At 71.7% G+C, this 57,671-nt stretch carries 49 protein-coding genes and 1 tRNA gene (1 of these 50 running past the window's edge); 37 read left to right on the top strand and 13 right to left on the bottom strand.

Annotated features, from left to right (window positions below; genetic code table 11):
• The 4 genes from E1269_RS22490 to E1269_RS22475 form a co-directional block, all read left to right on the top strand.
• Nucleotides 1–210, top strand: partial view of a SurA N-terminal domain-containing protein gene (locus E1269_RS22490; RefSeq protein ID WP_162606570.1) — the final stretch only. Its footprint begins 366 nt before the window's first position; only the last 210 of its 576 coding nucleotides appear in the window; the start codon falls outside the window, past its left edge; the stop codon is at nt 208–210.
• Nucleotides 207–1,154, top strand: a complete 948-nt coding sequence (locus E1269_RS22485; RefSeq protein ID WP_131898723.1) for a nucleoside triphosphate pyrophosphohydrolase — start codon at nt 207–209, stop codon at nt 1,152–1,154. The genes E1269_RS22490 and E1269_RS22485 overlap by 4 nt, the downstream gene beginning before the upstream one ends.
• Nucleotides 1,155–1,273: 119 nt before the next feature.
• Nucleotides 1,274–1,594: a TFIIB-type zinc ribbon-containing protein gene (locus E1269_RS22480; protein WP_131898721.1), complete on the top strand. Its 321-nt coding sequence runs from the start codon at nt 1,274–1,276 to the stop codon at nt 1,592–1,594.
• Between the two features lie 22 nt (nt 1,595–1,616).
• Complete coding sequence (locus E1269_RS22475; RefSeq protein ID WP_131898719.1) at nt 1,617–2,240, top strand: AAA family ATPase; 624 nt, start codon at nt 1,617–1,619, stop codon at nt 2,238–2,240.
• 34 nt (nt 2,241–2,274) lie between these two features.
• Here E1269_RS22475 and E1269_RS22470 read toward each other — a convergent pair whose 3' ends face one another.
• The gene (locus E1269_RS22470) at nt 2,275–2,634 is read right to left on the bottom strand and encodes a hypothetical protein (protein WP_131898717.1); all 360 of its coding nucleotides are present in this window, start codon (nt 2,632–2,634) and stop codon (nt 2,275–2,277) included.
• 63 nt (nt 2,635–2,697) lie between these two features.
• Between E1269_RS22470 and E1269_RS22465 the strand changes: the two genes are divergently transcribed.
• The 11 genes from E1269_RS22465 (at nt 2,698) to E1269_RS22415 (ending at nt 14,619) form a co-directional block, all read left to right on the top strand.
• The gene (locus E1269_RS22465) at nt 2,698–3,747 is read left to right on the top strand and encodes a LacI family DNA-binding transcriptional regulator (protein WP_131898715.1); all 1,050 of its coding nucleotides are present in this window, start codon (nt 2,698–2,700) and stop codon (nt 3,745–3,747) included.
• Nucleotides 3,744–5,012: a sugar ABC transporter substrate-binding protein gene (locus E1269_RS22460; protein WP_131898713.1), complete on the top strand. Its 1,269-nt coding sequence runs from the start codon at nt 3,744–3,746 to the stop codon at nt 5,010–5,012. Before E1269_RS22465 ends, E1269_RS22460 begins: the two co-directional genes overlap by 4 nt.
• 13 nt (nt 5,013–5,025) lie before the next feature.
• On the top strand, nt 5,026–5,988 hold the full coding sequence (locus E1269_RS22455; RefSeq protein ID WP_203433981.1) for a carbohydrate ABC transporter permease: 963 nt from the start codon (nt 5,026–5,028) through the stop codon (nt 5,986–5,988).
• A gap of 12 nt (nt 5,989–6,000) precedes the next feature.
• A complete protein-coding gene (locus E1269_RS22450; protein WP_131898711.1) occupies nt 6,001–6,894 on the top strand; it encodes a carbohydrate ABC transporter permease in 894 nt (297 codons plus the stop codon).
• Between the two features lie 22 nt (nt 6,895–6,916).
• Nucleotides 6,917–8,785 carry a GH39 family glycosyl hydrolase gene (locus E1269_RS22445; RefSeq protein ID WP_131898709.1) on the top strand — a complete coding sequence of 623 codons (1,869 nt, stop codon included), beginning with the start codon at nt 6,917–6,919 and terminating at the stop codon, nt 8,783–8,785.
• A 284-nt stretch (nt 8,786–9,069) separates the two neighbouring features.
• Nucleotides 9,070–10,350: a phosphopyruvate hydratase gene (gene eno, locus E1269_RS22440; protein WP_131898707.1), complete on the top strand. Its 1,281-nt coding sequence runs from the start codon at nt 9,070–9,072 to the stop codon at nt 10,348–10,350.
• A gap of 11 nt (nt 10,351–10,361) precedes the next feature.
• Nucleotides 10,362–10,982, top strand: coding sequence for an FtsB family cell division protein (locus tag E1269_RS22435; RefSeq protein WP_131898705.1), 621 nt, complete (start codon nt 10,362–10,364; stop codon nt 10,980–10,982).
• Nucleotides 10,979–11,482 carry a DUF501 domain-containing protein gene (locus tag E1269_RS22430; RefSeq protein WP_131898703.1) on the top strand — a complete coding sequence of 168 codons (504 nt, stop codon included), beginning with the start codon at nt 10,979–10,981 and terminating at the stop codon, nt 11,480–11,482. Before E1269_RS22435 ends, E1269_RS22430 begins: the two co-directional genes overlap by 4 nt.
• A complete protein-coding gene (locus tag E1269_RS22425) occupies nt 11,479–12,405 on the top strand; it encodes a Ppx/GppA phosphatase family protein (protein WP_131898701.1) in 927 nt (308 codons plus the stop codon). The genes E1269_RS22430 and E1269_RS22425 overlap by 4 nt, the downstream gene beginning before the upstream one ends.
• Before the next feature lie 103 nt (nt 12,406–12,508).
• Nucleotides 12,509–13,678 (top strand): hypothetical protein, encoded by a 1,170-nt coding sequence (locus E1269_RS22420; protein WP_131898698.1) that lies wholly within the window; start codon nt 12,509–12,511, stop codon nt 13,676–13,678.
• 80 nt (nt 13,679–13,758) lie between these two features.
• Nucleotides 13,759–14,619: a uracil-DNA glycosylase gene (locus E1269_RS22415; RefSeq protein ID WP_131898740.1), complete on the top strand. Its 861-nt coding sequence runs from the start codon at nt 13,759–13,761 to the stop codon at nt 14,617–14,619.
• Here the strand turns inward: E1269_RS22415 and E1269_RS22410 are convergent.
• Nucleotides 14,616–14,957 (bottom strand): YciI family protein, encoded by a 342-nt coding sequence (locus E1269_RS22410; protein ID WP_131898696.1) that lies wholly within the window; start codon nt 14,955–14,957, stop codon nt 14,616–14,618. The genes E1269_RS22415 and E1269_RS22410 overlap by 4 nt on opposite strands.
• 89 nt (nt 14,958–15,046) lie before the next feature.
• On the bottom strand, nt 15,047–15,778 hold the full coding sequence (locus E1269_RS22405) for an ArsR/SmtB family transcription factor (RefSeq protein WP_131898694.1): 732 nt from the start codon (nt 15,776–15,778) through the stop codon (nt 15,047–15,049).
• 66 nt (nt 15,779–15,844) lie between these two features.
• Here E1269_RS22405 and E1269_RS22400 point away from each other — a divergent pair, with 66 nt between their 5' ends.
• The 7 genes from E1269_RS22400 to E1269_RS22370 all read left to right on the top strand — a co-directional run bounded on the left by E1269_RS22400 (nt 15,845) and on the right by E1269_RS22370 (nt 26,268).
• The gene (locus E1269_RS22400; RefSeq protein WP_131898692.1) at nt 15,845–16,444 is read left to right on the top strand and encodes a flavin reductase family protein; all 600 of its coding nucleotides are present in this window, start codon (nt 15,845–15,847) and stop codon (nt 16,442–16,444) included.
• A 71-nt stretch (nt 16,445–16,515) separates the two neighbouring features.
• Nucleotides 16,516–17,895, top strand: a complete 1,380-nt coding sequence (locus E1269_RS22395) for an NAD(P)/FAD-dependent oxidoreductase (RefSeq protein ID WP_131898690.1) — start codon at nt 16,516–16,518, stop codon at nt 17,893–17,895.
• A 70-nt stretch (nt 17,896–17,965) separates the two neighbouring features.
• A complete protein-coding gene (locus E1269_RS22390; RefSeq protein ID WP_131898688.1) occupies nt 17,966–19,258 on the top strand; it encodes an SAM-dependent methyltransferase in 1,293 nt (430 codons plus the stop codon).
• Nucleotides 19,255–19,773 carry a glycine cleavage system transcriptional repressor gene (locus E1269_RS22385; RefSeq protein ID WP_131898686.1) on the top strand — a complete coding sequence of 173 codons (519 nt, stop codon included), beginning with the start codon at nt 19,255–19,257 and terminating at the stop codon, nt 19,771–19,773. The genes E1269_RS22390 and E1269_RS22385 overlap by 4 nt, the downstream gene beginning before the upstream one ends.
• Nucleotides 19,770–20,315, top strand: coding sequence for a peptide deformylase (locus E1269_RS22380; RefSeq protein WP_131898684.1), 546 nt, complete (start codon nt 19,770–19,772; stop codon nt 20,313–20,315). Before E1269_RS22385 ends, E1269_RS22380 begins: the two co-directional genes overlap by 4 nt.
• A 114-nt stretch (nt 20,316–20,429) precedes the next feature.
• Nucleotides 20,430–20,503, top strand: a tRNA-Leu gene (locus E1269_RS22375).
• Between the two features lie 191 nt (nt 20,504–20,694).
• Complete coding sequence (locus E1269_RS22370) at nt 20,695–26,268, top strand: ATP-binding protein (protein WP_131898682.1); 5,574 nt, start codon at nt 20,695–20,697, stop codon at nt 26,266–26,268.
• Nucleotides 26,269–26,295: 27 nt separating this feature from the next.
• On the opposite strand, the gene E1269_RS22365 is transcribed toward E1269_RS22370, so the two are convergent.
• The gene (locus E1269_RS22365) at nt 26,296–28,689 is read right to left on the bottom strand and encodes an AAA family ATPase (RefSeq protein ID WP_131898739.1); all 2,394 of its coding nucleotides are present in this window, start codon (nt 28,687–28,689) and stop codon (nt 26,296–26,298) included.
• Between the two features lie 395 nt (nt 28,690–29,084).
• On the opposite strand from E1269_RS22365, the gene E1269_RS22360 reads away from it, so the two are divergent.
• Nucleotides 29,085–29,765: a hypothetical protein gene (locus E1269_RS22360; protein ID WP_131898680.1), complete on the top strand. Its 681-nt coding sequence runs from the start codon at nt 29,085–29,087 to the stop codon at nt 29,763–29,765.
• A 76-nt stretch (nt 29,766–29,841) separates the two neighbouring features.
• Here the strand turns inward: E1269_RS22360 and E1269_RS22355 are convergent, their stop codons facing one another.
• Nucleotides 29,842–31,005, bottom strand: coding sequence for an ROK family transcriptional regulator (locus E1269_RS22355; protein WP_131898678.1), 1,164 nt, complete (start codon nt 31,003–31,005; stop codon nt 29,842–29,844).
• Nucleotides 31,006–31,101: 96 nt separating this feature from the next.
• On the opposite strand from E1269_RS22355, the gene E1269_RS22350 reads away from it, so the two are divergent.
• Nucleotides 31,102–31,701 carry a GDSL-type esterase/lipase family protein gene (locus tag E1269_RS22350; RefSeq protein WP_131898676.1) on the top strand — a complete coding sequence of 200 codons (600 nt, stop codon included), beginning with the start codon at nt 31,102–31,104 and terminating at the stop codon, nt 31,699–31,701.
• 8 nt (nt 31,702–31,709) lie between these two features.
• On the opposite strand, the gene E1269_RS22345 is transcribed toward E1269_RS22350, so the two are convergent.
• Nucleotides 31,710–32,885 carry an MGH1-like glycoside hydrolase domain-containing protein gene (locus tag E1269_RS22345; protein WP_131898674.1) on the bottom strand — a complete coding sequence of 392 codons (1,176 nt, stop codon included), beginning with the start codon at nt 32,883–32,885 and terminating at the stop codon, nt 31,710–31,712.
• Nucleotides 32,869–34,209: a glucosylglycerate hydrolase gene (gene ggh, locus E1269_RS22340; RefSeq protein ID WP_131898737.1), complete on the bottom strand. Its 1,341-nt coding sequence runs from the start codon at nt 34,207–34,209 to the stop codon at nt 32,869–32,871. The genes E1269_RS22345 and ggh overlap by 17 nt, the downstream gene beginning before the upstream one ends.
• A gap of 237 nt (nt 34,210–34,446) precedes the next feature.
• Between ggh and E1269_RS22335 the strand changes: the two genes are divergently transcribed.
• The 5 genes from E1269_RS22335 to E1269_RS22315 all read left to right on the top strand — a co-directional run bounded on the left by E1269_RS22335 (nt 34,447) and on the right by E1269_RS22315 (nt 41,515).
• On the top strand, nt 34,447–35,850 hold the full coding sequence (locus E1269_RS22335; protein WP_131898672.1) for an ABC transporter substrate-binding protein: 1,404 nt from the start codon (nt 34,447–34,449) through the stop codon (nt 35,848–35,850).
• Nucleotides 35,850–36,851, top strand: a complete 1,002-nt coding sequence (locus tag E1269_RS22330; RefSeq protein WP_131898670.1) for a carbohydrate ABC transporter permease — start codon at nt 35,850–35,852, stop codon at nt 36,849–36,851. Before E1269_RS22335 ends, E1269_RS22330 begins: the two co-directional genes overlap by 1 nt.
• Complete coding sequence (locus tag E1269_RS22325) at nt 36,848–37,798, top strand: carbohydrate ABC transporter permease (protein ID WP_131898668.1); 951 nt, start codon at nt 36,848–36,850, stop codon at nt 37,796–37,798. The genes E1269_RS22330 and E1269_RS22325 overlap by 4 nt, the downstream gene beginning before the upstream one ends.
• A gap of 156 nt (nt 37,799–37,954) precedes the next feature.
• Nucleotides 37,955–40,216, top strand: coding sequence for an NEW3 domain-containing protein (locus tag E1269_RS22320; protein WP_131898666.1), 2,262 nt, complete (start codon nt 37,955–37,957; stop codon nt 40,214–40,216).
• A gap of 78 nt (nt 40,217–40,294) precedes the next feature.
• Nucleotides 40,295–41,515, top strand: coding sequence for an ROK family transcriptional regulator (locus E1269_RS22315; protein ID WP_162606569.1), 1,221 nt, complete (start codon nt 40,295–40,297; stop codon nt 41,513–41,515).
• Between the two features lie 99 nt (nt 41,516–41,614).
• Here the strand turns inward: E1269_RS22315 and E1269_RS22310 are convergent, their stop codons facing one another.
• A complete protein-coding gene (locus E1269_RS22310; RefSeq protein WP_131898735.1) occupies nt 41,615–42,178 on the bottom strand; it encodes a dihydrofolate reductase family protein in 564 nt (187 codons plus the stop codon).
• A gap of 278 nt (nt 42,179–42,456) precedes the next feature.
• Here E1269_RS22310 and E1269_RS22305 point away from each other — a divergent pair, with 278 nt between their 5' ends.
• Nucleotides 42,457–44,172 carry an HNH endonuclease signature motif containing protein gene (locus E1269_RS22305; protein ID WP_131898662.1) on the top strand — a complete coding sequence of 572 codons (1,716 nt, stop codon included), beginning with the start codon at nt 42,457–42,459 and terminating at the stop codon, nt 44,170–44,172.
• Nucleotides 44,173–44,474: 302 nt separating this feature from the next.
• Here the strand turns inward: E1269_RS22305 and E1269_RS22300 are convergent, their stop codons facing one another.
• The 5 genes from E1269_RS22300 to E1269_RS22280 are packed head-to-tail and all read right to left on the bottom strand — an operon-like array spanning nt 44,475 to nt 49,041.
• Entirely contained in the window at nt 44,475–45,407 is a 933-nt protein-coding gene (locus E1269_RS22300) for a phosphotransferase family protein (protein ID WP_131898660.1), read from the bottom strand.
• Between the two features lie 29 nt (nt 45,408–45,436).
• Nucleotides 45,437–45,667 (bottom strand): hypothetical protein, encoded by a 231-nt coding sequence (locus E1269_RS22295; RefSeq protein WP_131898658.1) that lies wholly within the window; start codon nt 45,665–45,667, stop codon nt 45,437–45,439.
• 56 nt (nt 45,668–45,723) lie between these two features.
• Nucleotides 45,724–46,812 carry a Gfo/Idh/MocA family protein gene (locus E1269_RS22290; protein WP_131898656.1) on the bottom strand — a complete coding sequence of 363 codons (1,089 nt, stop codon included), beginning with the start codon at nt 46,810–46,812 and terminating at the stop codon, nt 45,724–45,726.
• Between the two features lie 11 nt (nt 46,813–46,823).
• Nucleotides 46,824–47,987, bottom strand: coding sequence for an N-acetylglucosamine-6-phosphate deacetylase (locus E1269_RS22285; protein WP_203433978.1), 1,164 nt, complete (start codon nt 47,985–47,987; stop codon nt 46,824–46,826).
• 55 nt (nt 47,988–48,042) lie between these two features.
• Nucleotides 48,043–49,041: a LacI family DNA-binding transcriptional regulator gene (locus E1269_RS22280; RefSeq protein WP_131898654.1), complete on the bottom strand. Its 999-nt coding sequence runs from the start codon at nt 49,039–49,041 to the stop codon at nt 48,043–48,045.
• Between the two features lie 163 nt (nt 49,042–49,204).
• Here E1269_RS22280 and E1269_RS22275 point away from each other — a divergent pair, with 163 nt between their 5' ends.
• From E1269_RS22275 to E1269_RS22245, 7 genes are read left to right on the top strand one after another with little or no spacing between them, the layout of a single operon-like run.
• The gene (locus E1269_RS22275; RefSeq protein WP_162606568.1) at nt 49,205–50,272 is read left to right on the top strand and encodes a Gfo/Idh/MocA family protein; all 1,068 of its coding nucleotides are present in this window, start codon (nt 49,205–49,207) and stop codon (nt 50,270–50,272) included.
• On the top strand, nt 50,269–51,327 hold the full coding sequence (locus E1269_RS22270; RefSeq protein ID WP_131898650.1) for a Gfo/Idh/MocA family protein: 1,059 nt from the start codon (nt 50,269–50,271) through the stop codon (nt 51,325–51,327). Before E1269_RS22275 ends, E1269_RS22270 begins: the two co-directional genes overlap by 4 nt.
• A 56-nt stretch (nt 51,328–51,383) precedes the next feature.
• Nucleotides 51,384–52,133 (top strand): 6-phosphogluconolactonase, encoded by a 750-nt coding sequence (locus E1269_RS22265; RefSeq protein WP_203433977.1) that lies wholly within the window; start codon nt 51,384–51,386, stop codon nt 52,131–52,133.
• A gap of 1 nt (nt 52,134) precedes the next feature.
• Nucleotides 52,135–53,208, top strand: a complete 1,074-nt coding sequence (locus tag E1269_RS22260) for an ABC transporter permease (RefSeq protein WP_131898648.1) — start codon at nt 52,135–52,137, stop codon at nt 53,206–53,208.
• Nucleotides 53,205–54,077: an ABC transporter permease gene (locus tag E1269_RS22255; protein ID WP_131898646.1), complete on the top strand. Its 873-nt coding sequence runs from the start codon at nt 53,205–53,207 to the stop codon at nt 54,075–54,077. Before E1269_RS22260 ends, E1269_RS22255 begins: the two co-directional genes overlap by 4 nt.
• Nucleotides 54,074–55,783 (top strand): dipeptide ABC transporter ATP-binding protein, encoded by a 1,710-nt coding sequence (locus E1269_RS22250; RefSeq protein WP_131898644.1) that lies wholly within the window; start codon nt 54,074–54,076, stop codon nt 55,781–55,783. Before E1269_RS22255 ends, E1269_RS22250 begins: the two co-directional genes overlap by 4 nt.
• Nucleotides 55,780–57,561: a peptide ABC transporter substrate-binding protein gene (locus E1269_RS22245; RefSeq protein WP_131898642.1), complete on the top strand. Its 1,782-nt coding sequence runs from the start codon at nt 55,780–55,782 to the stop codon at nt 57,559–57,561. The genes E1269_RS22250 and E1269_RS22245 overlap by 4 nt, the downstream gene beginning before the upstream one ends.
• Nucleotides 57,562–57,671: the final 110 nt, after the last annotated feature.

The raw sequence follows: 57,671 nt of genomic DNA, 5'->3' as shown, positions 1-57,671 counted from the left end.
ACCGAGGATGCGTTCCGCGCAGGCGTCGCCGACCAGCTGATCGCCGAGGCCTACGCGGCCGAGACCGGCGCCGACAACACCGTGCTCACGCAGACACTCGTCGACCTCGGTGACGAGATGGGCGTCGAGGTCAACCCCCGCTACGGCGAGTGGACCCAGGATCTCGCCGTCAGCGCCGACACCGGGTCCATCTCCGAAGCGGCTCAGTGAGCTCTCCCGGCCGGCTGGTCCTGCTCGCCACCAGTCCCCGGGTCGCGCCGGGGCTGCTCTCGGCGGCGGCGTGGGACCTGCTGCGCGCGGGCAGGGTCCTCGTGGGCGACGCGTCGCATCCGCAGGTCGCGGCGGTCCGGGCGGCCGGTGTCGAGGTGACGGTGGTGCCGGCGCCTCCGGCGTCGGCGAAGGTGCCGGCCGGCGAGGTCGTCGTGTGGCTGCTGCCGCCCGGCGACGACGGCGTGGAGCTGGTCGGCGGGCTTGGTGTCGAGATGGTCGCTGGTTCGCAGGACCTCCCGGGCGGCCGGCTGCTGGACCTCGTCGCCGTCATGGACCGGTTGCGCTCGCCCGGCGGCTGCCCGTGGGACGCTGAGCAGACCCACCGCAGCCTGGCGACGTACCTGCTGGAAGAGACGTACGAGACGCTCGAGGCCATCGAGGCCGGCGACGACGACGACTTGCGCGAGGAGCTCGGTGACCTGCTCCTCCAGGTGGTCTTCCACGCCCGGCTGGCGCAGGAGCGCCCATCGGAGCCGTGGTCCATCGACGATGTCGCGGCCGGCATCGCGGCGAAGCTGGTGCGCCGGCACCCGCACGTGTTCGCCGACGTGCACGCGCCGACGGCGTCCGACGTCGGCGACCGGTGGGAGAAGCTCAAGCGGGCGGAGAAGGGTCGCGAGTCCGCCGTCGACGGGGTCCCGCTCGCCCAGCCGGCGCTGTCGCTGGCGGCGAAGCTTGTGCACCGGGTCGAGAAGTCCGGGGTGGCGGTGCCGGTGCGCGAGATGCCGCTGCCCCCGCTGGGCACATCCGACGATGTCGGCGACGCGTTGTTCGCGCTGGCCCGGCGCGCCCGCGAGCTCGGCGTCGACCCCGAGCAGGCGCTGCGCGACGCCGCCCGTCGCTACGTGGCCGCCGTACACGCCGCCGAGTCGTCGCCGGGCTGAGGCGGTGCCGTCGACCGAGAGCGATCCGGGCGGCCCGGAACCCCGGTGCCGCAGGTAGCGTTGTCACCAGACAGCGACCCCAGCGACGACGACGGCGTCGTCGGCGAAAGGATGTATCCGTGACCTGTCCGAAGTGCAGCGGCCAGATGAAGACGTACGACCGGTTGGGCGTGCACGTCGATCAGTGCGACAACTGCAAAGGCATCTTCCTCGACAAGGGTGAGCTGGAGCAGATCGTCGCCGCGGAGGAGCAGTTCAACGCGCCTCCGCCGCCGCTGGAGTACGGCGGCCGTCAGCAGCCTCCGCCGCCGCAGTACCGCGGCCGCCCCGACAGCCCGGCGCCGTACGGCCGCGGCCGCGGCTACTCTGACTCGCCCAGCCCGTACGGCTACGGCGGCAAGCGGCGCAAGCGGAGCTTCCTCGACCAGCTCTTCGACTGAGCCGCGCGGTCGTCGACGACCCGTGAACCTGCTGGTCTGCGAGCGTTGCGGCGAGCGCACCGATCACCCGCGGGTCGAGGCCGATGCGGTGATCCGGTGCGACCACTGCGGCCACCGGTGGCCGTTCCGGCGGCTGGCGTTGCGCTGCGTCACCGGGCCGAGCGGCACCGGCAAGTCCGCCGTCACCCGGCACCTGGTCGACTCGCTGGCCGACCGGTTCGTCGTGCTCGAGCAGGACGTGCTCTGGCAGGCCGGCCTGCGCGACGACGACGGCGACCACCGGGCCTTCCGGTCGGCCTGGCTGCGGATGGCCGCGATGATCCACCAGAACGGCCGGCCGGTGGTGCTGGTCGGGACGGTGGTGCCGCAGGAGTTCGAGCCGCTGCCGGAGCGGCCGTTGTTCGAGCGCATCGACTACCTCTGCCTGACCTGCGATCCTGCGGTGCTGGCCGAGCGGCTGCGCGCGCGGCCGGCGTGGCGGCAGTGGGACGAGCCGCGGATCGCCGAGATGCTCGAGTACGCCGAGTGGATACGCGACGACGCGGCGCTGTTCGAGCCGCCGATGACGCTGCTCGACACCACGCGGGCGCCGGTCGACGAGACCGTCCGCGCCGTCAGGGAGTGGGTGCTGAATCGCAGGCCATGAGTGCTTCGCCGCCATCACGAGGATCGCCCGCGCGTCACCATGGTTGTAAGCATGGTGCAACACGAGATTTCGTGCTGAACGTGATCATTTGGAGGCGGGCACCCGCGGCCAGCCGCTCCACCAGGGCGTCGATCGTCCTCGCCTCCCGCGACAGCACCCCCGCGCACCAGCGGTGGAACGCCGTCGCCGACTCCGCGGCACCGGCCCGGCTCATGCCCTCGGCGACGAACGCACCGTCGCGGAACCAGGCGAAGCCGTACGGTGCGAAGCCGACCGCCGCGGGGTAGGCGCCGGACGGGTGCTGTGCCCCGGAGATCAGTGACACGCTCACCCGGGTGAGTCGTCGCAGCTCAGCGGCGCCCACTGCGTCGAAAGGCTTGACAGGCTCGGTCATGATGCCCGAATGTAGCCGATGTAACCGGTTAATGTAACCGGTATCAACGGGAGCTGCGGGACCATGGACCATCCGGACGGTGAGACCGTCAAGCGGCGCCGCACGTCCAACCGTGCCAGCGTCACCATCCGCGACGTCGCGCGGCACGCCGGCGTGTCGGTGGCGACCGTGTCGCGCGCGCTGCGCGGGAGCGACCTCGTCCACCCGGCCACCCGCGAACGTGTCGACGCCGCCATCGAGGCGCTGCGGTTCACGCCCAGCCAGCTCGGCCGTTCCCTGGCCGAGAGGCGGCACGCGGCCAACGGGATTGTCTTCCCGGACCTGTCCGGACCGTTCTACGCCGAGGTGGTGCTGGGCTACGAGGAGGTCGCGGCCAGGCTCGGCCGGTCCGTGCTCATCCTGTCCACGCACAACCGCGAGTCCGCCGACGAGATGGTGCTCGACCTCGCCGGCCGGGTCGACGGCCTGGCCGTCTTCGGCCGCACGGTGCACGACGTCGTCGTCGCCGAGATCGTCGAGCGCGGCGTTCCGGTCGTGCTGATGGCCCGCACGGAGGTCAGGGGCGCGGACTCCGTGCGCACGGAGAACGTGTCGGCCGCGCAATCCGTCGTCGAACACCTGGTCACGCACGGTCACCGGCGGATGGCCTTCCTCGGCGACCCGGTCGACTCCACCGACGTCGCCGAGCGCTGGGCGGGCTTCCGTGCCGCTGTGGACCGGGCCGGGTTGCCGGCACCGGACCAGCCGGTCACCGCCGGGTTCAAGGAGGACGACGGCGCCCGGGCGGCGGTCGACCTGCGTGCCGGCGGACTGCCGGACGTCGTCGTCTGCGCGAACGACGAGCTGGCGCTCGGCCTGATGGAGGCCCTGGAGGACCACGGGGTCCGGGTACCGGACGACGTCGCGGTCACGGGGTGGGACGACGTCATGGCCGCGCGCTACGCCGGGCTGACGACAGTGCGCCAGCCGATGCGCGACATGGGGGCCCGGGCCGCCCGGATGCTCGACGCCCGGATCAGCGGGGACAGTTCCGAACCGCGTCACGACGTACTCACCACCCAGCTGGTGGTCCGCCGCAGTTGCGGACTCCATCCGAAGGAGGCTCATCGATGAGTCGACAGATGACCGCAGTCGCGGCTCTCGCCGCGACGGCCCTCGCGCTGACCGCCTGCGGCCGCGACGACGAGGGGTCCGACGGCGAGGCCGCGCCCGCCGAGGAGATCTCCGAAGGCCCGGCCACCGGGAACATCGAGGTCTGGGCCATGGGCACCGAGGGGGAGGGGCTCGGCGCGTTCCTGGCCGGCTTCGAGGAGGAGAACCCCGACGTCACCGTCGAGGTCACGCCGGTGCCGTGGGAAGGCGCGCACGACCGCATCGCCACCGCCATCGCCGCCGGCGAGACGCCCGACGTCAGCCTGATCGGCACCACCTGGATGGGTGAGTTCGCCGAGACCGGCGGGCTGGAGCCGACACCGACGGACCTGTTCAGCGAGGACGACTTCTTCCCCGGTCCGTGGGCGTCCACCGTCGTCGACGGCACGTCCTACGGTGTGCCCTGGTACGTCGAGACGCGGGCCCTGTTCTACCGAACCGACCTGGCCCAGCAGGCCGGTCTCGAGCCGCCCACCACGTGGGACGACCTGAAGACGTTCGCGCAGGGACTCCAGCAGGCCGGCGCCCAGCAGGGCATCTACCTGCAGCCCGGACAGGGCGGCTCGTGGCAGACGTTCATGCCGTTCGCCTGGCAGAACGGCGCCACGCTCACCGACGGCGACGCGTACACCCTGGACAGCCCGGAGATGATCGAGGCGCTGGAGTACTACACGTCGTACTTCACCGAGGGCCTGTCGCAGAACACCGTGCTGCAGCCGGGCGCGCTGGAGCAGATGTTCGCCGACGGCACCATCGGCTCGTTCATCTCCGGCCCGTGGCACATCGGGCTCGTCCGCGACGCCGGCGCGACGGACAACTTCGACGTCGTCCCGCTGCCCGGACGGGACGAGGCGCCCGGCGCGTCCTTCGTCGGCGGCGGCAACCTGGCCGTCTTCACCGACTCCGACAACAAGGACGGCGCCTGGAAGCTCATCGAGTACCTCACCCAGGTCGAGGTGCAACAGAGCTGGTACGAGGCCATCACCGACCTGCCGTCCATGCCGGCGGCCTGGGAGGACGGCCCGCTCACCGAGGACGAGCTGGTCGCGACGTTCGGCGAGCAGCTGGAGCACACCGAGGCGCCGCCGGCCGTCCCCACGTGGGAGCAGGTCGCCTCCGTCATCGACACCGACATCGAGGCCGCGGTGCGCGGCACCATGAGCGCGGCCGACGCGGTGGCGGACATGCAGTCGCAGGCGTCGTCGATCGGGACCGGACTCCAGTGAGGACCGACTGACGATGCCCGCCGTCGCGACGACGCGGGACGGCCCGGACGCGCCGGGCGGGGCGGGCATGTCCGCCCGGCGCGGCCGTCCGCGCGGTACGCCGTTGCAGCGCCGGCAGGCGCGCACCGCCTGGCTGCTCGCCGTCCCGTTCCTGCTGCTGTTCGCCGCATTCACCGCCGGGCCGGTGTTCGCCTCGCTGTTCATGAGCTTCACCGACATGCGCAGCACCGACCTGCGCACGCCGCTCAACGTCGAGCTCGCCGGCCTGGACAACTACACGCAGCTCTTCAGCGACCCCCTGTTCCGCAAGGTCGCCGTCAACACCGCGATCTTCGTGGTGGTCGGGGTGCCGCTGACGATGGTGCTCGCGCTCGCCGCCGCGGTCGGGCTCAACGGCATCCAGCGGCTGCGCGGCTTCTTCCGGCTCGGCTACTACCTGCCGGTCGTCACCAGCATCGTCGCCGTCGCGGTCGTGTGGCGGTTCCTGCTGCAGCCGGACACCGGGCCGATCAACCAGCTGCTCGGCGTGGTCGGCATCGACGGGCCGGACTGGCTGGGCAGCACGTCGCTGGCGCTGCCGTCGCTGATCGTCATGGCGGCCTGGCGCAATCTCGGCACCCTGATGGTGATCTTCCTGGCCGGCCTGCAGACGGTGCCGCGCGAGATGCTGGAGGCCGCCGAGGTCGACGGCGCGGGACGGTGGCAGCGGTTCCGGTACGTGACGCTGCCGCTGCTGCGCCCGACGCTGCTGTTCGGAGCGGTCATCACCGGCATCGGCTACCTGCAGTTCTTCGAAGAGCCCTACGTCATGACCCGAGGTGGTCCGCTGAACTCCACCCGGTCGGTCTCGTTCTACATCTACGACCACTTCGGCTTCGGCAACTACGGCTACGCCGCGGCGGCCAGCTACGTGCTGTTCGTGGCGATCGTGGTGCTGACGGCGCTCCAGTTCCGGCTGCTGCGGCCGAAGACGTGAGGTGAGACGACGATGACCACCTACACCCCGCCACCGCCGAGCGTCTCCGACGACGCCGACGTCCTGGCCGCCGAGCCCGGCCGCGGCGGCGACCGCAAGCCGTCGCGCTGGCTGTACGTCGTCCTCGCCGTCGGCGTGATCATCATGGCGCTGCCGTTCGTCTGGATGCTGCTGTCCTCGGTGAAGCCGGAGGCCGAGGTGCGCCAGATCCCGCCGACCTGGCTGCCGGAGACGTTCACGCTGGAGAACTACCGCGAACTGTTCGACCGGCTGCGCTTCCCGACGTATTTCTTCAACTCCACGCTGGTCGCCGTCGTGGTGACCCTCGGCAATCTCGTCTTCGGCTCGATGCTGGGGTACGCGCTGGCCAAGCTCGACTTCCGCGGCAAGCGGGTCGTGTTCGGGCTGGTCCTGGGGACGCTGATGGTGCCCGGCATGGTGACGTTCGTGCCGCTGTTCGTGCTGGTCAGCAACATGGGTTTGACGAACACGTTCCCCGGGCTGATCCTGCCGTACCTGGTCGGGCCGTTCGGGGTGTTCCTGATGCGCCAGTACTTCCTGGGCCTGCCCGACGAGTTGATCCAGGCCGCCCGGGTGGACGGAGCCGGCGAGCTGCGCATCTTCTGGAGCGTCATGCTGCCGCTGACCGGGCCCGCGCTGGCGACGCTGGGCATCCTGACGTTCCTCACGTCGTGGAACAACTTCCTCTGGCCGCTCGTCGTCGCCCAGACCGAGGACATGTACACCCTGCCGGTCGCGCTTGCCCTGTACTCGGTCGGGCAGAACGCCACCCAGTACGGGTTGCTGCTGGCCGGCGCCGTCGTCGTGGTCGTGCCCGTCATCGCGCTGTTCCTGGCGGTCCAGCGCTACTTCGTCCAGGGCATCGCCATGACCGGGATCAAGTGACCGACGCGAGAGGACATGACGCGTGAGCCGTGAGACCACCGCCCGATCCGACTTCGAGACGAGGCTGGGCCGGGTCAGCGGCGCCGCGGCCAGGACGGCGGTGAGGCTGCCGGCGCCGGCCGGTCTGTCGGCGCGGCCCGGACGGGGTCAGGTCACGCTGGCCTGGGAGTCGGTCGACGGCGCGGCCGGCTACCTTGTGCACGTCGCGTCGTCGCCGGACGGGCCGTTCGAACCGCTGGACCATCTCGGCCGCGACGTGCTCGCCGTGCCGCATGGTCCGTACGTCGACACGACCGGCGCACCTGGGGAGGTGCGGTGGTACGCGGTGGCGGCGGTGCCCGACGTCGACCAGGTGGGCGAGCTGAGCGCGCCGGTGTCGGCGGCGTCGCTGCCCGGTGCTGGCGGTCCCGACTCCACGTCCGAGCCGGTCACCGTCGTCGTCGACGCCGCTGGGGACGACGGTGAGCTGGACCGGCCGTGGCGGCTGATGATCGGCAGCGAGCACCTGTCGCACGCGCTGTCCGCCGACCGCACCGGCGGGCAGGAGATCGGCGCGGAGCTGCGGGCTGCCCTGAGGGCCGCGCACGACGAGCTCGGCGTGCGGATGGTGCGCGCCCACGCCATCCTCGGCGACGACCTCGGCGTCTACCGCGAGGTCGACGGCGAACCGGTGCACGACTTCAGCGGCGTCGACCGCGTCTACGACATGGTGCTCTCGCTGGGCCTGAAGCCGGTGGTCGAGATCTCGTTCATGCCGCGCGACCTGGCCTCGGACCCGTCGGCGACGGTGTTCGAGTACGGCGCGATCATCTCGCCGCCGAAGGACTGGGGCCACTGGTACGACCTCGTCCGGGCCTTCGTCGCCCACCTGGTCGACCGGTACGGCCTCGACGAGGTCCGCGACGAGTGGGCCTTCGAGATCTGGAACGAGGCCAACCTCGAGGTGTTCTGGTCCGGCAGCCCCGAGGAGTTCTTCCGGCTGCACGAAGTCGCCACCCGCGCGGTGAAGGACGTCGACCCGCAGCTGCGGGTGGGCGGGCCGGCGTCGGCGGCGGCCGGGTGGATCGACCAGCTGCTGGCGCACACCGAGGCGGCCGGCATCCCGCCGGACTTCGTCTCGACCCACACCTACGGTTCTCCGCCGCTGGACCTGCGCCCGATCCTGGAACGGCACGGCCGCGACGGCATCCCGATCTGGTGGACCGAGTGGGGTGTCACCCCGACGCACTTCAACGAGGTCAGCGAATCCGTGTTCGCCGCGGTGTTCCTGCTGCGCGGGATGCGCTCGGCGATGGACCGGCTGGAGTCGCTGTCGTACTGGGTGGTGTCGGACCACTTCGAGGAGCTGGGCCGCCCGCCCGCGCTGTTCCACGGCGGCTTCGGCCTGCGCACCGTCGGTGAGCTGCGCAAACCCCGCTGGTGGGCGCTGGCGATGCTGGAGGCCTTGCCGTCGCGGCGGCTGCCGGCGACGCTGTCCGGCGACGGCGCCGACTCGCTGGTGGAAGGGTTGGCCGCGGCCTCGCGGGAGGCGGACGGCCGGGTGGCCGCGCTGGTGTGGAACGGGACGCTGGACCAGTCCAAGGCCTCGGGTTCGACGATGCTGGGCCGGCGCATCGAGCTGCGGTTCACCGGCCTCCCGGACGGCGACTACGAGCTGCGCCACCACCGCGTCGACGACGACCACTCCTGCGTCCCCGCGGTATGGCGGCGCATCGGCGCTGGCGCTGACTGGCCGACGCGTGAGCAGTGGGAGCAGCTTCGAGCCGCGGACCGGCTGGACGAGCTCCACCCGCCGCGCCGGGTGCGCGCGACCGGCGGTGTGGTGGAGATCGAGTTCGACCTGCCGAATCCCTCGATGTCGTTGGTGGAGCTGATACCTGTAGCCGGGTGAGCGACAGGACCGTCGCCGCGCGCCGCCGCCTCCGTGCCCAGGTGCAGCAGGACCCCAGCGTGGAGTCGCTCGCCCAACCGGCCGCCCGGTTGGTCGTTCGGCCCAGCCGGGCGGCCGGGCGGACGTAGGGGTCGAAACTGGCCGTTTGTCGCACGGCCGGGCTGCGCGAATGCCGCGAAGGCGGCGGGTAGGCTGCGGACGTACGAGCGTGCAGCGCCGCCGTCGTCACTGCGCCCGCGTACGACGAAGCAGAGACGACAGCGACACACCGCAGGAGACACAACGTGGCCACGATCGAAGCAATCGGAGCGCGAGAGATCCTCGACTCGCGGGGCAACCCGACCGTCGAGGTCGAGGTCGCGCTCGACGACAGCACCATCGCCCGGGCGGCCGTGCCGTCCGGGGCCTCGACCGGCGCCTTCGAGGCCGTCGAGCTGCGTGACGGCGACGCGTCCAGGTACGCGGGCAAGGGCGTGGAGAAGGCCGTCACCGCCATCATGGACGAGGTCGCGCCGGAGCTGCTCGGCTTCGACGCCGCCGACCAGCGGCTCATCGACCAGGCGCTCATCGACCTCGACGGCACGCCGAACAAGTCCAAGCTGGGAGCCAACGCCATCCTCGGCGTCTCGCTTGCGGTGGCGAAGGCCGCCGCCGACTCCGCCGGGCTGCCGCTGTTCCGCTACCTCGGCGGACCCAACGCGCACCTGCTGCCGGTACCGATGATGAACATCCTCAACGGCGGCGCGCACGCCGACAGCAACGTCGACATCCAGGAGTTCATGATCGCGCCGATCGGTGCGGAGACGTACCGCGAGGCGCTGCGCTGGGGCGTCGAGGTCTACCACACGCTCAAGGGCGTGCTGAAGGAGCGCGGGCTGTCCACCGGGCTGGGCGACGAGGGCGGCTTCGCGCCGAACCTGCCGAGCAACCGCGACGCGCTCGACATCATCGTCACCGCCATCGAGAAGGCCGGCTTCACGCCGGGCGCGCAGATCGCGCTGGCCCTCGATGTGGCGTCGACCGAGTTCTACGACGAGGGCCGCTACACCTTCGAGGGCGGCAGCGTCTCCGCCGCCGACCTCAGCAAGTACTACGAGGAGCTGGTCGCGGCGTACCCGCTGGTCTCCATCGAGGACCCGCTGGCCGAGGACGACTGGTCCGGCTGGGCGGCGCTGCACGACGTGCTGGGCGACAAGGTCCAGATCGTCGGCGACGACCTGTTCGTCACCAACCCCGAGCGGCTGGCCCGCGGCATCAAGGACCACGCCGCCAACTCGCTGCTGGTCAAGGTCAACCAGATCGGCTCGCTCACCGAGACGTTCGACGCGGTCTCGCTCGCACAGCGCTCCGGGTTCACCTGCATGATCAGCCACCGGTCCGGCGAGACCGAGGACACCACCATCGCCGATCTGGCCGTCGCCACCAACGCCGGCCAGATCAAGACCGGCGCACCGGCGCGCTCGGAGCGGGTGGCCAAGTACAACCAGCTGCTGCGCATCGAGGAGGAGCTCGACGACGCCGCCCGCTACGCCGGAGCTTCGGCCTTCCCGCGGTTCCAGGCCTAGGGACGTCACCCGTGGCCACGTCGCGTCGTTCGCCCAGCGCCCGCCCCTCGGCGGGTGCTGGCACGGCGCGACGCCCCGGTGCCGGCCGGCCCGCGCCCCGTGCCGCTCGCGGTGGCGGCGGCTCGGGCCGAGCCCGCACCGGCGTCGACCCCGCCGCACCGGCCGGGGCCGACGACGGCCCGCCTCCGCCGCCGCCGCGGCGGCCACCGGGACGGCCCGGCGGCCGGCCGTCGGTCACCGGGCGCGCGGCCGTGCTGGCGCTGGTGCTCGCGGTGCTGCTGGTGTCCTACGCCTACCCGCTGCGCACCTGGTTCGACCAGCACCGCGAGCGCGCGGAGCTGGAGCGCGAGGCCACCGAGCTGGAGGCCTCGGTCGATCAGCTCGAGCAGGAGCTGCGGCTGTGGGAGGACCCGGCCTACGTCGCCGCTGCCGCCCGCGAGCGGCTCAACTTCGTGCTGCCGGGTGAGCAGAGCTACATCGTCGTGCCCGACCCGGACGAGGATGCCGGCGAGGTCGGCGCCGACGGTCTGCCGCCGTCCGGCGACGGCACCTGGTACGAGCGGCTGTGGGCGTCGCTGACCTTCGCCGACGCGGAACCACCCGACAACACTGGCGAGGGCGGCGGCGAGTGATCGCACCGCGGCCTGACCGGCTCGACCTGGACATCGTCACCCTGCAGCTCGGCCGCCCGGTCCGCGGCGTGCGTGCCGTCGCGGCGCGGTGCGGGAGCGGTCACCCGACCGTCGTCGAGACCGAACCACGACTCCCCGACGGCAGCCCGTTCCCGACGCTGTACTACCTGACGTGCCCGCGCGCCGTCGCGGCCGCGTCCACGCTGGAGTCGCGGGGCGTCATGCGTGACTGGACCGAGGAGCTGGCCGCCGACCCCGAGCTCGCGGCCGCCTACCGCTCGGCGCACGAGTCGTACCTGGCTCGGCGCGAGGCGATCGGTCAGGTGGACGAGATCGCCGGCGTGACGGCGGGCGGCATGCCGGATCGGGTCAAGTGCCTACACGTGCTCGTCGCGCACAGCCTGGCCGCCGGTCACGGCGTGAACCCGCTGGGCGACCGGGCGCTGGAGCTCATGACGCCGCTGTGGCGGCCGGCCCGCTGCGACTGGACCCCGGCGTGACCCGGGTCGCCGCCATCGACTGCGGCACCAACTCGATCCGCCTGCTGGTCACCGACCTCGACCCGGCGGCCCGGACGCAGCACGACCTCGACCGGCGGCTGGAGATCGTCCGGTTGGGCAAGGACGTCGACCGCACCGGCCGGCTGGCCGCGGAGCCCTTGAAGCGGGCGTTCGACACCCTGCGCGGCTACGCGGCCGTCATCGAGTCCCTCGGCGCCGAGCGGGTCCGCATGGTCGCCACCAGCGCCACTCGCGACGCCGCCAATCGCGACGAGTTCGTGACCGGGGTCGTCGACGTCCTCGGCGTCGAGCCAGAGGTGGTGTCCGGCGCAGCCGAGGCCGGGCTCTCCTTCGACGGCGCCGTGCGCGGCCTGCCGGGCGACCTCCCCGCGCCGAACCTCGTCGTCGACATCGGCGGCGGGTCGACGGAGCTGGCCCTCGGCTCGTCGGCGGTGACCGCCGCCCGCAGCGTCGACATCGGTTGCGTGCGGCTCACCGAGCGGCGGTTCCCGACCGACCCACCGCCGCCCGCCGGGGTCGCCGCGGCCCGCGCCGACATCGAGGCGGCCTTGGACGACGCCGCCGCGGTCGTCCCGATCGGTGACGCCCGGACCCTGGTCGGCCTGGCCGGCTCGGTCACCACGGTCGCCGCCATCCACCTCGGCCTCGAGCGCTACGACAGCACGGCCATCCACCACCGCCGCATCCCGGCGGACGCGGTCCGCGCCATCAGCGACCGGCTGCTCGCGATGCCCCGTGCCGAGCGTGCCGCCATCGGGTCCATGCACCCGGGGCGGGTCGACGTCATCGCCGCCGGCGCGCTGGTGCTGCGCTGCGTCGTCGACCGTGCTGGCGTCGACGAGGTCCTGGTCAGTGAGCACGACATCCTCGACGGCATCGCCTGGAGCCTGGTCACCGGCTGAGGGTCACCCGCCGTTCAACGACCGGGGGTGGCGGGGTTCGTCGCCCAGCCGTCACCATCGAGGCCTACGGGGGTGCCGCCGACCTCGAAGGAGCCGTCCCGACATGCCCGCTGACCTGACCCGCCGAACGCTGATCACCGGAGCTTCCGCCGCTGGCGTCGCCGCTCTCGCGTCACCCGGCCTGGCCGCCGGACAGACGCCGCCGCGGTCCACCACGCGGTCCACCGCACAGGCCACCGCCTACGCCGCCTTCCGCATCGTCCGCACCCGGCCGGACACCCCGAGCCGGCCGGAGATCACGCTGCCGGACGGTTACCAGATCCTCGCCGGCGACCGGTACTCGGTGGCGAGCCGCGCCGAGTACTACACGTTCGTCACCGGACCGCGGAACGACGCCGGTATCGAGGTGAGCGTGCGCTGGCCCGACGTCGCCGTCGAGACCGTCGTGCACCAGGACACCCACCTGGCCGTGCGCCGCGACCCGGCCGACCGCGACCGGTTCGGCATCACTCTGCCGGTCCGGCTCACCTCGGCCGACGCCAACCAGCCGACGCTTCAGGTGTGGAGCCAGCCGGACATCCGGCCGGGCCTGAACTGGCGGATCGAGCACAACGACCCCGATCGCGTGGCCGGCCCGTGGACGACAGTGCCGTGGCCGGCCGGCGAGGTGCGCTCGGTCATCCACCAGCTGGTGGCAGCACACGTCATCAGCCTCGACTCCGGCCTGGTCGCGACGGCGGCCGCGAAGGGACACCGGTTCGTGCTGATGGGCTTCGAGACCAACAACACCCTGCACGCGGACAACCCGCCGCACTGGCACATCTCCTACAACTCCGGCCCGGACTTCAACGCGCCCACCCACAACCCGCACTTCTGGCTGGACCGCGAGGGCCGCAACTTCTACAACGGCATGGACGTCACCGGCATGGGACGCCTGCGCTACTACGTCGGCGACCCGGCGCCGGTCTACGACTTCGTCGGCGACGCGAACGGCGGGCGCGGCGACCTCGTGGTCACGTTCATCCTGCGCGAGGACGGTGGCATCGACATCACGCCGCCAACCGGCCCGGCGTACGCCATCGCCGCCGGCCGCGCCGGTGACCTGCTCGACGAGGTGACGGTGCTGCGCGGCGGCGCACCCTGGCTGCGGGTGTCGACGACCGACCGGGTGGAGCTGGGCGTGCTGTCGGTCGCGGTGGAGGGCCTGGCCGGCCCGGACGAGAGCCGGTCGACCGTGCTGCGCTACGACCGCCTCACCGGAGTCCTTCATTAGCCCTCGCCCATGATCATCAACGGTTGGCGACGTCATCGAGTCGCCAACCGTTGATGATCAAGGGCGACGTACGGGGCAGAATGGCGCGGGTGCTGCCGCATCCGATCACGGGAGACTCGTTCCCCAGCCCGGTGCCGCCGGGCGTCGGCTGGCCGGACGATCTCGCGGACACCGCCACGCCGGTGGCCACCGCGGCCGGCGACGTCGCCGCGTCGGCCGCCGGCGCCACGCTGACCGAGATCACCGCGCGGTCGACGGTGTGCCGGGCCTGCCCGCGCCTGGTCGCCTGGCGCGAGGACGTCGCCGTCGTCAAGCGCAAGTCGTTCGCCGACCAGCCCTACTGGGGACGGCCCACCCCTGGCTGGGGCGATGCGCGGCCGTCCATCCTCATCGTCGGCCTGGCACCGGCGGCACACGGCGGCAACCGCACCGGGCGCATCTTCACCGGCGACCGCAGCGGCGACTGGCTCTTCGCCGCCCTGCACCGCGCCGGCCTGGCCAACCAGCCGACGTCGGTGCACGCCGGTGACGGCCTGCGGCTCACCGGTGTGCGAGTGATCGCCACCGTCCGGTGCGCGCCGCCGGACAACAAGCCGACGCCGGCCGAGCGGGACGCCTGCTCACCGTGGCTGGACCGCGAGGTCGAGATCGTGCTGCCGACGGTGTCCGCGGTCGTCGCGCTGGGGTCGTTCGCCTGGGCGGCGGCGCTGCGAACCCTCGGCCGGGCGGGCCTTGCCGTCCCTCGTCCGCGCCCGTCGTTCGGGCACGCCGCCGAGGCCGCGCTGACCCCGTCGTCCCCAGGTGCCGGCCCGGCGACGCGCCCAGTGGTTGTCGTGGGCAGCTACCACCCCAGCCAGCAGAACACGTTCACCGGCAAGCTCACCGAGGACATGCTCGACGACGTGTTCACCCGCGCGAAGCGGCACGCGGGCCTCGGCTAGCCCGGCAAGGTGCCGTCCTCCACCTCGCGCACCTCGACCCCGCCGCCCTGCTGGACGGCGGGATTGTGCCGGGCGATCTCGACAGCGGCATCGAGGTCCGGCGCCTCGAGGACGTAGATGCCGGCGACGACCTCCTTGGTCTCCAGGAACGGGCCGTCGGTGACGCCGTCACGGCGGACCGCCCGGGCCTGAGCGCCGGGCCGCAGGGCGAATGCGGCGAGCATCCGCCCCGAGCTCGCCAGGTCGTCGGCGTGCCGGTCGTGTGCGGCGGCTGCCTGGGTGTCGGCGGGCTCGGTGTCGTTCGCCGGGTCGAAGATCAGGATCGCGTAGTGGGGCATGACGAGTTCCTCTCGTGCTGGTCGGTCGATGCTGACACTCGTACGTCACGCGGTGGCGGCGGATATCGACATCTTCGGAGAGGAATCTTTCAGCGGGTCGCCAGGACATGGACCGGGACGGCGAGCTGCTCGCGCAGGGCGGCCCGGCCGGCGTCGGTCACCCGTACCGCCCGTGGGTGCGTGCTCGGAACGATCCAGCCGGCCTCGATGGCGTGCCGGCACAGGAGCGCTCCCGCGGCACCGCCGAGGTGGGGCCGACGCTCGGTCCAGTCCATGCAGGAGCGCACCACCTGGCGACGGGTCGCCGGCGGCCAGCCGCCGAGTGAGCTCAGCCACCGCTCGCCGGCCTCGGTCAGGGCCAGGCCCCGCTCCCAGGACAGATAGCCGCGCGCAGTCATCGCGTCGGTGACGGCGACGCCGACGGCACCGGCCAGGTGGTCGTAGCAGGTCCGGGCGTAGGCGAGGGCCCGCCGCCGGGTGGCCGCGCGCAACGATCGCACCGGCTCGGGGGCTCCGGGCGAGGCGGCGGCCAGACTCTCGATGAGCTCCGCGCTGGCCGGCCCGGCCAGTCGGACGTAGCGGTGCCGGCCCTGGCGCACGTCGGCAAGCAGCCCGCCGGCGACGAGCAGATTGAGGTGCTCGGTCGCGGTCGACGCCGCCACTCCGGCCGCCCGCGCGAGCTCAGTCGCCGTCCACGCTCGTCCGTCCATGAGCGCCAGGCACATCGTGGCGCGAGTTCCGTCGGCCAGCAGTCCGGCCAGCGCCGCCAGGCCGGCTCCGGGCGTCGGCTCCGCGGTGGCGCGGTTCCCGGGAGCGGTCATGCGTCCATCATCGCCGTCTCTCGCTTCGGCTGGTGCCGAAGCGTCGGTTGCCTAGCGTCCGGTGTCATGACGCATGTGACGATCACGCCGAAGATCCTCTACGTCGGCACGCCGGTAGCTCTGCTGTCCACGCGCAACGCCGACGGCACGGACAACCTCGCGCCGATGTCGTCGGCCTGGGCGCTGGGGCAGGTCTTCGTGCTCGGACTCGGTGCGGAGGGGCAGACGGCGCGCAACCTCGCCGAGCGGCCGGAGTTGGTGATCAACTTCCCGGCGGCGGGCCAGTGGGAGGCGGTAGAGCGGCTGGCGTCGCTGACTGGGCGGAACCCGGTACCCGCACACAAGCCGGCCTTCCGCTTCGAGCCGGCGAAGTTCGCCGCAGCGGGGCTCCGCGCGGATCCATCGGAGCTGGTCGGCCCGGCGCGGGTGGCCGAATGCCCGCTCCAGCTGGAGGCGTCGGCGGTGCGGCTGGGCCCCGGCGCGGCTGGCGGCTTCGTCGTCGTGGAGGCGGAGATCCTGCGGGTTCACGCGGACCCCTCGATCGTCGTCCCCGGCACCCAGCACGTGGATCCGGCCGCCTGGCAGCCGCTGGTGTACAGCTTCCGGCACTACTTCGGGCTCGGCGACGAGCTGGGGCACAGCTTCCGGTCCGAGACACCGCGTTGAGCGGAGCGGGTGTGGTCGAGCACACCATCAAATGCCTTGTGAACGCATTCACAAAGTCATAGTCTGGTGGCATGAACGGGATAGCTGGACGGGTCGGCCCGCCGCACATCCTCATCGTGGGCGGCGGTTACGTCGGCATGTACACGGCGCTCGGTCTGCAGCGCCGGCTACGCAAGGGACAGGCCCGGATCACCGTGATCGATCCGCGGTCCTACATGACGTATCAACCCTTCCTCCCCGAGGCGGCCGCCGGTTCGCTGGAGCCTCGGCACGTCGTCGTACCGCTGCGCAAGGTGCTCAAGCGGTCCAACGTCATCACCGGCGAGGTCACCGGCATCGACCACGCCAGTCGGACGGTGAACGTCAACCCGGAGGCGGGCGAGCCGTACGCCCTGGGCTACGACATCCTCGTGGTCGCGCTGGGCTCGATCTCGCGGACGCTGCCCATTCCCGGCCTGGCCGAGGTGGGCATCGGGTTCAAGCAGGTCGAAGAGGCCATCGCGCTGCGCAACCACGTCCTCGACAAGCTCGACATCGCGGCGTCGACCACCGACGAGGCGGTCCGTCGGCGTGCGCTGACGTTCGTCTTCGTCGGCGGCGGCTTCGCCGGGGTCGAGGCGCTGGGCGAGCTGGAGAACATGGCCCAGTATGCGCTGCGGTACTACCCGCAGCTCAGCCCGCGCGACATGCGCTGGGTCCTGGTCGAGGCGGCCGGACACATCCTGCCCGAGGTCGGCCCGGAGATGGGCGTCTATACGGTGCAGGAGCTGAGCAAGCGTGGCATCGAGATCCGGCTGGAGACCAGGCTGGAGTCGTGTGTCGACGGGCACGTGGTCCTCTCGAAGGGCCGGCCTTTCGACTCCGACACCATCGTGTGGACCGCGGGTGTGAAGGCGAACCCGGTCCTGGCCAACAGCGACCTGCCGCTGGACGACCGTGGCCGGGTCCGGTGCGTGCCCGAGATGCGCATCGACGGACTCGAGGACGCGTGGGCGGCCGGCGACAACGCCGCCATCCCAGACCTCACGGCCGGTCGGCCGGGCGTCATGACCGCACCGAACGCCCAGCACGCGGTCCGGCAGGCCAAGCTGCTGTCGAAGAACATCGTGGCCAGCCTCGAGGGCAAGATGGCCGAGCCGTACAAGCACAAGTACATCGGCTCGGTCGCCAGCCTCGGGCTCTACAAGGGCGTGGCGCACACCTACGGCGTCAAGGTCCGCGGCGTCCTGGCCTGGTTCATGCACCGCACGTACCACATGAGCAAGATGCCCACGTTCAACCGCAAGGCACGCGTACTCGTGGACTGGACGATGGCGCTGCTGTTCAAGCGTGAGGTGGTCACGCTCGGCCGGATGCGCATGCCGCGCGAGGAGTTCCGCCGGGCCGCGCAGCCTGGTGTTCCCGGTCGGCCCGCGTCGCCGCCGGAGCAGCAGGAGCGCCGCACGGCGTAGAACTGAACCCGTGGCGGGTGTCGGCGGGCGTCGCTAGCGTTGCGAGTGGTCGCCGAACGGGGAGGTAGCCATGTCCGCTGCAGGTTCCGCCGGTCGCATCGGTGGGCTGGTCGAGCGGCTCCTCGGCCGGCCGTTGCCGCTGGCCATCCGCACCTGGGACGGCAGCCGGGCGGGTCCGGACGGCGGGCCGACGCTCGTCGTCAACTCCCGCCGGGCTCTGCGCCGGCTGCTCTGGCAGCCCGATGAGATCGGCCTGGGCCGTGCCTGGGTCGCCGGTGAGGTCGACGTCGAGGGCGACCTCGACGAAGCCCTCACCCGGCTCGACCAGACCATCCGCGAGCTCACCGAGCGGCCCCGCCTCACCCCGGCCGAGCGGGCCGAGATCATCCGGGTCGCCGTCGTGCTCGGCGCGCTCGGCCCGCCGCTCAAGCCACCGCCGGAGGAGGCCGTCCTCACCGGCGACCGCCACTCCCGCGGCCGCGACCGTGCCGCCATCAGCCACCATTACGACGTCGGCAACGACTTCTACGAGGTGGTGCTCGGGCCGTCCATGGTCTACTCGTGTGCCTACTGGACCGGCGACGCCGCCACGCTCGAGGACGCGCAGCGAGCCAAGAACGAGCTCATCTGCCAGAAGCTCGGCCTGCGACCGGGCATGCGGCTGCTCGACGTCGGCTGCGGCTGGGGCTCGCTGGTCATGCACGCCGCGCGCGAGCACGGCGTCGAGGCCGTGGGCATCACACTGTCGGCGCCGCAGGCCGAGCACGCCAAGCAACGGGTCGCCGACGCCGGGCTCACCGACGTCGTCGAGATCCGCCTGCAGGACTGGCGCGACGTCAGCGACGGGCCGTACGACGCCGTAGCCAGCGTGGGCATGGCCGAGCACCTGGGTGCCGCCACCTGGCCGGCGTACACCGAGCGCATGTACGGGCTGCTGCCACCCGGCGGCCGGCTGCTCAACCACCAGATCGTCCGGTCAGACCGGCCCCGCACCGGCGGCGTGGCCCGGCCCCGTCGTACCTTCATCGACGCCTACGTCTTCCCCGACGGCGAGCTCCTGCCTGCCGGCGAGGTGGTCGGCCGGCTCGAGGCCGCCGGGTTCGAGGTCCGCGACGTGCACGCTTTGCGCGAGCACTACGCCCGGACGCTGCGCGCGTGGGTGGCCAACCTCGAGGCCGGCTGGCACCGGGCGGTCGACCTGGCCGGTCAGGGCCGGGCCCGGGTGTGGCGGCTGTACATGTCCGCCTCGGCGGTGGCGTTCGACGCCGGGCGCATCGGCGTCGACCAGATGCTCGCCGTCCGGCCGCATCCGGACGGGCGGAGCGACATGCCGATGGCGCGTCCGGTTGGATGGAGCCTGTGAGCCTCATCGCCGTCACCGTCATCGGGCACGACCGCCCCGGCATCATCGCCGACGCCACCGCCGGGTTGGCCGGGCTGGGCCTCAACCTCGAAGACTCCACCATGACCCTGCTGCGCGGTCACTTCGCCATGATGCTGATCTGCCGCGGCGACAGCTCCCCGGCAGCCGTCGAGGATGCGCTGGCGCCGCTCGCCGCCGACGGACGGCTACTGGTGTCCGCGCGCGCCGTGCCCGACGAGGACGAGCCCGGCACGCCGGGCCGCCCGTACGCCCTCACCGTCCATGGCGGCGACCGGCCCGGCATCGTCTCCGCGGTCACCCGGGCCGTGGCCGAGGCCGGCGGCAACATCACCGACCTCACCACCCGCCTGACCGGCGAGCTCTACGTCGCCGTCGCCGAGGTCGACCTCCCCGCCGACGCTGACGAGCACGCCGTCGCCGCCCGCCTGCGCGAGGTCGGCGCCGACCTCGGCGTGGGTGTGACGCTGCGCTCGCAGGAGACCGACGTCCTGTGAGCATCGCCGAATGGTCCGAGGCCGACCTCGGGGTGCAGGGGCGCGTCCTGACCGTCGTCCGCGCGCCCGACCCCGTGCTCTCGGCGCCGTCGCCGCCTGTCGATCCGGCCGACCCGTCGATCGTGCAGCTGGCCGCCGACCTGGTCGCCACCATGCGCGTGTCGCCCGGCTGCGTCGGCCTGGCCGCCTGCCAGGTCGGGGTGTCCGCCCACCTCTTCTGCGTCGACGTCAGCACGCACCCGAAGACCCGCACGTCGCACGGCACATTCGTCCTGTGCAACGCCGAGGTCGTCGAGGCCAGCCGCAAGGAGAAGGGCCGCGAGGGCTGCATGTCCGTCCCCGACCTCACCGGCGACGTCAAACGCGGCACGCGGCTCACCGTTCGCGGCCTGGTTCCCGGCGGCGGCGAGAAGGTCGTCATCGAGACCGACGCGTTCGAGGCCCGGGCGCTGCAGCACGAGATCGACCACTGCGCCGGGTTCCTGTTCCTGGACCGCGTGGCCGGAGCGCACGCCGTTTATCCGCGGCAGACTTACCTGTGAGGCGGCGGCAGGGCGGCGATCGGTTCGATATGTCCCGCTTCGTGGCTCCCGTGCTACTGTGCCTCGCGCCCGGTACGCCAGCGAGGCAGGCCCCGGTGCCCGATACTTGGGATGGCCCCCGTAGCCCAATCGGCAGAGGCATCGGCCTTAAAAGCTGAACAGTGTCGGTTCGAACCCGACCGGGGGCACTCCCACGATGCGTTCAGACCCCTGATCCGTCAGGCGGCCGCAGCCGGGGGTCTGTCGTGCTGCCGTCGCCGCGCGGCGTAGGTATGCGGGCGTCATCCTCGACGCCGGTTGTGGGGATCGGACAACCCACACGCGGAGACCTTGTGTCTGACGGGCCACACACGGGTTGGTGTTCGCCTGACAAGGTCGAATGGTGCCAGACATCTCCCGTATCGCGATCGTCAACCGGGGAGAGGCCGCTATGCGGCTCATCCATGCCGTCCGAGATCTCAACGCCAGGACCGGACCTGCGGCCGGGCCCGCCCCGATCCGTACGATCGCGCTCTACACCGACGTCGATGCGTCAGCCGCGTTCGTGCGGCAGGCCGACGAGGCGTACCCGCTGGGGCCGGCCGCTCGCCGGCCGTATCTCGACCTGGCCAAACTGGGGCAGGCCCTGACAGAGGTCCGCGCGGACTCGGTCTGGGTCGGCTGGGGGTTCGTCGCCGAGGATCCGAGCTTCGCCGACCTGTGCGACAAGCTCGGCATCACGTTCATCGGTCCGAGCGCCGAGGCGATGCGCCGGCTGGGCGACAAGATCGGCTCCAAGCTGATCGCCGAGGAGGTCGGCGTCCCGGTCGCACCGTGGAGCCGCGGCGGCGTCGACACGCTCGAGGACGCGCTGGGCGCGGCCGACCGCATCGGTTACCCGCTGATGCTGAAGGCCAGCGCGGGCGGTGGCGGCCGCGGCATCCGCAGAATCACGTCGCCGGCCGAGCTCACCGACGCCTACCAGCGCACCAGGGACGAGGCCGAGCGCGCCTTCGGCAGTGGCGTCGTCTTCCTGGAGAGGTTGGTCACCGGCGCTCGCCACGTCGAGGTGCAGATCATCGCCGACGGGCAGGGCACCGCCTGGGCCGTCGGCGTCCGCGACTGCTCCATCCAGCGCCGCAACCAGAAGGTGATCGAGGAGTCCGCGTCGCCGCTGCTGCCGCCGGCGGCCGTCGCCGACGTGAAGGCCGCGGCCGAACGGCTGGCGATCGCCGTCGGGTACTCCGGCGCCGGCACGGTCGAGTTCCTGTACCACCCAGCGGAGAAGTCGTTCGCGTTCCTCGAGGTGAACACTCGGCTGCAGGTCGAGCACCCGATCACCGAGGTGGTGACGGGGCTGGACCTCGTCATGCTGCAGATCCAGATCGCGGCTGGTACGCCGCTGACCGGGGATCGTCCGGTCGAGCGCGGCCACGCCGTCGAGGCACGGCTGAACGCCGAGGATCCGGACCGTGACTTCGCCCCGGCACCGGGCCGGATCAGCCGGCTGGAGTTCCCCACTGGGCCCGGGATACGGGTCGACACCGGGGTCGCCGAGGGCGACACCATCCCGGCCGACTTCGACTCGATGATCGCCAAGATCGTCGCGTACGGATCGGACCGGACCGAGGCGCTGGCCAGGCTGCGCCGTGCGCTGACCGAGACCACCGTGGTGATCGAGGGTGGCGCCACCAACAAGAGTTTCGCGCTGGAGCTGCTGGATCAACCCGAGGTGGTCGGGCCGTTCGATGCGGAGGGCCGTGTTCTTGGCGTCCACGCGGGCGCCGCGGACACCGGGTGGATCGACCGCGTCCGGGGCGAGGGTCGTCTGGTGGCCCGCAGGCACGCCGGAGTGGCGCTGGTCGCGGCCGCGATCGAGGCGTACGACGAGTCCGAACGGGTCGAGGTCACCCGCTTCCTGGAGACCGCTCACGGCGGCCGGCCGCAAACCCAGCACGAGCCCGGCCAGGTGATCGAGCTCGAGTTGCGTGGCGTGACGTCGACGGTGACGGTACGGCAGAGCACGTCCGGAACCTATGAGGTCGGACTGGTCGACGCATCCGGCGCCGAGCAGCTGGTCGAGGCGCGGCTGGACCGGCTGGACGACGTGCATGGCCGGCTTCGCATCGGCGATCACGCCTTCCGACTGGTCACGGCTGCCCATCCGCCGGTGCATCTGGTGGAGGTCGACGGCGTCACCCACCGGATCAGCCACGACGAGGGCGGCATGCTGCGCGCTCCGGCACCCGCGCTGGTGGTCGCCACCCCGGTCGCCGTCGGCGACGAGGTCTCGGCCGGCGCGCCGGTCCTGGTGCTGGAGTCGATGAAGATGGAGACGGTCGTGCCGGCCCCGTTCACCGGGCGGCTCAAGGAGCTGGTCGTTCGCGCTGGCAACCAGGTCGAGACCGGCACGCCGCTGGCGCGACTGGAACCGATCGGCGAGCGCTCCTCGGCACGGTTGGACGCACGTCGCGCCGGCGACGATCCGGCCGCCGACGTTTCCGCACTGCGGCCGATCCGGACCGAACGGGAGCAGGCGATCGCGGCCCTCGATCGGCTGCGCGGACTGTTGATGGGATATGACGTGGACCCGGGCCGGCATCGCGCGGCCATCGCGGACCACCTGCGGCTGCGTGATCAGCTCGCCGAGGACCGGCCCGGGGTGGTCCGTGCCGAGATGCGGCTGCTCTGGCTGTTCACCGACTTCGCCGAGCTGAGCCGCAACCGGCCGGCCGGCGACGAGGGCAACACGGAACTGCGCGTGCACAGCACCCGAGAGCACTTCCACACCTTCCTCCGGTCGCTCGACCCCGAGCGCGGCGGGCTGCCGGAACACTTCCGCGCGCGGCTGCTGCGAGTGCTGCGGCACTACGGCGTCACCGACCTGGAGCGCACTCCAAAGCTGGAGGAGGCGCTGTTCAGGATCTTCTTGTCCCAACGGCACACCGACACCGATGTGGAGATCGCGACGGCGATCCTGCAGCGTTGGCTGGCCGAGCCGAGGCCGGCGACCGGGCTTGCCCGGGCCGCCCGGGCTGAGCTGGAGCGCATGGTGCGGGCGACCCAGTTGCGCTTTCCCGTGGTGGGCGATCTGGCCCGGTCGATCCGGTTCCGCTGGTTCGACCAGCCGTTGGTGGACGCCGAGCGGCGTCAGGTGCTGGACGGTGTCGCGGACGAGGTGCGCGCGCTGACCTCTACCGCCGCGCCCGATCGGCGGCAACGGATCGAGGCGCTGACCCAGATCCCCGAGCAGCTGGTCGGCTTCCTCCGCGACCGCATGTTCGAGAACTTCCCCGCGGCGGAACCGCTGTTGGAGGTGCTGATCCGTCGGCACTACCACGAGTACGCGCTGCACGACGTGACCGTGATCGAGGTGGCCGGCCGCCCGGTGGTGTGGGCCGAGTACCACTCCGAGGAGCACGGATCGACCCGGGTGATCTCGACCATCGCCGACATCGCCGAACTGTCCGCCGGTTCTTCCGCCGGGGACGGTCTGGCCGCGGCGATCGGCGGTCTGCTGGCTCTCGACCACGACAACGTGGTCGAGATCTACCTGCGCTGGCGCGGGATGCCAGGCGATTCGCAGGACACGTCGGCGCGGCTGGACGAGTTGATCAGCGCTCAGCCGTACGCGGCACGTGCCCGACGGATCTCAATTGCGGCCTGCCCGGAGCCCGGCCGCAACGTCGACTACTTCACCTTCCGGCCGGTGCCGGAGGCGGCGGAGCTGACCCTGGTCGAGGACGACCTCGTTCGTGGGATGCATCCGATGGTCGGCCACCGGCTCAACCTCTGGCGCTTGGTCCACTTCGACGTCACCCGGCTGGACGCACCGGGCGACGTGGTCCTGTACGAGGCCGTCGCCAAGACCAACCCGGCCGACCGGCGGCTGGTCGCTTGCGCGCAGGTCCGGCAGCTGGCGGTGGTCCGCGACGATGCGGGGCGGGTGATCGGGCTGCCGCACGCCGAACGGGCGGTCGAGCACTGCCTGGAGGCGATCCGCCGGGTCCGTACCGCCCGCGGCCGTGATGGTGCCCGGCTCGACCTGAACCACGTCTGGGTTACCGTCTGGCCGGTGGTCGACGCCGACGTCGACCAGTTGGCCACGCTGCAGGCCAAGATCACGCCGCTCAGCGAGGGCGCCGGACTCGAGGAGGTGCTGGCCGAAGGGCGCGTCGCCGACGGGCACGGCGCCGTGCACCCGATCGCCATCCGTTTCCACGCCAGGCCTGGCGTCGGCACGGTCGCCGACGTGATCGCCCCGCCGACCCAGCCGCTGGCGCCGCTGGACGACTACGCCGCCAAGGTGCTCAGGGCTCGCCGTCGTGGGCTGGTCTATCCCTACGAGCTGGAGGCCGTGCTGGCCGGCGGCGGCAGCCTGACCGAACTCGACCTCGACGACCACGGCGCACTGGTGGAGGTGACCCGGCCACGCGGCCGCAACAGCGCAGGGATCATCGTCGCCAAGGTGACGACGCCGACGAGGCTCTATCCCGAAGGCGTGACCCGGATCGTGCTCTGCGGTGACCCGACCAAGTCGCTCGGCGCGCTGGCCGAGGCCGAATGCGCCAGGGTGATCGCCGCGCTCGATCTCGCCGAGAGCCTGGGGGTCCCGGTGGAGTGGTTCGCACTGTCGGCCGGTGCCCGGGTGGCGATGGACTCCGGCACCGAGAACATGGACTGGGTGGCGGCGGCGCTGCGGCGGATCGTCGAGTTCACCCAGCGCGGCGGCGAGATCAACGTCGTCGTGGCCGGCATCAACGTCGGCGCCCAGCCGTACTGGAACGCCGAGGCGACCATGCTGATGCACACCCGCGGCGTGCTGATCATGACCCCGGACTCGGCGATGGTGTTGACCGGCAAGCAGACGCTGGACTTCTCCGGCAGCGTGTCGGCCGAGGACAACTTCGGCATCGGCGGATACGACCGAGTGATGGGCCCGAACGGGCAGGCGCAGTACTGGGTGCCGAACTTGGCCGGGGCTCTCGGCGTCTTGATGGCGCACTACGAGCAGACGTACGTGATGCCGGGAGAGCCCGGGCCGCGGGTCGCGGTCAGCGCCGATCCCGATGATCGAGACATCTCGACCTATCCGCACGGCGGCGAGTTCGCCACCGTCGGCGACGTGTTCTCCGCCGCCGCGAACCCGGACCGGAAGAAGCCGTTCGACATCCGGACGGTCATGGCGGCCGTCGCCGACGCCGACGCGCCGCCGCGCGAACGGTGGGCCGGGATGGCCGACGCGGAGACCGCGGTCGTCACCGACACCCGTCTCGGCGGGCACTCGGTGAGTCTGATCGGGATCGAGTCCAGGCCGGTGCCGCGGCGTGGGTTCCCGCCGACCGACGGGCCGGACACCTACACCGCCGGGACGTTGTTCCCGCTCTCGTCGAAGAAGATCGCCCGCGCCATCAACGCGGCATCCGGCAACCGGCCGCTGGTGGTGCTGGCCAACCTGTCCGGCTTCGACGGATCGCCGGAATCGATGCGCAACCTTCAGCTGGAGTACGGCGCGGAGATCGGCCGGGCCGTTGTCAACTTCCGTGGCCCGATCGTGTTCTGCGTGATGTCCCGCTATCACGGCGGCGCCTTCGTGGTCTTCTCCAAACGCCTGAATCCGCGGATGACGGTGCTGGCCTTGGAGGGCTCCTATGCTTCGGTGCTCGGCGGAGCCCCGGCCGCGGCCGTGGTGTTCTCCGCCGAGGTCGACAGGCGGGCAGCCGCCGACCCGGCGGTCGCCGCCTTGGAGGGGCGGATCGAAGCCGCATCGGCGATCGAGCGAGGCCCGCTGCTGGTCGAGCTGGCCGAGCTCCGGGCGGCGCTGCGCGCGGAGAAGATCTCCGAGGTAGCCGTCGAGTTCGACCGTATCCACAGCATCCAGCGAGCCGTCGAGGTCGGATCGGTCGACGAGGTCGTCTCCGTCGCCGAACTCCGACCCAAGATCATCGCTGCGATCCGCCGGAGACCGGCCTGAGCCGTCCCCGCTTCCGGAGCTCCAGGCTCACGTCGTCGTCGCGAGCCAGGCGAAGAACTCGTCGGCGGAGAAGACCGGCTTGCCGAGATCCTTGGCCTTGCGGGCCTTGCCCGACTGCGTGCCGAGCTCGGCCACCACGAGGGCGTCGCACTTCGTCTTGGTCACGGAGTCGACGGGGACGAGTCCGCGTGCCGCCGCCGTGGCCTTCATCTCCTCCCGGTCGACGGTCCGCCCGTCCGGTGATCGAGCCGTCCCGGTGAAGCACACGCGGGCGCCTGCGGCGAGCACCGCGTCGATTCCGGGGCCGTCGCTCGTGAGGTCGGCCAGGAGGGAGTCGACGTCGATCTCGAGGACCTGCTCGAGCCGCCGCAGCCGGTCCACGAGCACCGGGGGCAGGCCCGCCGACCGCTCGACGACCGAGGCCAGGCGTTCGGTGACGACCTCGCGGAGGGCCGAGTAGGTTTCGCGGGCGGCGGTCGACAACCCGCCGCCCTCGCTCGCCGAGCCGCGCAGGATGACCTGGCTCAGCGTCCTGCTGACATCGACGAGTGCGGACAGGGTCGGCAGCGCCGGGCTGGCAGGCGGCTCGGCGTCCGGGTCGCGCGTCAGGAGGTAGCTCGTGCCGGCCTCGATGGTCTCGCCGAGGTCGAAGGCGCTGGCGCTCGCGTCGCCTCGTCCCAGGCGCCGGTGGGCTTCCATGGCCGCACGCGCTCGTTCGAGAGCGGTCGGGGCGGACAGGCCGAGCCGCTCGCCGTCCGTCAGTCGCAAGGGCGGTAGGTCGGCACCGAGCGGCAACGGCGCCACGGTGCCGAGTCGCTTGAGCTCGAAGTCGATGAGCCCGAGCGTCTCGTCGGTGCGGACACCGACCGGGGTGTGCCCGTCGAGCAGCGGTGCCAGCACGGACCACGCTTCGGCCAGGGTCGGGGCCAGGAGGACGTCGTCGACGGAGATCGCGTAGGAGCCACGGGCCTCGGCCAGGTCGCGTTGCGGGTTCACCAGGGTGCTGATGGCCGACCCGTCGTCGAACGCGACGGCGATCTCGACCGGCCGCGGCCGGGACAGCCGACCCTCGCCTCCGACGGTCAGCATGGCGACGGCGCACGATCGTGTCGCGTGCTCGGCGGCGGTCGACGCGCGCAGGAACCGGACGATGCGCCGGTCGACCTTGAGGTCCTTGGCCAGCACCGGGCGCTTGAGCACCAGGCCGTCCATCGACGTGCAGCGGCTCAGGGCGACGTAGACCTGGCCGAAGTCGAACGCTCCGCCGGTCAGGTCGACGACCAGGCGGTCGAGCGTCTGCCCCTGGCTCTTGTGGATGGTGACGGCCCAGGCGAGCTTGAACGGCAGCTGCGTGAACGTGCCGATGATCTCGTGCCGCAGGCTGCCGCCGTCGACGACCGGGCGGGTCGCCTCCCAGGTGTACGGCGCGACGTCCGCGATGGAGCCGTCCGGGAACTCGACGGCGACCACGAGGCCGTCGGCGTCCCGCCGGACCTCGGTGATGCGGCCGAGGGTCCCGTTGACCCACCGTTCGTAGACGTCGTTGTTCAGCATCATCACCTGCGCACCCGCCTTGAACCGCAGCACCTCCTCCACGGGTGGATCGAACAGGCTCAGGTCGCCGAACGTCGCGGCGTGGTGGACGAAGGTGTCACCGGAGAGACGTTCGAGGCGTTCCCTGTTCCGCGCGGTGACGATGCGGTTGGTGGGCGCCAGGGTCAGCCAGAACTCGTCGTCGGGCGGGACGAAGTCCGGGTCGGTCCGGGTGTTGATCTCATCCTGGGCCTTCTGGACGAGGACGCCTTCTCTGACGGCGTTGAGGATGGTGGTCAGCCGCTCGTCGCCGAGCTGGCGGAACACCGTCGTGAGCGCGACGGTCGGGAAGTCCTCCCGGGTGAACCGGTCGGCCGAGAAGAAGTACGGGGAGTCGTAGCGAGTCGTGAAGAACTCCGACTCGCTCGCCCGGACGACCGGTGGGAGCTGGAAGAGGTCGCCGACGAGCACCACCTGGACGCCACCGAACGGCGTGCCTGGCTCCGGCCCGAAGCGTTCGAGGGCGATGACGAGCTTGTCGAACAGGTCGGCGCGAACCATGGACGCCTCGTCGATGATGAGCGTCTCGACGGACTTCAGGGTCTTGGCGAACCGGCCGGGCCGGTAGGTGCCGTTTCGCACCGCGTCGAGGTCGGTGGTCGCGTTGAAGCCGAAGAGCCGGTGGATCGTGTAGCCGTTGACGTTCAACGCCGCGATCCCCGTCGGCGCCGCCACCACGACGCGCCGGTCGGACCCCGCCATGAAGTGGCGGATGAGGGTCGACTTCCCTGTCCCGGCCTTGCCGGTGAGGAAGAGGTTGCGTCCCTCGCCGAGGAGCGTCAGCGCGCGTTCGAACTCCTCGGTGAGGACCAGCCGTGGTGCCGGCATCACCGTGGGACTCGATCGATGGCGCGGCCGAACGCCGCCGCCCGGCTGACACCCGCGGGCATCGCACCTCCGGTCATTCGATCTGGTGGAGTGCAGCGTAGGTCCAGCCACGACACCTGCTCAATTGTGACCCTTCTGCTGCTTCCGTAGGTGCGCGGTACTCCGAAATGATCACGTTCAGCACGAGATCTCGTGTCACACCATGCTCGCAATCATGGTGAGGCTCGGGTGATCCTGCTGAACGTGATCACTTCGGGGCCACGGTGTGAGAATGCTGCGATAAGGTGCCTGGTCGGCGAAAAGTCGTGGACCAGACGCCAGCAAGGACGCGGAACCCACCCGCGTACGGCTGGCCGCGAAACCGCACGTGCTGCTGGAACACCCCAGGAGGATGCGTGGCCAGACTCGATGGTGCCAGCCAGGACCGGCTTGCCGGTGCGCTCCTCGTGCTGGCGTTCGCCTCCTTCGCGATCGGCGCGACGCTGCCGTTGGTGGGCGGAAACGGGAACGCCGAGATCTTCACGCTGCCGGTGCGAGAGCACCTGGAGGCCGTAGCGGACAACTCGGCCGCCTGGCGGTGGGCCAACGTCCTCATGGGCGCCGCTGTAGTGCTTCTGATCTTTGGGATGACGATCGTCACGACCATGCTCGAGCGGGTCGAGGAACGGCTGTTGTCCCGGATCGCCCTCACCGGGTTGCTGCTCGCGGCACTCCTGTGGCTGGTTTTCACCGCGTTCAGGTCCACCGTTACCGTGAGTGCGGCACAGGAAACCGTGCTGACAGGCGCCGTGCCGACCTACTACCAGCCATTGGCTCGGTGGGGGTCGGGCCTGTTTCAGATCTACATCGTGCTCGGCTGCCTGGGTTTGGCCGCGTTGGGCGGTTCGTTGGTGCTGGCCGGGCTGGTCTCGGCCTGGGCCGGCTGGGCCACTGCCGCCATCAGCGCGGCGACGCTGGTGCACTTCCTAAGCGCCGGGGACACCTTGCCCGCCTTCCACTACCTCCCCTCCCTGCTGATCGGCATCCTGCTGCTGATACGTCGAGGCCCGCCAGCCGCGATGGGCCGCAAAGCCTAGGTCCAGGTACGACACCGGCTCGATGCGCTACGGCGTGCGGCGCCGGCGGCGGGCTACGTCGACGTCCGGGCGATGGTCAGGACGCTGCGAGCGCTCGATCCACGGCCGCGGGGGAGTAGACCGAGTCGACCACCATGGCGACCGCTCCGGAGGTGCCCGCGCGATCGCCGAGGGCGCTGGTCGTGACCTGGAGGTCCTGGGTTGCCAGCGGCTGGGTGCGTTGATACAGCCGCTCCTGCAGGGCGGGCATGAAGTGCTCCTTGGCGCGGATCACGTCGCCGCCGACCACGAGCAGCTCGGGATTGAGCAGGCTCACCGCGGTGGCGAGCACGTCGCCGATCTGCAGCGCCGAGCGTCGCAGCAGCGCCACCGCGCGCGGGTCGCCGGTGTGTGCCAGGTCGACGGCCTCCCTGCTGGAGGTGACCGGCGCGCCCTGTTCGGCGAGGATGCGGGCGATGGCGCCGCCGCTGGCGCTGGCGGCCAGGCAGCCGCGGGCGCCGCAGGCGCAGAACGGTCCGTCGCCGTCGCTGGTGATGCGGACGTGGCCGATGTCGCCGGAGCCGCCGTGCAGGCCCCGCACGAGCTGCCGGTTGACGATCACTCCGGCCCCGATCCCGGTGGCCACCTTCACGAAGAGCAGGGACGTGCACGACGGCGGCCCGGCCAGGTGCTCGCCGAGGGCCATGAGGTTGGCGTCGTTGTCGACGAGGGCCGGCACGCCGAACGCGTCCTGGAGCCGCTCCTTGATCGGGTGGTCGTGCCAGCCGGGCATGATCGGCGGCCGGACCGGGCGGCCGGACCCGACGTCGACGGGGCCGGGCACGCCCACGCCGGCGCCCACCACCGGCGGCAGGTCCGGGCCGGCCTGCTCCAGCAGCTGTTGCCACGCCTTCTGCAGCCAGCCCAGGCACGCGTCGGGCCCGTCGGCGATCCGCAGCGTCCGGGTCGTCTCCGCCAGATGGGTGCCGGCGAGGTCACAGACGGTGGCGCGAGCGTGCCGGGCGCCGAGGTCCGCCGCCAGGACCACTCCGTGCCGCTGGTCGAAGGCCAGGACCGCGGTCGGCCGGCCGCGGGCACCGGTCTCGGTCACGGCCTCCCGCACGAACCCAGCCGCGATGAGCTGGTCGACCCGCGCGGCGACCGTCGAGCGGGAGAGTCCGGTGTGTTCCAGCAGCTCACGCCTCGTCGTGGCAGCGCCGGTACGGATCAACTCCAGCAGCCGCCCGGCCGATCCACTCATGCCTGACCCCCTCTCGGCCCGCTCCCCGTGTACACCGCATTCTCGTCCGTCAGCGCACCCCTAACATCGAAGGGACACGGCGAGAGAGGGACGGACATGCGGGTTCTGACGGCGTACGGGCACTCGTGGGTGGGCGGCGCCGGCGCCTCGTCGGTGGCGACGCGCCTGGTGAACCTGACCGCACGCGCCCTCGGCCTCGACGCCGACAACCGCGGCGTCAGCGGCACGGCCAGCACCGAGACCGCCGAGCTGGTCCGCCGTCAGCCCCCGCCGCCGGCCGCCGCGTTCCTGATCATGACCGGCCTGAACGACGCCCGCCTGAACGGCCTGTCGCCCGACGGCATCGATCGGTACCGCGCCGCCCTGAGCGAGATCGTCACCGCGGTGACGACGGCGGCGCCGGGGGCCTACGTCGTGCTCGTCGAGCAGCCGCGCCTGCTGGACTACTCCGGCTATCCGCCGCACGACCGGGGCTCCGACGACGCCGTCGACCGCTACAACGATGTCCTGCGCGAGGTCGCCGCCCGCTTCGACCGGGCGATCGCGGCTCGTGTCGACGGCTGGGACCCGTACACCATGCTCGACGACGACGCCGTCCACCCCAACGACGCCGGGCACGACGCCGTCGCCCGGGCCGCCGGCGCCGCCGTCGCACCTGGTGCCACCGTTCGGCCGGCGGCACGGCAACAGGCCTGACGGCCGCGTCATCGCTCGTCCATCGCCAGCGCCAGGCCGGTCCAGCTCTGCGGCACGGCACCCAGCGGTGCGCCGGTCTCGGCGTGCCAGTACTCGGCCCATCCGCTGGCCGCCGAGATCTCCCGGGTCCGGGCGGCCAGCGCCGAGGCCTCGTCGTCGCGCCCCCACCGCCGCAGCGCCAGGTGGAGGAGGTAGTTCAGGTGTGGCCAGGCCGCGCCGCGCCAGTACATGCCCGGGTCGTACGACGGGTGCCTGCGGGCCACGTTGGCCGGTCCGGCCGGTGCGCCGAAGCGGTCCGGCCGGGTGAGCTGGTCCAGGGCCGCATGGGCCTTGCCCGCGTTGCCGGTGACCAGCGCGCCCATGACGCCGTCGCTGATCGGGATGCGCGCCGACGGCCCGCCCCCGACGACAGGCAGATCCGCCCACAGTGCCGACTCGCCGTCCCACAGCAGACGGTCGCTGGCCTCGGCCAGCTCGCGGGCCCGCCCGGCCAGCTCGTCGTCGTCCAGCACGTCGGCCAGCTCGGCGAGGTTGAACGCGACGTAGGCGTTGAAGGCGGCCGGCTCGACGACGAACGACGACGACCAGGTGGCGGCACCGTCGGCGGCGAAGGCGAGGTCGTGCACGCGGGCGGCGTTCCAGGCGCTGCGGGCGGCGCGGTCGTAGTCGGCGGCGGTCCGGCCGGGCGCGCCCCAGTCGTCCCACCGCGGCGAGTGGTCGTTGCCCGCCTCCCAGGGGTGCACGATGTAGAGCAGGCCGTCGGGCGCGCGGCGGTGCTCCCACAGCCAGTCCAGCCCACGCCGGGCCCGTTCCAGGACGTCCGGGCCCACCGTCAGCCCGTGCGCCGCGAGCACCCGCGCGGCGTGCCCGAACATCGGCGGCTGGGTTAGCGACGACGACGTCGGCAGCGGCCCGAGCCAGGCGTCCGGGGGCTCGGGGCCATAGCGCATGTGCGGCACCAGCCCGCCGGCGAGCTGTCCGTCCAGCACGGCCGTCAGCTCGGTGACGGCCCGGTCGTCGCCGAGGTGCGCCCAGATCACCGCGTGGAAGCAGGAGTCCCACAGCCACAGGTGCGGGTAGGTCGAGGGATTCGGGACGCAGTAGCCGCGGGCGGGGTCCCAATGCGCCTCCAGCAGCGCCCGCACGCGCGTCGCGAGGGCCGCGGTCTCAGTCGGGCCAGTCATGGGCGAGCACCAGGTCGAGGGTGGCGGCGGCGCTCCAGGACTGGTCGACGCTGCCGAGCGGCTCGCCGGTCAGCGGCTCGTAGTACTCGGCGAACGAGCCGTCGGAGAGTTCCGCCAGGGCCGCTGTGCGCAGTGACGCGGCGGTGTCCTTGGCGCCGCGCCGGTTCAGCATCCACGCGAGGAACCAGTTCATCACCGGCCAGCTCGGTCCTCGCCAGTAGGCCCGGCGACGGAAGTCCGGTGATGCGGGGCTCGTGGTCGGGACGACGGGGTGCGGCAGGTCCGGGTGGCCGGTCCACCGCGGCGACCGCAGCAGCTCCAGCAGCCCTCGCTCGGCGCCGGTGTCCAGACCGCCGCTGACCAGCGGCGCGAAGCCGGCGATCGTCTCGACCCGGACGGGTGCGCCGGTCAGCAGGTCGGTGTCCAACGCCAGCCCGGACCGCACGTCGCGCGCGCCGAGTACGCCACGGCGGAACAGCTCGGCCGCGGCCAGCAGCTCGTCGTGCTCCGGACGGCCAAGCCGCCGGGCCAAATGAGCGAGCGCCTCGTTCGCCACGGCGAAGACGGCTGACGCGAAGACGTCCGTGGTGAGGAACTCCGCGTTCCGGCGGATCCGGGCGGCGTCGTAGCCGGCCTGCTTGAACCGCTCCACCAGCCAGAGGTACCGGTCGTACTCCGCCGGGTCGGGACGCTGGCTCGCGTCGGCGACGACGGCGGTGTCGCGGCGCGTGTACGACGGCAGGTCGGCGCCGACGACGACCCGGGCATACACCGGGTCCCACCGCGGGGAGTTGTCCATGCCGCTCTCCCAGCCGTGGTAGATGGTGAGCAGCCCGTCTCCCCGCGGGTCGCGTTCGCGGATGAGGTAGTGGTGCCAGGCCAGGAGCCGGTCGTACGCCCCGGGCAGCCAGTCCCGGTAGTGCTCCGCCGCCGCGCCGCCGTGTGCCTCGGCGATCTCCCCGATCCGCTCGACCGCGAGCGCGTGGACCGGTGGCTGGCAGATCCCGCTGGTGCGCGGGCTGCTCGGCGCGTCGTCGGTCAGCTCCGCGCAGGCCCACCGGTCCGGCCCGGGGAAGTACCCCTCCTCGGACGGGTCGAAGACGATGTGCGGGATCATGCCGGTGCGCCACTGGCCCGCGAAGAGCGAGTCGAGCTCGGCGCAGGCCCGCGGGACGTCGACGTGGGCCAGTCCGACGGCGACGAACGCCGCGTCCCAGCTCCACTGGTGCGGGTACAGGTCGGGCGCCGCGCGGGTCATCGCCCCGGCGCTGTTGCCGCGGATCACGTAGGCGGCCCGGGCGGCCAGTTCCGGCGGTCGCCACAGGTCGGTCGTGGCCCGGAGCGCCACCGTCTCGGGGTCCGGGCGCTCGCCGTCCCTGCTGCTGTCCGTCGTCTCGTGAACCACATCTGTGATGCAACCCGACACCACTTAGTCCTGTCAATAGGCAAAAAGAGTCTTGCGATCACGCAAAAAAGAGAGTTCACTGCTGAGTGCCGTCCAATGCCGGGCGACGGGCCGCGGCTAGCACGGCGCCCCTGGACATCACACGAGGAGGCACCGATGAAGCGCAGCACCCGCCTGGCGGCCGCCGCGGCCGGTCTGGCACTACTGGCCGTCTCGGCGTGCGGAGACGACGGCGACGACGGTGGGTCCGGCGACGGCGGATCCACCGAGCCGATCACCGTGTGGACCACGGACACCCTGCCGGACAGGGTGGCCGCCACCGAGGCGATCATCGCCGACTTCACCGCCGAGACCGGGATCGAGGTGGACCTCGTCGGTGTCGCGGAGGACCAGTTCAACCAGGTCCTGTCGTCGGCCGCCGCGGCCGGCGAGCTGCCGGACGTCATGGGTTCGTTGGGTCTGGAGGCGGTCCGTACCCTGGGGTCCGGCGACCTCGCCGACACCGAGGCGAACGCGGCGATCATCGAAGGGCTGGGCGAGGACACGTTCGCCGAGCGCGCGTTGGAGCTGACCCGCGGCGAGGACGACGCGCAGCTCGCCGTCCCCGATACGTCGTGGGTGCAGCTGCTCCTTTACCGGACCGACCTCTTCGAGGCTGCCGGCCTGGAGCCACCGGAGACCTTCGAGGCCATTACCGAGGCCGCGCAGACCCTGAACGCTCCAGGCATGGCCGGGTTCGTGGGCGCGACCAGCCCCGGCGATGCCTTCACCCAGCAGACGTTCGAGCACATCGCGCTCGCCAACGGCTGTCAGCTGGTGGACGACGAGGGTGAGGTCACCATCGGCAGCGACGAGTGCGTCGGCGCCTTCGAGTTCTACGGCGACCTGATCTCGAACTACTCCGTGGCCGGGGCGCAGGACGTCGACACCGTGCGAGCGACCTACTTCGCCGGCCAGGCCGCGATGATGGTCTGGTCGACGTTCGTGCTCGACGAGATGGCCGGTCTGCGTGACGACGCCCTGCCCAGCTGCCCGGAGTGCCAGACCGATCCGGCGTTCCTCGCCAGCAACACCGGCATCGTGCCGGCCGTTCAGGGTCCGGACGGCGACGAGCCGGCACAGTTCGGCCAGGTGGTCTCGTGGTCGGTCATCGCCGACTCGGCCACCGAGTCCGCGTCGGCCTTCGTCGAGTACATGATGAGCGACGGTTACGTGGACTGGATGGCCATCGCCCCCGAGGGCAAGTACCCCGTGCGGGCCGGCAGCGAGGACTCGCCGACGGAGTACGTGGACGCGTGGGGGACGCTGCCGGCCGGCGTGGACCGCAAGGCGCCGCTGAGCGACTTCTACGGTCCCGAGGTGCTCGAGCAGCTCGCCGGCGGCCTGGACCAGCTCGACCGCTGGGCGATCACCCAGGGCCAGGGCGACCTGATCACCGCCGTCGTGGGTGAGGCGCCGGTCCAGCAGGCCGTCAGCGCCGTCACCACGGAGGGTGTGAGCGCCGAGGATGCGGCCGCGCAGGCCCAGGAGGCGGTGGAGCAGATCGCGGGTGGGCTGTGATGACCGCTGGCGCTCCGGAGCGGACGGACCGCCGAGGACGTGGCAGGTCCGGGGCGGGGCGGGCGCACGGCTCGCTCCGCCGGGCCGAGGCCCGCGCCGGCCTGGCGCTGATCACGCCCACGCTGATCATCGTTCTGGTCGTGGTGGTGGTCCCGATCCTGTGGACCATCCTGCTGGCCTTCCAGGACGTGCGGCTGCTGAACCTGCGCAGGGCAGGCATCTTCGACCCGCTGACACTGGACAACGTCCGTGCGGTCCTGCAGTCCGACGACTTCGTCCCATCCCTGCTCACGACGCTGGCGTACTCGGTGTTCGGCACCGGGCTGGCGATCCTCTTCGGGCTGGTGGCGGCGCTGGCGCTGCGTGGCGCGTTCCGTGGCCGCACGTTCGTGCGGGCGGCCGTGCTGCTGCCGTACGTGGCGCCGGTGGTCGCGGTGACGTTCGCCTGGCGCACCATGCTGAACCCGCAGTTCGGCGTGGTCAACGAGCTGGGTGTGGAGTTCTTCGGATGGGACGCGCCGGTCGCGTTCCTCAGTGAGCGCAGCGCATCGGTGTCGATCCTGGGCCTGGACATCAGTCTTCCGGTCGCGCTGATGACCGTCATCGCGTTCGAGGCGTGGCGGTCGTTCCCCTTCGCCTTCCTGTTCCTGACCGCCCGGCTGCAGGCCGCCCCGGCTACGCTGGAGGAAGCGGCACGCGTCGACGGCGCCACCCCGACGCAGCGATTCCGGTACATCATCCTGCCGCAGCTGATGCCCACCATCGCGGTGCTGGCCGTGCTGCGGTTCATCTGGACGTTCAACAGCTTCGACGACATCTACCTGCTCACCGGCGGCGGGGCCGGCACCGAGGTCATCAGCGTCCGCGTGTTCAACTTCCTGACCGCCCGCGGCGACATCGGCCTGGCCTCGGCGCAGGCGTTGGTGCTGGCGGTCATCCTGGCCCTGCTGGTCGGCCTCTACCTGCGACGGTTCGCCACCCGGGAGGAGACGTCCGCATGAGCGACGTGACCAGTCGCCCGCTGGGGCGGGCCGACACCGCCGGGAGCCGGGCCACGACCCGAAGCACGACGCGCCGAGGCTACAGCCGCGACACCGTCGAGACCCGGCTGTTCCGGGTGCTGCGGTGGGTGGTCATCGCGACGCTGCTCCTGGTGACGCTGTTCCCCTTCTACTACATGATCCTGCTGTCGGTGCGTTCGCTCGACGAGGTGCTCCGCGACCCCGGCACGCTGATCATCTCCCCTGGTGAGCTGGACCTGAGCACGTATGCGGAGGTCCTGCGGCCGGGCTCGGAAGGCGGCCAGGGGTTCCTGCGCTTCATGGCCAACAGCGCCATGGTGGCGCTGGGCACGGTGGCGCTGACGCTGCTCATCGCCTTGCCCGGCGCCTACGCCGTCAGCCGGCTGCGGTTCTTCGGGCACCGTCAGGTCAGCGCGCTGTTCCTCTCCGTCTACCTGTTCCCCAGCATCCTGCTCGCGGTGCCGCTGTTCGTGTTCTTCAGCCGGGTCGGGCTGCGAGGCGAGCTGGTCGGGCTGCTGCTGGTGTACGTGTCGCAGATCGTCGCCGTGGCCATCTACATGCTGCGCAACTACTTCGACACGATCCCCGTCAGCCTGGAGGAGGCGGCGGCCATCGACGGGTGCGGCCGCCTGGGCATCATGTGGCGGATCAGCCTGCCCCTCGCCATGCCCGCGATCATGGCGAACGCGCTGTTCATCTTCATGATCGCCTGGAACGAGTTCCTGTTCGCGCTGCTGTTCCTCATCGAGGACAGGGACCGGTGGACGGTCTCCCTGGGGCTGTCGCAGCTCAGCGGCAGCATCGAGGTGCCCACCACCGTCCTCATGGCCGGGTCCGTCATCATCACCTTGCCCATCATCATCGTGTTCCTCGCCACCGAGCGGCTGCTCGTCGCTGGGCTGACCGCCGGCGCGGAGAAGGGTTAGCCGCCGGGGCGGGTGTCGGCGCACGCACCCGCCCGGGCTTTCGTCCGGTGTCTTGCCGGAAGAATTCGGTCTGCCTATGGTCGCTGGCGCGTGAGCGACCGCCGGGATGTGGCCGCCCCCGTCATCGGTCGATGCCGCCTGGGAACGGAGACGAGAATGGGTGTTCGCGCGACAGGCTCTCTGATCGCGGTGGGTGCGCTGGCCGTGGTCTCGGCGACGCTGGCACCTGGCGCGGCGCGGGCCGGGGACGACGATCCCGCCACGTCGGTGATCCTCCACCCCGCGGCTGCCGGCGACGAGATCAGCCCGCTGCTGTACGGCGCCAACCACCGGTACGCGTACGACGGCTTCGGGATGTGGGACAGCGAGAAGCAGCAGGCCTACCCGGACTTCGTCGAGCAGGTGACCGCGGCCGGGATCACCGCGACCCGCTTCCCGGGCGGCACCATCGGGAACCGCTTCGACTGGCAGGCGTCGATCGGCCCGGTCGAGGACCGCGCACCCAGCCCGCACGGCGGAAGCCTGGGGGAGCCGTTGACCGCCGATTTCGGGCCCGACGAGTTCGGCGGCTTCGTCGAGGACGTCGGCGCGGTCGGGAGCATCGTCGTGAACTTCGCGACGGGCGACGCCGCGGAGGCGGCGGACTGGGTGGAGTACATGACCGCACCGGTCGGGTCGAACCCGCGTGGCGGCACCGCCTGGGCCGAGGTACGCGCGAGCAACGGTCATCCGCAGCCGTACGACATCCCGTACTGGGAGGTCGCGAACGAGCCCAACCTGAACAGCCAGCTCTACTGGCGCGCCGGGGAGTCCGACGTCTCCGCCGCCGAGCTGTATGCGATCGGCGGCTCCACGCGGTTCACCGGTCAGCGAGCCGTTCGGGAAGCCGACTACCAGCAGTCCGCAGCGGTCAGCGACGGGAGCGCGGACCAGGTGTTCTTCGCGGCCTATCCGCCGGTTGCGCCGGACACTGGCGAGGTCTTCGTCGACGGACAGGCTTGGCGCCGGGTCACCGACCTGGCCGGGGTCGGCGCCGTCGACGTGTACACGCTGGACGAGGCGAGCGGGCGGATCGAGTTCGGCGACGGCGCGGGGAACGGCAACGTCCCGCCCGCCGGCTCGGTCGTCACCGTCAGCTACACCTCCGGCCCGCACGACGGATTCGACGACTTCTATCGGGAGATGAAGGCCGCGAACCCGGAGATCGACGTCTGCATCGGGGCGGCCGACGAGGAGTACGTCGAGGCCATGGGGGCCGATCGGCCCTACGACTGCGCCGTGCTCCACGCGTACGTCGGTGGTAATCGCGTACCGAGCGACCTGCCCATCGAGACGTTTCGCGACCAGTTCCTCGCGCGCGCCGACAACACGGTCGCCCAGGTCGCCTCCGCGCAGGAACGCATCCGCCAGCACGCGGGGGACAACGCCGAGGACATCGCCGTCGTCCTGACCGAGTACGGCCATCTCGCCAGCAGCAACCCCGTGGAGGCGCCGTACTATCACCGCACGCTCGACCAGGGCCTGTACGATGCCGAGTTCCTCCGCGGGTTGATCGAGCTCGGCGGCATCGACGTCGCCATGCGCCATGCGCTCGTCGACTACGTGTTCGAGGACCCGCCTCCGGGGTCGCTGAACGTCGGCCTCCCGGACAACGCGATGATCGCCGGCCCCGGCCCCGACACCGTCCCCCAGGCGCAGGCGCTGGTGTACCAGCTGTTCACCGAGATGATGGGGGACACCCACATCGCCAGCCAAGTCGTCGAGTCCCCGGAGAAGGGCCTCACCAACGGCGACACCCTGCCCGCACTCACGACGGTGGCCAGCACGGACGCGGACGGCAACCTGTACGCGGTCGTGATCAACCGCGACGCCGAGCTGGACGTGAACGCCTCAGTGGTCCCGGTGGGGTATCGGCACGACGGGCGAGCGGAGATCATGACGGTCACCGGTGCGGACTACCTCTCCTTCAACTCCCCGGACGACCGGGACGCCGTCGCGCTGGCCTCGCAGAGCGTCGTCGTGGGCGCGGGGGACTTCACCTACACCTTCCCCGCGCACTCGGTCACCGCCATCAGGCTGTCCGGCACGACCGAGGCGCCGGACGTCGACGTCACGGCCGAGGCTCCCGACGCGGTCGGCGCGGGGTCGTCGTTCGAGCTGGCCACGGCGATCGGTGCGCTCGCCGACGAGCCGGCGGCCGCGCAGGTCGAGGTCCGCGCGCCCGAGGGCTGGGCGGTCCGGCCGCCCTCGGCGCACGTCGTCGCCCGCCCGGGCTCGACCGTGAGCCGCGACTTCGAGCTCGACGTGCCGTCCGATGCGAGCGAGGGCACCTACGAGGTCACGGTGGTCGTGACGCGGGGCGCGCTGGTCCTGGCGACCGACGTGATCGAGGTGTCGGTCGCGCCGGGCGGAGCGTGAGACCCGGGTCGCAGGATCCGAGCGGCGTTTTCTGTCGGATTGTTGACGGAAATCCGGCGGTGACCTACCGTGCGCGGGGTGCCACGGCCCCACGGTGTCCACGCGCTGGTGCGTCGAACGCACGAGGGACGCATTCTCGAAGCGCTGCGCGAGCGAGGTCCGCTTTCGCGGGGCCAGATCGCGCGGAAGGTCGGGCTCTCCCGGACGACGCTGTCGGAGATCACGAGCTCGTTGCTGGCGCGGGGCGCGATCGTGGTCGTGGACACCGACGCCGCGGAACGACGTGGCAGCGGCAGGCCGGCAGAGCGGCTGGCCCTCGATCCGAGGTCGGGGCAGTTCCTCGGGATCGACTTCGGCCACCGGCGGGTCCACATCTCGGTCGCGGACGCCGCCCATGAGATCGTCGCCTCAGGCGCGCACCGCTACGGCGACGCCGACTGGACCGAGCGGCTGAAGGGCGCGTTCGGGCTCCTGGACCGGCTCGGCCGCGAGACCGGCGTGCACTTTGCGGCCCTGCAGGGCGTCGGCATCGGCATCCCGTTCTCCACGCCGTACGGAGCGAGCCCGGGAGAGGATCCCGCGTCGGACCTCCGGGCAACGTTCGAGGACCACTTCGGCACACCGGTCGTGATCGACAACAACACGCGCCTGGCGGCGCTCGCCGAAGCCATTGAGATGCCGGGCGGCGCGGCGCGCGATCTCGTCTACGTGCGGCTGTCCGACGGCGTCGGCGGCGGCCTCGTCGTCGGCGGGCGGCTCGTCAGCGGCGCCAACGGGGTGGCCGGCGAGCTCGGCCACGTACGAGCCGTGCCGGACGGGCGGCGCTGCCGCTGTGGCAGGCGGGGCTGCCTGGAGACGGTCGCGTCCGTCCCCGCCATCGTGGCGGAGTGCCGGGCCCGGGGGGTTGCGGTGACGTCCCTGGCCGACCTCGAGTCCGCGACGTGGCTGTGGCACCCGGTGGTCGACGACGTGCTCCGGGACGCGGCCGGCGCGCTTGGACGCGTGCTTGCCGCGGTGACGCTTGCGCTGAACCCCGCGCGGATCGTCGTCGGCGGCGAGCTCGTCCGGGTCGCGCCGGTCTTCCTGCGCCACGTCGTCGCGACGCTGCGCCGCGAGCTGTTCACCACGCACGACGCCACCTCGCTCGTCCGCGGGCCCTCGCTCGGCGACGACGACGGTTCACTGGGCGCCATCGCCGCGCTGTACCACCAGTCCCTGCTCATCGTGGGGTACCAGGAACCGTCGACGACGGCGGCGGTCAGTCGGACCCGGAGCTTCGCGAGGATGCGCCCGACATGAGTCTTCACGGTTGCCTCGGACAGGTGCAGCGCCCGGCACGAGCCGCCGGGTGATCGCCGGGGCCACTGGCGCGTCGCCGGTGCGGACCGAGTAGAGGTGCTAACGCGCCCGCTGGAAGATCGTGATCAGGACCCCCTCGCCGACCGTCCGCGACTCAGTCAGCTTCCACGTCGTCTTGTCGGTGGTCTCGGTGAACAGGCGCCGGCCGGTGCCGAGGACGACGGGGAAGGTCATGAGGTGGAGCTCGTCGACGAGGTCGTGCTCGAACAGGGCCTGCGCGAGTTGGATGCTGCCGGCGACCGAGATGTCGCCGGCGACCTCCTCCTTGAGCCGGGTCACGTCCTCGACCAGGCTGCCGTCGAGCACGTGGGTGTTGTTCCAGTTCGGGTCAGCGAGACTGCTCGAGACGACGTACTTCGGCATCCCGTTGTACTTGTCGGCGAGCTCGCCTTCGTACCGCGGCCAGGCCGCGGCGAACCCCTCGTAGGTCCGGCGGCCGAGCAGCAGTGCCGCGGCGCCGAGAGCCTCGTCGGTCTTGTACTGCTCGCCTTCCTCGCCCCGGTCGAACTGGAAGCTCCAATCGGCGTGCTTGAAATCCTCCCCGCCGGGTGCCTCCACGACGCCGTCGAGCGAGATGAACTCAGTGACCACGATCCGTCCCATCATCAGCCTCCCTGTGTGCACGGTCGGGGATGGCTCCCGCACCGTGGTGGTTCGTGTCGGGGCCCTCACGGTAAGGTCCCCGTCAGTAGTCGGGGGGTCGGGGTCCATGAACCTCGGGCCGCCCGCGCTGATTGTTCGCCCTCCTGGATCGGTCACGTGCCGGCGGCGACCGACACGTGCCGCGTGTGCCTGCCGCGCGCTACCGACTGAACCCCTCGTCAAGCCGCAAGCGATCTGTGGACCAGACGTTGTCGGTGGGTCGGGGTAGGGTGGTTCACATGTTCGAGGAAGGCTTTCTGAATGCTGGTACGTGGGTGGCTCGTGACCCGCGGACCGGTGTGTGGGTCAGTTACGAACCCTGGGAGCTTCCCGACGACCTGCCGGCCGCGCACGGGCTGGTTCCCGACGGATTCCTCGACGCCGAGCTGACCGCCTTGCTCGACGACGGCCTGCGCGACGACCCGGCCGCCGACGGATCGTTCGAGGCGGTGGCGCCGGGGCCGGAGCTGGCGGTGCGCCTGGCCGCGATGGACCTGTCGGTGACCTGCACCTACGACGTGGTGGAGGCCGCTGCTGGGTGGGCGCGGCTGATCTCGTGGGCGCAGGCCGGGCAGGCCCGGGTGCTGGCCGAGCTGAGTACCCGCCCGCAGCTGCGGCCCGGCCGGTGTGGGTATCGGTCGGTGAACCCGGTCACCATCACCGCGGTGGAGGTGGCCGCCCGCACGGTCACGACCACCCGGCAGGCGGAGAACCTGGTCGGGCATGCGGTGCAACTCGTCGAGGACTTCCCCGCCACCCATCTGGCACTGGCGGCCGGGGTGATCGATGAGCGGCGCGCGAAAGTGATCACCGGTGAGCTGGGTGGGCAGGACCGGCAGGTCCGGCGGCGGGTCGAGGCCGCGGTGCTGCCGGGCGCATCCACCATGGACACCGTCGCCCTGCGGCGGAGGATCACCCAACTGCTGCACGAGCTCGCCCCGGTGACCACCCAGCAGCGCTGCCAGGCCGCGCGGGAGCGCCGCGGCGTCACCATCACCGCGGCCCCGGACGCGATGGCCTACCTGGAGGCGCACCTGCCCGCCGAGGACGCCATCGCGGTCAAAACCGTGCTCGATGCCGCCGCCCACGGCCTCAAACGCCACGACATCACCGCCGGGCACCAGCCGCGCACGGCAGCCCAGCGCCGCGCCGACGCCCTGGCCGCGCTGGCCTGGACAACCCTGCACACCCAGTACATCAGCGCAGGCCCGCCTCCGGTCCCGCACCGGCCCGGCTGCCTGTACAGCTGCCCCACTCACACCAGCACCAGCAGCAGCGACGGCACCATCAGCCGCGATTCCGACCGTGCCGAGCGCGGCTCGCCGTTCGGCGCGCCGCCGCCGAATCCGGCGCCGATCCCGCTCGCGTCGGCGCAGGGCCGCCCGGTCACGGTGCACGTCACCTTCCCGCTGCGTTCCCTGATCGGGCTCACCGACGAGCCGGCTCACCTGGACGGCTACGGCCCGATCCCCGCACACACCGCCCGCCACCTCGCCGCCGCCGGGATCTGGCAATGGGTCCGCACCCACCCCGCCAGTGGCCACTATGTCGATCACGGCCGCATGAGATACCGACCGACGCAGTCACTTATCGACCACGTCGTCCTCCGGGACCGGACCTGCCGCACGCCTGGGTGTCACCGAAGCGCCATCGGCTGTGACATCGACCACCGGGTCGCTCACGGTGCGGGCGGGCCGACCAGCGCCTGCAACTGCCAACCCCTGTGCCGCCACCACCACCTGCTCAAACACCACACCGGTTATGCGATCACCCGACTGGTCAACGGCACCACCCGATGGACCAGCCCCACCGGCCACACCTACGACAAACCACCCGAACCCATCGGCCCCACCACCCGCACCCCACCCCATCCACCACCCATCTCACTGGGTGAATTCAGGCCATGCTCGCTCAGGGGCCCGCCCGACCAACGGCCGATTGCCAGCGACCGTTGAGGTTGTCGTCGTGCCGACGCCGAGGCGTTCCAACAGCGGGTTGAACTCGGCGACCTCGAGCGCGGCCGATGCGGCGGACGCCGGGTCCACCCGGTGCAGCCGCCCGCTGGAACGCACGCGCCCGAGGCTCGGCGCGTCCGTCATCGGCAGGACGTCCTCGACCGCAGGATCGCGCCGGGTGCGACTGGGCCGCGATGTTCGCTCAGCGCTTGGTCCAGGAGGCCGCCGAGCCGCACCAGCAGCATCGGCTGACAGACCCGGTCGGTGGCGTGCCGCACCGGCAGCTGGCGGGCGTTCTGTCGTCACAGCGGGGTGATGGCGCGCAGTTGCGTCCTGGCCACGGCTTCGTAGCGTGCGTCGCCTTTGGCGCGCGCGTTGGCGACGGTGTTCGTCAGTTCGAGCAGTGAGGTCAGCCGGATGCGGTGTTCCCAGAGCGGTGGCGGATCTGAGCCGTGGTAGGTCGCGTCGAAGGCGGCCTGGGCACCTGGGCGAGCCGGGAACACCAGCCAGCGGAGCTTGACCAGGTCGACGGCGGCATCCCAGGCCTCGGCCAGGTCGAAGTCGAGCAGGGCGGCCAGGTGGCCGTCCTCGGTGGCGAGGAGGTTGTCGAGGTACAGGTCGCGGTGGCACAGCGATGGGCTGACGACCTCGTTGACCAGCCCGGTGAGTCCGATGATGCGATCGGTGACGGTCGCGAACTCGACGGGCGTGAACGCTCCAGTCGCGGCCACGCGCTCGGCGATCTGCGGCAACCGGTACTCCACGTACTCGCCCCAGCTGCCGAACGACGGAGCTGACCCGTCCAGCCGCGAGGAGAAGCGCGCGACCTGGATGGAATGCAGCCGTCGCAGCGCGCTGCCGAGCTCGCCGAAGAACGTGGGCACGACAGTCGCATCCTCCAGTACGGAGCTTGCGTCGACTCCGTCCACCCAGCTGAAGACCCGCAGCGCCGCACCGCCGGCCTCGGGGCACCGGGACTCGAGACGGAGGTGACGAGGCACCGGGACTCCGGCCTGCCGAGCGAGGTCGTAGGCGATCCTCGTGGCGGACCACTTGCGGGCGGACTCCGGCTCCCCGGCTTTGACCAAAAACCGCTCACCGGTGACAGCCTGGACACGCCAGTTCTCGCCACCCCAGCCGAGCGGCACCCGGGTCGCCGCCCGGAGTTCCTGACCGAGGACGCGTGAGCCGGCGGCGATCACCGCGGCCGGCGTAAGGGTGGCTCCGCCAGGCATCCGGTCACCCTAGCCGGAGGTCGGCCTCGTCAGGCGATGGTCGAGGGATCGTTCGGCAGCGGCCGGTAGGCGGCGGATAGCCACGCATCATGGGGGACGTCGAGCCACTTCTCGTCCGCGGCGAGCTGGTCGGCGGCGCATTCTCCCCGAGGGGATGCCGAGCTCGTCGGGCTCCCGGCGTGCTCGAGCGCCGCCGCGACGATGTCGTCGGAGACCGGGATGCCGGCCGGCATCCGGACCGCTCCGAACCAGGTGCCCACGACCAGACCCTGCCGTCCGTGCCGGCACGACTGGGGACCGGTCCACCATCCGGACGTCAGTCGTGGCCGCGTCCTCCGTCGAGGCGGTGGTAGAAGGGGTCGTCGGTGCTGACGTCGCCGCGCTTGACGGTTTGCCCGGTGAATGCCGACTTGTACAGCGACGTGATCAGCTCGACAGCCGCGCGACCGCCGTCTCCGCTGGTCTCGGGCCGCTCGCCGGCGCGGATGTTCGCGATGAGGGGACGCAGCTGGGCCAGGTGCCCGGTGCGTTCGTCGGGGTACGGGTTCGCCCAGCCGGCGGCGACCTGTTCGTCGACGTCCTCGGACGGGGTGCACGTCCAGTCGGCGTTGCGGTACCGGTACAGGTGTGTCAGCCGCACCGTCGCCAACTCGGTGTCGATGCGCAGGTGGCTGACCGGCGCGGGGGAGACGGCGCTGGTCATGACGGTGGCGAGGGCACCGCTCTCGAAGCGGACGACCGCGGTGCTGACGTCGTCGGTGTCGATGTCGTGGCTCGAGGTGGCGGCGAAGGCGGAGACCTCCTGCCACGGACCGAGCATCGACAGCATGAGGTCGATCTGGTGGATCCCCAGCGCCATCGCCGGGCCGCCGTCGCCGCGGAAGTTTCCGCGCCACTCGGGCTCGAAGTAGGCCGGGTTGCGGTACCACGTCGTCTGGCAGTGCGCGGCCAGCGGCCGGCCCAGGCTTCCGCTGGCCAGCAGCTCGCGGTGGTGTCTCGCGCCGGCACCGAACCGCAGTTGGAAGACGACCGCGGCGTACGGCCCGCCGTCGCGCTCGGCCGCGGTCATGATGTCGTATTCGGCCAGCGACAGCGCGGGCGGCTTCTCACACCACACCCAGGCACCGGCCTCGAGCGCTTCGACCGTGTGGTCGGGGTGGATGGACGGCGGCGTTGCGACGATCACGAGGTCCGGCGACTCCGCGGCGAGCATCGCGGTGAGTTCGGTGAACCGGCCGCGGATGCCCCACTGATCCGCGAAGCCGTTCACCCGCTCCCGGTCGACGTCGACCGCGGCAACGACGTCGACGTCCCCGCTCAGCTCGCGCAACGCGGGCAGGTGGCCGACCCCCGCTATCAGGCCGGTGCCGACGATCGCCGTGCGGATCCGCTCGTCTCGACTCATGGAACGTCCTCTCAACCGGTGTCGTGGTGCGAGCCGCCTGCGACGACCACGCCGTCGAGGACCGTGCCGACGGCCTGGAAGCCGGCGGCGTCGTCGAAGCGGCAGAGTGTGATGTCGGCCGGGGTGCCGGCCTCGAACGTGGCGCGGCCAGGCAGCCCGAGCAGCCGGGCGGGCGCGTCAGACGCCAGCCGCACAGCGCCGGCCAGGCCAACCTCCAGGTGCCGCGCCGCCCAGTCGACACACCGGTCCAGGCTGCACGCCGACCCGGCCATCAGCGGCGACGCGAACAGCGTCAGCTTGCCGTCGGGATGGAGCGTGACCCGGCCGCCGACCGGCTCGTCGTAGTCGCCGGGCGCGCAGCCGGTGAGCCGGGTCGAGTCGCTCACGAGGACGGATCTGGACGGGCCCTTGGCCCGCAGCATCGCCGTCAGCGCGGCCGCGTCGAGGTGGTGGCCGTCGGCGATGAAGCTCGCGGTCAGCCGGTCGTCGCTGAGCTGGGTCCAGATCGGGTTCGGGTGCCGGGGCAGCGTCGCGGCGATCCCGTTGCCCAGGTGCGTGCTCATCCGCGCGCCGGCGTCGACCGCCGCGGCGAGCTGCGCGGGGGAGGCGGCGGTGTGCCCGATCGAGACCAGGATGCCGGCGGCCGTGGCGGCCCGGATGTAGCCGACCGCGCCCGCGGTCTCGGGCGCGATGGTGACGATCCGGACCAGGCCGCCGCTGGCTGCCTGCCAACGCTCGAGCTCATCGGGATCGGCCGGGCGCACGTGCGCAGGGTCGTGCGCACCGCGCGGTCCGTCCTCCGGCGACACGTGGGGTCCTTCGACGTGGACGCCGGGGATGGCCGCGCGCACCAGCGGGTCCGCGCGCCGGGCGTCGGCGACGGCTCGCAGCGCGGCCACGATGTGCTCCTCCGGCGCCGTGACGATGGTGGGGCAGAAGCGGGTGACGCCGCGCTCCCACTGGGTGCGTGTCAGGGCGGCGACGTCGGCGGCGCCGAACCCGGCCGCGTTGACATCGATGCCCGCGCAGCCGTTGACCTGTAGGTCGATCAGCCCGGGGGCGAGGATGACGTCGGTGCCGGCGGCGTCCAGCGGCTCGACCCTGGCGATCAGGCCGTCGCGGAGGCGCAGTCGAACGGGGCTGCCGCCGATCAGTCGTCCGTCCAGGACCTGCACGGGGCGCCCCTCCGGTGAGTCAGTGCAAGCGCTTGCACGGTGGAGCGTAACATGTTCAGCCGCGCTCGGCCGGCGTAGGGCCGGTCGAGCCGCGGACGACGAGATTGCCGGAAAGCGTGACCTGGCGCTTCTCGCGCGACGCGCCGGTCAGCTCGTCGATCAGCAGGTTCACCGCGGTACGGCCGGCCTCCGCGATGGGCGTCGCGATGGAGGTGAGCGGCGGCGAGGTCATGGCCGCGAAGAAGATGTCGTCGCACCCACTGACGCTGACCTGCCCGGGGACGGCGAAGCCCCGCTCGGTGAGCCGTCGCAGCACGCCCATGGCCATGACGTCGTCGAAGGCGATCGCCGCGGTCGCGCCGCTGGCGGCCACGGCGTCCGCGGCCATCACGCCGCCCTCGAACGTCGCCGGGTAGTGGCCGAGGACCTGAAAGCGCATCGACAGCTTCTTGGCCTGCCGGCGTGCGCTGTCGCGCCGCTCGCGGTCGGACCACGACGACGACGGGCCGGCCAGGTAGACGATGTCGCGGTGGCCCAGCGAGTGGAGGTGGTCGACGAGCTGGCGCACGCCGTCGCGGGTGCCGCACGAGACCGAGGCGATTCCCTCGATGGTGCGGTTGACCAGCACGATCGGGGTGCGCTCGGCCGCGGACCGCAGCGCCTCGGTACGCGAGCGCGGTGAGCAGACGATGACGCCGTCCGCCTGACCGGACAGGCTGCGCAGCAGCTTCGCCTCGCGGTCGAGGTGCTCGTCGGTGTCCATGAGCAGCACCGAGTACCCCCGGTCGTACGCGGTGTCCTCGACCGCGCGGACCAGCGGCGGGAAGAACGGGTTGGCGATGTCGGGCAGGAGGACGGCGAGCAGCGCGGTGCGGCCGGTGGCGAGGCTGCGCGCGGTGCGGTTGGGGTGGTAGCCGAGCCGGTCGGCGATGGCGAGGATCTGCTCCCGGGTGTCGTGGCCGATGAGCTCTGGCCTCGTGAATGCGCGCGAGACGGTGGAGATGGATACGCCGGCTTCGGCGGCGACCGCCTTCAGCGAGGCTGACCTGGCCATATCGGGTCCTCTCTGTCCCTCGCCAAGAGTACGTGCTGACCGTGCGCGAGGCCGGTCATGCCGCGCGAGGCGTTGACACGTTCTGCGCCCGGTGCAAGTCTATGCAAGCGCTCGCACGAGCGGTGTGGCGCCTCGGGTTCCTCGCATCTCAGGGATGGCCAGGATGCAATCAGCTCTCACGGTAGGCGTCGTCGGCTACGGGCTCATCGGACGCACCCACGTCCGAGCGCTCGCCGCCGTCGACGGTGCCGTGCTCACCGGGATCGTGAGCCGGCACGGTCCGGTCGACGACGAAGGGCCGGCCGCGCCGGCCCCCGGCGTGGGCTGGTTCACCACGCAGGACGAGCTGCACACGCGGTGCGCGCCGGACGTCGTGGCGATCTGCACGCCGTCCAGCCTCCACGGCGACCAGGTGCGCACGGCACTCGAACACGGTGCACACGTTCTCGTCGAGAAGCCGCCGGCTAGCACCGTCGCCGAGCTCCAGGAGCTGATCACGCTCGCGGAGGCTCGCGACCGGCGCCTCGCGGTCGTCTCGCAGAGCCGCCTGCACCCGCAACTGGCGTACCTGGCCGAAGCCGTCCACGGGGGAGGCTTCGGCGCGCCGCTGCTCGGCGAGGTGCGCCTGCACTGGTTCCGCGACCAGGCCTACTACGAGTCCGCGCCGTGGCGGGCCGCCGACCGGCTGGGCGGCTCGCTACCCAATCAGGGGTGGCACGCGGTCGACCTCCTCGCCTGGTTCCTCGGCCCCGCGGTGAGCGTCACCGCTCAAGCGGCCGCGCTGGCCCACCAGGTCGAGGTCGAGGACACGACGGTGTCGACCGTGCGGTTCGCCAGCGGCGCGCTGGGGTCGATCGTGACGACGACGGCGACGCCGCCCGGCGAGCCGGCCGAGCTCAGGCTGTTCTTCGAGCGGGGCACCGTCCGGGTCGGGGACACGCGCATCGTCGAGTGGTCGGCGCCGCCCGACCTGCCGCCTCCGCCCGACCTGCCGCCTCGGCCCGGCCTGGTGGGCGGGCCCGGCGACGGCGGCAGCGGTGCCGCGGACCCCGCCGCCATCGGCGCCGACGCGCACCGCCGGCAGTGGCAGGACCTCGTCGACGCGATCCGCTCGGGCCGGCGGCCCGCGGTCACGGCCGCGGACTCCGTACCGACCCTGGCGCTCATCGAGGCCGTCTACCGCTCGGCCGAGACCGGCCGCGCCGTGCCCCCGGACGGAGGCGACGCATGACGATCCGGCTTGCCGTCGCCGGCGTGCGGCACCCGCACATCGACACGATCATCGCCGAGGCAGGGCACCACGACGACGTCGAGCTGGTCGGCATCGCCGAAGGCGACCGCGAGCTGCGCGGGTCATACACCGCCCGTTACGGCGTGCGCGGGTACGACGACCACGCACAGCTCCTGGACTCGGGCACCGCGGACGTGATCGCGGTTGGCGACGTCTACAGCGCGCGCGGCGCCATCGTGGCCGACGCGCTCCGCTCCGGGCACCACGTGCTGGCGGACAAGCCCTTGTGCACCACACGTGCCGACCTCGATGCCATCCACGCCGCCTGGAGGGGCGGCGACCGGCTGCTCTCGATCGCCTTCGAGAAGCGGTTCTACGCGTCGACCCTCGCGCTGTCGGAGGTACTCGCCCAGGCCGAGCTCGGCGAGATCACGATGGTCACGGCGACCGGGCCGCACAAGCTGACCCGGCACCGCAGGCCGGACTGGATGTTCGACGCGGCGTCGTACGGCGGGATCCTCAACGACCTCACGGTGCACGACATCGACCTGCTGCTGCACCTCACCGGCGTGAGCAGCGGCCAGGTCCGCGGCCACGCCGGCAACCGCGGCAACACCGACCGTCCTGGGTTCGAGGACCACGGCCTGGCCGTCGTCGAGACCGACGGCGGCCCGATCGCCGCGCTGGACGCCCACTGGCTCAGCCCGGAGGCCGCGCCCTACCACGGCGACTACCGGATGCGGCTGGTCGGCACGGGCGGCACGGCCGACGTGCTCTGGAAGGACGACGAGCTGGTCGTCGCCACGCACGAGCGGTCGCCCCGCGACGTGCCACTCCCGCCGCGGCGCAGAGCCGCCGCGGACTTCGTCGACGCGCTCCGGGCCGGCCGCGAACCGTCCGTGACGGCGTCGGACGCCCTGGCCGCGACCAGCGTGGCGTTGGCCGCGCAGGAGAGCGCCCGGGCCGGGCGACCGGTCACCTGGGACATCGCGGGCTACCTGCCCGGCAGCGGTGGAGCACCGCTCGACCGGCCGACCTCGAGGAGGACCCCCTGACCACGCATCCCGCTCCCACGTCGCGAACCGCGACCGTCGACCTGCTCCGCGTCGCCGTGCACGCGAGCGCCGACGAGGCCGGCCGCGCGGCCGCGTCGGTCGTCGCCGCGGCGCTGCGCCGGCGGCTGGCGCGCGCGGGGGAGGCCCGGGTGGTCTTCGCCGCGGCGCCGTCCCAGGACGCGGTGCTGCACGCGCTGCGGGCCGAGCCGGACATCGACTGGTCCGCCGTGACCGCGTTCCAGATGGACGAGTACGTCGGGCTCGGCGACGAGCACCCGCAGGCGTTCGGCACCTACCTGGACGACCACATCTACGGCGCGGTGCGGCCCGGCCGCGTGCACAAGATGCGCCCGGCCGGGTCGGGCCAGGCCGAGGCGGACCGCTACGCCGCACTGCTCGCGCAGGCGCCGATCGACGTTGTCTGCCTCGGCATCGGCGAGAACGGCCACATCGCCTTCAACGACCCCGGCACCGCCGACTTCGAGGACCCGCTGGCCGTCAAGGTGGTCGAGCTGGACCACGCGTCACGCGTGCAGCAGGTCAACGACGGGTGCTTCGCCACCGTCGACGAGGTGCCGACCCACGCGGTCACGGTGACCGTGCCCGCCCTGCTCGCCGCGGCGACAGTCGTCGGGAGCGTGTCCGGCACGCGCAAGAGGGACGCGGTGCGGCGCTCGCTGTTCGGCGCGATCGGCACCGACTGTCCGGCCAGCGCCCTGCGCGGCCATCCGAACGGGTGGCTGTTCCTCGACCCGGACGCGACTCCGGACGAGTTCATGTCCGTCGACCCCGTGAAGGTCGAGTGACATGCTGGCCTATCTCGCGCGCCGGCTGGTCCGGCTGATCCTGTCGCTAGTGGCGGTGTCGATCATCACGTTCGGCCTGCTCCAGCTGGTACCCGGGTCGTTCTCGGAGCTGGCGGAGGCCGGCACGAGCGAGCTCGGCGGCGACGCGTCGGCCACCGACCCGGCGCTGACCGAGCGCTACGGCGAGCAGGTCCCGGCCTGGGAGCAGTACCTGACCTTCATGCGGGGCCTGGTCACCTTCGACATGGGCCCGTCCTACCGCTACCCGCAGTCGACGGTCGAGGAGCTGATCATCGAGGCGTTCCCCGTCTCGCTGTCGCTCGCGGTCCCGGCGATGCTGCTGACGCTTCTCATCGCGGTGCCGGTCGGGGTCATGGCGGCGGTGAAGAAGGGCAAGCTCGCCGACTACGGGTCGGTCTTCACGCTGACCACGCTGCAGGCGCTGCCCGGCTACCTGTTCGCGCTGCTGCTGGTCCTCGTGTTCGCCGTATGGCTGGGCATGCTGCCCGTGCGCGGCTGGGCCGGGCCGGAGTACCTCGTCATCCCGGTGGTCGCGCTGGCGGTCCAGCCCACGGCGATGCTGGCCCGGTACGTGCGGACGTCGATGCTGGAGGAGCTGCGCGAGGACTACGTGGTCGCCGCGCAGGCCAAGGGCGGGCGGCGGCGCGTGGTGCTCGTCCGGCACGTCCTGCGCAACTCGCTGATCCCGCTGGTGACCGTCGCAGGCCCGCTGTTCGCGAACCTCGCCACCGGCACCGTGTTCATCGAGGCGCTGCTCGGGATACCGGGGCTGGGTCGGCTGTTCACCACGGCCGCGCGGACCCGGGACATGCCGCTGTTGATGGGCACGACGCTGTTCTTCGCGCTCATCTTCCTGCTGATGAACCTCATCGTCGACATGGTGTACGGCCTGCTCGACCCCCGCATCCGTCATCAGCGCTCCAGCGGCTGGCGCCGGCCCAAGCCGCCGCGCCGACTGCTGGCGACGACGAGCCGCGGGCGCGGCACCCCCGGCCACGACGCGCCGGACCGATCACCCGCGGCACCGGGCGACGTGGAGGTGGCGCGGCCATGAGCGAACTCCAGCACATACCGCAGGGTGAGCTCGGCCGCGGCTGGGCGCGGTTCAAGCGGAACCGGCTCGCGCTGGGCAGCCTTGTGTTCGTCGGCCTGCTGGTGGCGGTCGCGCTGGCCGCGCCGCTGCTGGCGCCGTACTCGTACGCCGAGCAGGACCTCACCGGCCGGTTCCTGCCACCGCTGTCCGACGGCCACCTGCTGGGCACCGACGAGCTGGGCCGCGACGTGTTCTCCCGGCTCATCTACAGCCTGCGCACGGCACTGCTCATCGGTTTCGCGGCCGAGCTGGTCGCGCTGGCGGTCGCCCTGGTCATCGGCATGTGGGCGGCCTACCAGGGCGGCCGGGTCGAGCAGTGGCTGATGGGTTTCACCGACATCATGTACGCGTTCCCGAACTACCTGTTCGCGGTCCTGCTCGTGGTGATCATGGGCCGTTCACCGCTGTCGATCATCGTCGCCATCGGGATCGCGTCGTGGGTCAACCAGGCCCGGCTGATCCGCGCGCAGGTGCTGAAGATCAAGACGTTCGAGTTCGTCGAGGCGCTGAGGTCCATCGGCACCAGCGGCTTCTCGATCGCCGTCCGCCACATCCTTCCGAACGCCGTCGGGCCGCTGCTGGTGACGACCAGCTTCGGCATCCCGCTGGCGATCATCGCCGAGTCCGGCCTGGCGATCCTGGGCTTGGGCGTGGCCCCGCCCACGCCGTCGTGGGGCGGCATGATCATCGACGGCTACACCTACGTCCTGGGCAACCCCCAGCTCATCGTGGCGCCGCTGACGCTGTTCGGCCTGACCATGCTCGCCTTCACCTGGATCGGCGACGGCCTCCGGGACGCCTTCGACACCGGCGAGGAGGACCGCGCATGAGCGGCGAGCCGTTGCTGTCGGTCCGCGACCTGCGGGTCGCGTTCCGTGACCGTTCGGGTGCGATGGCGCCGGCGGCGAACCTCTCCGTCGACGTGCCCGCGAACGGCTCGCTGGCGGTGGTCGGCGAGTCGGGCTCGGGCAAGACCGTCAGCATGCGCGCGCTGCTCGGGCTCCTGCCGGCCACGGCCGTCGTGTCCGGCGAGGCCCACTTCGGCGGCCGCGATCTGATCGGCCTGCCCGAGCCGGAGCTGCGGAAGGTACGTGGACCGGGCATCGGGATGATCTTCCAGAACGCCATGTCGGCGCTGAACCCGACCCGCACGCTGAAGGTGCAGCTCACCGAGCACCTGCGCTGGCACGGCAGCTGCGATCGCAAGACGGCCGTGCGCCGGGCGGTCGAGGCCCTCGACCGGGTCGGCATCCCGGAGCCGGACCGCCGCATCCGCATGTACCCGTTCCAGCTGTCCGGCGGGATGCGGCAGCGCGCAATGATCGCCATGTCCATCGTGGCGGGACCGCGGCTGCTGATCGCCGACGAACCCACGACCGCGGTCGACGTCACCATCCAGCGCCAGGTGCTCGACGTCCTCAAGCAGCTGCGTGACGACGGCCTCGCGATCATCATGATCACCCACGACCTCGGGGTGGCCCGGTACTTCTGCGACGACGTCGTCGTCATGAAGGACGGGCGCATGGTCGAGACGGCGACCATGAAGCGGTTCATCGCCGACGCGCGTGAGCCGTACTCGCGCAAGCTGCTCGACGCCGCGCCGGACATCGACCTGCGGGTCGAGCCGGACCAGTCACCCGCGCCGAGCGACCGGAACCAGCTGCTCCAGGCGCGCGACCTGGTGAAGGTCTTCCACGGCCGGGGCGGCGACGTGCACGCTGTCGACGACGTCAGCGTCACGGTCGGCGCCAACGAAACCGTGGGCGTCGTGGGGGAGTCCGGCAGCGGCAAGTCCACCCTCGCGCGGCTGCTGATGCGCCTGGTCGAGCCCAGCTCCGGCGAGGTCACCTTCGACGGCCACGATCTCCTCGCGGCGCGCCGGAGCGAGCTGCACGCTCTGCGGCGTCGCGTCCAGATGGTGTTCCAGAACCCGTACGGATCGCTGCTGCCCCATGCGACCGTGGCGGCGAACATCGTCGAGCCGCTGCGGGTGCACCACGTCGGGACCCCCGCACAGCGCCGGGCGCGCGCCGTCGAGCTGCTCGAGCTGGTCGGTATCCCGGTCCACCGGGCGGACCAGTACCCGCGGCAGTTCTCCGGCGGGCAGCAGCAACGCATCGCGATCGCCCGCGCCCTCGCGCTCGAGCCGCAGCTCCTGGTCTGCGACGAGCCGACGTCGGCTCTCGACGTCTCCATCCAGGCCCAGATCCTCGACCTGCTCGACGACCTCAAGCACCGGCTGGGCCTGTCCATGCTGTTCATCACGCACAACCTGGCCGTCGCCCAGCGGCTGTGCGACCGGGTCGTCGTCATGGCGTCGGGACACATCGTCGAGAGCGCACCCAGCTCACAGCTGTTCGCCCAGCCCCAGCACCCGTACACCCGGGCGTTGCTGGCCGCCGCACTGCCGGTGCGCAGCGATCCGCCGCCCTGGCAACCCGCCACCTCCATCGACACCCGATCCGGCGAGCTCGTCGAGGTCACCCCGCAGCACTGGGTGCGCGCCGCGACGCCGGTACCCGAGGAGACCCCATGAACCAGACACCACAGTTACGGCGCCGCACGTTCCTTGCGGCCGGCCTGGCCGCGGTCGGCGCTGCCGCGACGGGTTGCGGCTTCACCAGCGACGACGGCGGCGGCAACGGCGGAAGCGGCACCGACGACGACGGCGACAGCCCGCGCTCGGGCGGCACGCTGCGCATGTCGATGCTGCCCATCGCCCACCTCGACCCGGCGATCGCCGGCAACGCCTCCAACGGCCAGATCATCATGACCGGGCTGTGGGAAGGGCTCGTCGTCCTCGACGCGGAGGACCCGACCAACGTGCTGCCCGGCGTCGCCGAGCAGTGGGAGGTATCCGACGACCTGCTCACCTACACGTTCCACCTGCGTTCCGACGCCGCCTGGTCCAACGGCGACCCGGTCACGGCGGCCGACATCGAGTGGAACTGGAAGCGCATCCTCACCCCGGGCATCTCCGGCGAGAACGCTCCGTCGTACAACCAGGGCAACGTGCGCGTGGCCGGCGCCGGGGAGTACATGAGCGGGGCGACGACCGACTTCGCCACGGTCGGCGCGACCGCCGTCGACGACGCCACCTTCGAGGTCAAGCTGGAGGTGCCGAACCCGACGCTGCTGCTGCACCTGGCCCATTACCAGTTCCTCCCGCTCCACCCGGCCACCGTCGAGGCGGTGGGCAACGACGGCTGGCTCGGTGCCGAGACCTGGGTGAGCAACGGCGCGTACGTGCTGGACAGCTTCCGGGTCAACCAGGGCGCGGTCCTGCTGCGCAACGAGGAGTACTGGGACGCCGGCAACTACCACCTCGACCGCTGGGAGATCACGTTCAACGACGGCGGCACGACGGCGGACCTGCTGAGCTACCAGAGCGACGAGCTAGACATCACCGGCCGCATCGAGGACGACCTCGAGGCGGTCACCACCTCCGACGTGGCCGGCGAGCTGATGTCGGCGCCGCCCAACCAGATCCGCCAGCTGATCATCCTGAACAGCCGCAACACGGTCCTGACCGACGTGCGGATCCGCGAGGCGCTCTCGATCGCGATCGACCGGGAAGCGCTCGGCGCGATCGGCGCGCCCGCGGTTCCCGGCAACTCGATGGTGCCCGACGTCATCGAGGGTTCGGACGAGATCCCGGGCGTCGAGCTCGACCTCGACCGTGCGCTGAGCCTGCTCGAGGAGGCGGGCTTCCCGGGCGGCGCGGGCCTGCCGGCCATCATGCTGATGGACTACCAGTCCAGTCCCTGGGTCGAGGCGATCGGCCAGATGTGGCGCGACAACCTCGGCATCGAGGTCATGGTCGACAACATCGAGCGCGGCCTGTTCATCGAGCAGATCGAAGAGCTCCAGCCCGAGGACTACGTCGGCTTCTACGCCCTGAACACCTCGGTGTCCCCGCCGGTGCTGCAGTCGGCGGCGCAGCGGATCCTGCCGGCGGCGCCGACGGCGGGCATCGAGGGGATCAACCTGGTGCCGCCGGAGGTCGCGGAGCAGTTCCTCGCCGCACGGGACGGTGGAGCGACCGCCGACCAGCTGCTGACCATCCTCGACGGGAACCGCTACCCGGAGGCGCAGCGCGCCATCGACCTCGCCGAGCAGGCGCTCGCCGAGACGGACCCGGACCGGCAGAACGAGCTGCTGATCGAGTCCGCGATCGCGCGCGACCAGTCGTTCGTGGAGATCCCGGTGCTCTGGGGCGGCTACAACCTGCTGGTCAAGCCGCGCGTCAAGAACCTCAAGCTCTGGCCGTTCACCTCGGTCCTCAGCACCAAGGGCGTCAGCATCGAGAGCTGAGCCCGTGAGCATCGCCGTCAACCGTCGCTCGTGTTCACGGAGGTCATGATGCACATCCACGCACGCAACGAGATGTCCCGCCGTACGCTGTTCGGGCTGGGAGCGGGGGT

Source organism: Jiangella asiatica (assembly GCF_004349065.1).
Classification (GTDB): Bacteria; Actinomycetota; Actinomycetes; order Jiangellales; family Jiangellaceae; genus Jiangella; species Jiangella asiatica.
The sequence above is the reverse complement of the archived record's forward strand: the minus strand, read 5'-3'. Positions and strand labels throughout refer to the sequence as shown.

Coding starts and splice junctions, on each gene's coding strand:
- E1269_RS22470 (WP_131898717.1), bottom strand. CDS start 2,634: ATGACCGAGCCTGTCAAGCCTTTCGACGCAGTGGGCGCCGCTGAGCTG.
- E1269_RS22465 (WP_131898715.1), top strand. CDS start 2,698: ATGGACCATCCGGACGGTGAGACCGTCAAGCGGCGCCGCACGTCCAAC.
- E1269_RS22460 (WP_131898713.1), top strand. CDS start 3,744: ATGAGTCGACAGATGACCGCAGTCGCGGCTCTCGCCGCGACGGCCCTC.
- E1269_RS22455 (WP_203433981.1), top strand. CDS start 5,026: ATGCCCGCCGTCGCGACGACGCGGGACGGCCCGGACGCGCCGGGCGGG.
- E1269_RS22450 (WP_131898711.1), top strand. CDS start 6,001: ATGACCACCTACACCCCGCCACCGCCGAGCGTCTCCGACGACGCCGAC.
- E1269_RS22420 (WP_131898698.1), top strand. CDS start 12,509: ATGCCCGCTGACCTGACCCGCCGAACGCTGATCACCGGAGCTTCCGCC.
- E1269_RS22415 (WP_131898740.1), top strand. CDS start 13,759: ATGGCGCGGGTGCTGCCGCATCCGATCACGGGAGACTCGTTCCCCAGC.
- E1269_RS22410 (WP_131898696.1), bottom strand. CDS start 14,957: ATGCCCCACTACGCGATCCTGATCTTCGACCCGGCGAACGACACCGAG.
- E1269_RS22405 (WP_131898694.1), bottom strand. CDS start 15,778: ATGACCGCTCCCGGGAACCGCGCCACCGCGGAGCCGACGCCCGGAGCC.
- E1269_RS22400 (WP_131898692.1), top strand. CDS start 15,845: ATGACGCATGTGACGATCACGCCGAAGATCCTCTACGTCGGCACGCCG.
- E1269_RS22395 (WP_131898690.1), top strand. CDS start 16,516: ATGAACGGGATAGCTGGACGGGTCGGCCCGCCGCACATCCTCATCGTG.
- E1269_RS22390 (WP_131898688.1), top strand. CDS start 17,966: ATGTCCGCTGCAGGTTCCGCCGGTCGCATCGGTGGGCTGGTCGAGCGG.
- E1269_RS22370 (WP_131898682.1), top strand. CDS start 20,695: ATGGTGCCAGACATCTCCCGTATCGCGATCGTCAACCGGGGAGAGGCC.
- E1269_RS22365 (WP_131898739.1), bottom strand. CDS start 28,689: ATGCCGGCACCACGGCTGGTCCTCACCGAGGAGTTCGAACGCGCGCTG.
- E1269_RS22355 (WP_131898678.1), bottom strand. CDS start 31,005: ATGAGTGGATCGGCCGGGCGGCTGCTGGAGTTGATCCGTACCGGCGCT.
- E1269_RS22350 (WP_131898676.1), top strand. CDS start 31,102: ATGCGGGTTCTGACGGCGTACGGGCACTCGTGGGTGGGCGGCGCCGGC.
- E1269_RS22345 (WP_131898674.1), bottom strand. CDS start 32,885: ATGACTGGCCCGACTGAGACCGCGGCCCTCGCGACGCGCGTGCGGGCG.
- E1269_RS22335 (WP_131898672.1), top strand. CDS start 34,447: ATGAAGCGCAGCACCCGCCTGGCGGCCGCCGCGGCCGGTCTGGCACTA.
- E1269_RS22330 (WP_131898670.1), top strand. CDS start 35,850: ATGACCGCTGGCGCTCCGGAGCGGACGGACCGCCGAGGACGTGGCAGG.
- E1269_RS22325 (WP_131898668.1), top strand. CDS start 36,848: ATGAGCGACGTGACCAGTCGCCCGCTGGGGCGGGCCGACACCGCCGGG.
- E1269_RS22320 (WP_131898666.1), top strand. CDS start 37,955: ATGGGTGTTCGCGCGACAGGCTCTCTGATCGCGGTGGGTGCGCTGGCC.
- E1269_RS22310 (WP_131898735.1), bottom strand. CDS start 42,178: ATGGGACGGATCGTGGTCACTGAGTTCATCTCGCTCGACGGCGTCGTG.
- E1269_RS22305 (WP_131898662.1), top strand. CDS start 42,457: ATGTTCGAGGAAGGCTTTCTGAATGCTGGTACGTGGGTGGCTCGTGAC.
- E1269_RS22300 (WP_131898660.1), bottom strand. CDS start 45,407: ATGCCTGGCGGAGCCACCCTTACGCCGGCCGCGGTGATCGCCGCCGGC.
- E1269_RS22290 (WP_131898656.1), bottom strand. CDS start 46,812: ATGAGTCGAGACGAGCGGATCCGCACGGCGATCGTCGGCACCGGCCTG.
- E1269_RS22280 (WP_131898654.1), bottom strand. CDS start 49,041: ATGGCCAGGTCAGCCTCGCTGAAGGCGGTCGCCGCCGAAGCCGGCGTA.
- E1269_RS22275 (WP_162606568.1), top strand. CDS start 49,205: ATGCAATCAGCTCTCACGGTAGGCGTCGTCGGCTACGGGCTCATCGGA.
- E1269_RS22270 (WP_131898650.1), top strand. CDS start 50,269: ATGACGATCCGGCTTGCCGTCGCCGGCGTGCGGCACCCGCACATCGAC.
- E1269_RS22260 (WP_131898648.1), top strand. CDS start 52,135: ATGCTGGCCTATCTCGCGCGCCGGCTGGTCCGGCTGATCCTGTCGCTA.
- E1269_RS22255 (WP_131898646.1), top strand. CDS start 53,205: ATGAGCGAACTCCAGCACATACCGCAGGGTGAGCTCGGCCGCGGCTGG.
- E1269_RS22250 (WP_131898644.1), top strand. CDS start 54,074: ATGAGCGGCGAGCCGTTGCTGTCGGTCCGCGACCTGCGGGTCGCGTTC.
- E1269_RS22245 (WP_131898642.1), top strand. CDS start 55,780: ATGAACCAGACACCACAGTTACGGCGCCGCACGTTCCTTGCGGCCGGC.